This window comes from Rhodanobacter sp. FDAARGOS 1247 (genome assembly GCF_016889805.1).
GTDB lineage: Bacteria > Pseudomonadota > Gammaproteobacteria > Xanthomonadales > Rhodanobacteraceae > Rhodanobacter.
Genome location: NZ_CP069535.1, coordinates 2,317,721 through 2,375,391 on the forward strand (window position 1 = coordinate 2,317,721; position 57,671 = coordinate 2,375,391).

At 65.0% G+C, this 57,671-nt stretch carries 47 protein-coding genes (2 of these 47 running past the window's edge); 19 read left to right on the forward strand and 28 right to left on the reverse strand.

Annotated elements, in window-relative coordinates; all coding sequences use genetic code 11:
• Window positions 1–1,449 carry the 5' portion of a M61 family metallopeptidase gene (locus I6J77_RS10600; protein WP_204108948.1) on the reverse strand. It extends 498 nt beyond the left edge of the window, so 1,449 of the gene's 1,947 nt are visible here — the first part of the coding sequence; the start codon lies at window positions 1,447–1,449; the stop codon falls past the left edge of the window.
• Between the two features lie 358 nt (window positions 1,450–1,807).
• Between I6J77_RS10600 and I6J77_RS10605 the strand changes: the two genes are divergently transcribed.
• Both I6J77_RS10605 and I6J77_RS10610 read left to right on the forward strand, forming a co-directional pair.
• Window positions 1,808–2,398: a hypothetical protein gene (locus I6J77_RS10605; RefSeq protein ID WP_204108949.1), complete on the forward strand. Its 591-nt coding sequence runs from the start codon at window positions 1,808–1,810 to the stop codon at window positions 2,396–2,398.
• A gap of 106 nt (window positions 2,399–2,504) precedes the next feature.
• Window positions 2,505–4,181 carry an AMP-binding protein gene (locus I6J77_RS10610; protein WP_204108950.1) on the forward strand — a complete coding sequence of 559 codons (1,677 nt, stop codon included), beginning with the start codon at window positions 2,505–2,507 and terminating at the stop codon, window positions 4,179–4,181.
• Here the strand turns inward: I6J77_RS10610 and I6J77_RS10615 are convergent.
• Window positions 4,176–5,075 carry a LysR family transcriptional regulator gene (locus I6J77_RS10615; RefSeq protein ID WP_204108951.1) on the reverse strand — a complete coding sequence of 300 codons (900 nt, stop codon included), beginning with the start codon at window positions 5,073–5,075 and terminating at the stop codon, window positions 4,176–4,178. The genes I6J77_RS10610 and I6J77_RS10615 overlap by 6 nt on opposite strands.
• A gap of 117 nt (window positions 5,076–5,192) precedes the next feature.
• On the opposite strand from I6J77_RS10615, the gene I6J77_RS10620 reads away from it, so the two are divergent.
• Complete coding sequence (locus I6J77_RS10620; RefSeq protein WP_204108952.1) at window positions 5,193–5,915, forward strand: pirin family protein; 723 nt, start codon at window positions 5,193–5,195, stop codon at window positions 5,913–5,915.
• A 120-nt stretch (window positions 5,916–6,035) separates the two neighbouring features.
• On the opposite strand, the gene I6J77_RS10625 is transcribed toward I6J77_RS10620, so the two are convergent.
• Complete coding sequence (locus I6J77_RS10625) at window positions 6,036–6,746, reverse strand: GNAT family N-acetyltransferase (protein WP_239308927.1); 711 nt, start codon at window positions 6,744–6,746, stop codon at window positions 6,036–6,038.
• Window positions 6,747–6,925: 179 nt separating this feature from the next.
• Between I6J77_RS10625 and I6J77_RS10630 the strand changes: the two genes are divergently transcribed.
• The 4 genes from I6J77_RS10630 to I6J77_RS10645 all read left to right on the forward strand — a co-directional run bounded on the left by I6J77_RS10630 (window position 6,926) and on the right by I6J77_RS10645 (window position 10,605).
• Window positions 6,926–7,945, forward strand: coding sequence for a hypothetical protein (locus tag I6J77_RS10630; protein ID WP_204108954.1), 1,020 nt, complete (start codon window positions 6,926–6,928; stop codon window positions 7,943–7,945).
• Between the two features lie 48 nt (window positions 7,946–7,993).
• Entirely contained in the window at window positions 7,994–9,280 is a 1,287-nt protein-coding gene (locus I6J77_RS10635; protein WP_204108955.1) for a lipase family protein, read from the forward strand.
• A gap of 5 nt (window positions 9,281–9,285) precedes the next feature.
• The gene (locus I6J77_RS10640) at window positions 9,286–9,882 is read left to right on the forward strand and encodes a hypothetical protein (RefSeq protein ID WP_204108956.1); all 597 of its coding nucleotides are present in this window, start codon (window positions 9,286–9,288) and stop codon (window positions 9,880–9,882) included.
• 99 nt (window positions 9,883–9,981) lie between these two features.
• Window positions 9,982–10,605, forward strand: a complete 624-nt coding sequence (locus I6J77_RS10645) for a glutathione S-transferase family protein (RefSeq protein WP_056766315.1) — start codon at window positions 9,982–9,984, stop codon at window positions 10,603–10,605.
• A 43-nt stretch (window positions 10,606–10,648) separates the two neighbouring features.
• On the opposite strand, the gene I6J77_RS10650 is transcribed toward I6J77_RS10645, so the two are convergent.
• Window positions 10,649–11,479: a hypothetical protein gene (locus I6J77_RS10650; protein WP_204108957.1), complete on the reverse strand. Its 831-nt coding sequence runs from the start codon at window positions 11,477–11,479 to the stop codon at window positions 10,649–10,651.
• Between the two features lie 114 nt (window positions 11,480–11,593).
• Here I6J77_RS10650 and I6J77_RS10655 point away from each other — a divergent pair, with 114 nt between their 5' ends.
• On the forward strand, window positions 11,594–12,538 hold the full coding sequence (locus tag I6J77_RS10655; RefSeq protein ID WP_204108958.1) for a LysR family transcriptional regulator: 945 nt from the start codon (window positions 11,594–11,596) through the stop codon (window positions 12,536–12,538).
• On the opposite strand, the gene I6J77_RS10660 is transcribed toward I6J77_RS10655, so the two are convergent.
• The 6 genes from I6J77_RS10660 to I6J77_RS10685 form a co-directional block, all read right to left on the reverse strand.
• Window positions 12,522–13,583, reverse strand: a complete 1,062-nt coding sequence (locus I6J77_RS10660; protein WP_239308929.1) for a DUF1176 domain-containing protein — start codon at window positions 13,581–13,583, stop codon at window positions 12,522–12,524. The genes I6J77_RS10655 and I6J77_RS10660 overlap by 17 nt on opposite strands.
• Before the next feature lie 69 nt (window positions 13,584–13,652).
• On the reverse strand, window positions 13,653–14,954 hold the full coding sequence (locus I6J77_RS10665; protein ID WP_204108959.1) for an MFS transporter: 1,302 nt from the start codon (window positions 14,952–14,954) through the stop codon (window positions 13,653–13,655).
• Complete coding sequence (locus tag I6J77_RS10670; protein ID WP_204108960.1) at window positions 14,951–16,519, reverse strand: glycoside hydrolase family 30 beta sandwich domain-containing protein; 1,569 nt, start codon at window positions 16,517–16,519, stop codon at window positions 14,951–14,953. The genes I6J77_RS10665 and I6J77_RS10670 overlap by 4 nt, the downstream gene beginning before the upstream one ends.
• 48 nt (window positions 16,520–16,567) lie before the next feature.
• The gene (locus I6J77_RS10675; protein ID WP_239308931.1) at window positions 16,568–19,087 is read right to left on the reverse strand and encodes a glycoside hydrolase family 3 N-terminal domain-containing protein; all 2,520 of its coding nucleotides are present in this window, start codon (window positions 19,085–19,087) and stop codon (window positions 16,568–16,570) included.
• A 205-nt stretch (window positions 19,088–19,292) separates the two neighbouring features.
• Window positions 19,293–22,220, reverse strand: a complete 2,928-nt coding sequence (locus tag I6J77_RS10680; RefSeq protein WP_204108961.1) for a TonB-dependent receptor — start codon at window positions 22,218–22,220, stop codon at window positions 19,293–19,295.
• Window positions 22,221–22,453: 233 nt separating this feature from the next.
• Window positions 22,454–23,347: an endonuclease/exonuclease/phosphatase family protein gene (locus I6J77_RS10685; RefSeq protein WP_239308933.1), complete on the reverse strand. Its 894-nt coding sequence runs from the start codon at window positions 23,345–23,347 to the stop codon at window positions 22,454–22,456.
• 207 nt (window positions 23,348–23,554) lie between these two features.
• On the opposite strand from I6J77_RS10685, the gene I6J77_RS10690 reads away from it, so the two are divergent.
• Complete coding sequence (locus I6J77_RS10690; protein ID WP_056718254.1) at window positions 23,555–23,902, forward strand: YciI family protein; 348 nt, start codon at window positions 23,555–23,557, stop codon at window positions 23,900–23,902.
• Window positions 23,903–25,153 (forward strand): RNA polymerase sigma factor, encoded by a 1,251-nt coding sequence (locus tag I6J77_RS10695; RefSeq protein ID WP_204108962.1) that lies wholly within the window; start codon window positions 23,903–23,905, stop codon window positions 25,151–25,153.
• 109 nt (window positions 25,154–25,262) lie between these two features.
• Here the strand turns inward: I6J77_RS10695 and I6J77_RS10700 are convergent, their stop codons facing one another.
• The gene (locus I6J77_RS10700; protein ID WP_204108963.1) at window positions 25,263–25,811 is read right to left on the reverse strand and encodes a YdeI/OmpD-associated family protein; all 549 of its coding nucleotides are present in this window, start codon (window positions 25,809–25,811) and stop codon (window positions 25,263–25,265) included.
• A 105-nt stretch (window positions 25,812–25,916) separates the two neighbouring features.
• Here I6J77_RS10700 and I6J77_RS10705 point away from each other — a divergent pair, with 105 nt between their 5' ends.
• The gene (locus tag I6J77_RS10705; protein WP_204108964.1) at window positions 25,917–26,318 is read left to right on the forward strand and encodes a hypothetical protein; all 402 of its coding nucleotides are present in this window, start codon (window positions 25,917–25,919) and stop codon (window positions 26,316–26,318) included.
• A gap of 121 nt (window positions 26,319–26,439) precedes the next feature.
• Here I6J77_RS10705 and I6J77_RS10710 read toward each other — a convergent pair whose 3' ends face one another.
• The 3 genes from I6J77_RS10710 to I6J77_RS10720 all read right to left on the reverse strand — a co-directional run bounded on the left by I6J77_RS10710 (window position 26,440) and on the right by I6J77_RS10720 (window position 28,392).
• Complete coding sequence (locus I6J77_RS10710) at window positions 26,440–26,841, reverse strand: DUF1801 domain-containing protein (protein WP_239308935.1); 402 nt, start codon at window positions 26,839–26,841, stop codon at window positions 26,440–26,442.
• 211 nt (window positions 26,842–27,052) lie between these two features.
• On the reverse strand, window positions 27,053–27,397 hold the full coding sequence (locus tag I6J77_RS10715) for a YciI family protein (protein ID WP_204108966.1): 345 nt from the start codon (window positions 27,395–27,397) through the stop codon (window positions 27,053–27,055).
• An 86-nt stretch (window positions 27,398–27,483) separates the two neighbouring features.
• Complete coding sequence (locus I6J77_RS10720; RefSeq protein WP_204108967.1) at window positions 27,484–28,392, reverse strand: LysR substrate-binding domain-containing protein; 909 nt, start codon at window positions 28,390–28,392, stop codon at window positions 27,484–27,486.
• Window positions 28,393–28,498: 106 nt separating this feature from the next.
• On the opposite strand from I6J77_RS10720, the gene I6J77_RS10725 reads away from it, so the two are divergent.
• Complete coding sequence (locus I6J77_RS10725) at window positions 28,499–29,017, forward strand: lipocalin-like domain-containing protein (protein ID WP_204108968.1); 519 nt, start codon at window positions 28,499–28,501, stop codon at window positions 29,015–29,017.
• 160 nt (window positions 29,018–29,177) lie between these two features.
• Window positions 29,178–29,729 carry a LemA family protein gene (locus I6J77_RS10730; protein ID WP_204108969.1) on the forward strand — a complete coding sequence of 184 codons (552 nt, stop codon included), beginning with the start codon at window positions 29,178–29,180 and terminating at the stop codon, window positions 29,727–29,729.
• A gap of 55 nt (window positions 29,730–29,784) precedes the next feature.
• On the opposite strand, the gene I6J77_RS10735 is transcribed toward I6J77_RS10730, so the two are convergent.
• From I6J77_RS10735 to I6J77_RS10755, 5 genes are all read right to left on the reverse strand, one after another.
• A complete protein-coding gene (locus I6J77_RS10735; protein ID WP_204108970.1) occupies window positions 29,785–31,605 on the reverse strand; it encodes a DUF2207 domain-containing protein in 1,821 nt (606 codons plus the stop codon).
• A gap of 207 nt (window positions 31,606–31,812) precedes the next feature.
• On the reverse strand, window positions 31,813–33,894 hold the full coding sequence (locus I6J77_RS10740; RefSeq protein WP_204108971.1) for an alkaline phosphatase: 2,082 nt from the start codon (window positions 33,892–33,894) through the stop codon (window positions 31,813–31,815).
• A 185-nt stretch (window positions 33,895–34,079) separates the two neighbouring features.
• Window positions 34,080–34,883, reverse strand: a complete 804-nt coding sequence (locus I6J77_RS10745; protein ID WP_204108972.1) for a hypothetical protein — start codon at window positions 34,881–34,883, stop codon at window positions 34,080–34,082.
• Window positions 34,884–34,980: 97 nt separating this feature from the next.
• Window positions 34,981–35,580, reverse strand: a complete 600-nt coding sequence (locus I6J77_RS10750) for a 2'-5' RNA ligase family protein (RefSeq protein ID WP_204108973.1) — start codon at window positions 35,578–35,580, stop codon at window positions 34,981–34,983.
• A gap of 100 nt (window positions 35,581–35,680) precedes the next feature.
• Window positions 35,681–36,601: an alpha/beta fold hydrolase gene (locus I6J77_RS10755; protein WP_204108974.1), complete on the reverse strand. Its 921-nt coding sequence runs from the start codon at window positions 36,599–36,601 to the stop codon at window positions 35,681–35,683.
• A gap of 82 nt (window positions 36,602–36,683) precedes the next feature.
• Between I6J77_RS10755 and I6J77_RS10760 the strand changes: the two genes are divergently transcribed.
• Complete coding sequence (locus tag I6J77_RS10760; RefSeq protein ID WP_204108975.1) at window positions 36,684–37,811, forward strand: alpha/beta fold hydrolase; 1,128 nt, start codon at window positions 36,684–36,686, stop codon at window positions 37,809–37,811.
• Window positions 37,812–38,061: 250 nt separating this feature from the next.
• Window positions 38,062–38,709 carry a hypothetical protein gene (locus tag I6J77_RS10765; RefSeq protein ID WP_204108976.1) on the forward strand — a complete coding sequence of 216 codons (648 nt, stop codon included), beginning with the start codon at window positions 38,062–38,064 and terminating at the stop codon, window positions 38,707–38,709.
• A 247-nt stretch (window positions 38,710–38,956) separates the two neighbouring features.
• On the opposite strand, the gene I6J77_RS10770 is transcribed toward I6J77_RS10765, so the two are convergent.
• Window positions 38,957–39,760 carry a DUF3667 domain-containing protein gene (locus I6J77_RS10770; protein ID WP_204108977.1) on the reverse strand — a complete coding sequence of 268 codons (804 nt, stop codon included), beginning with the start codon at window positions 39,758–39,760 and terminating at the stop codon, window positions 38,957–38,959.
• A 302-nt stretch (window positions 39,761–40,062) separates the two neighbouring features.
• Between I6J77_RS10770 and I6J77_RS10775 the strand changes: the two genes are divergently transcribed.
• On the forward strand, window positions 40,063–40,248 hold the full coding sequence (locus I6J77_RS10775) for a hypothetical protein (RefSeq protein WP_204108978.1): 186 nt from the start codon (window positions 40,063–40,065) through the stop codon (window positions 40,246–40,248).
• Between the two features lie 188 nt (window positions 40,249–40,436).
• Here the strand turns inward: I6J77_RS10775 and I6J77_RS10780 are convergent, their stop codons facing one another.
• The 8 genes from I6J77_RS10780 to I6J77_RS10815 form a co-directional block, all read right to left on the reverse strand.
• Window positions 40,437–40,997, reverse strand: a complete 561-nt coding sequence (locus I6J77_RS10780; protein ID WP_204108979.1) for a hypothetical protein — start codon at window positions 40,995–40,997, stop codon at window positions 40,437–40,439.
• Between the two features lie 573 nt (window positions 40,998–41,570).
• A complete protein-coding gene (locus I6J77_RS10785) occupies window positions 41,571–42,236 on the reverse strand; it encodes a hypothetical protein (protein WP_204108980.1) in 666 nt (221 codons plus the stop codon).
• Between the two features lie 361 nt (window positions 42,237–42,597).
• A complete protein-coding gene (locus I6J77_RS10790; protein ID WP_204108981.1) occupies window positions 42,598–43,404 on the reverse strand; it encodes a hypothetical protein in 807 nt (268 codons plus the stop codon).
• A gap of 194 nt (window positions 43,405–43,598) precedes the next feature.
• Entirely contained in the window at window positions 43,599–44,993 is a 1,395-nt protein-coding gene (locus I6J77_RS10795; protein WP_204108982.1) for a gamma-glutamyl-gamma-aminobutyrate hydrolase family protein, read from the reverse strand.
• A 1,691-nt stretch (window positions 44,994–46,684) separates the two neighbouring features.
• Entirely contained in the window at window positions 46,685–48,451 is a 1,767-nt protein-coding gene (locus tag I6J77_RS10800) for a hypothetical protein (RefSeq protein ID WP_204108983.1), read from the reverse strand.
• A gap of 48 nt (window positions 48,452–48,499) precedes the next feature.
• Window positions 48,500–52,090 (reverse strand): methylmalonyl-CoA mutase family protein, encoded by a 3,591-nt coding sequence (locus I6J77_RS10805; protein ID WP_204108984.1) that lies wholly within the window; start codon window positions 52,088–52,090, stop codon window positions 48,500–48,502.
• A gap of 182 nt (window positions 52,091–52,272) precedes the next feature.
• Window positions 52,273–53,175, reverse strand: a complete 903-nt coding sequence (locus I6J77_RS10810) for an alpha/beta hydrolase (RefSeq protein ID WP_204108985.1) — start codon at window positions 53,173–53,175, stop codon at window positions 52,273–52,275.
• Between the two features lie 10 nt (window positions 53,176–53,185).
• Window positions 53,186–53,788 (reverse strand): TetR/AcrR family transcriptional regulator, encoded by a 603-nt coding sequence (locus tag I6J77_RS10815; protein ID WP_204108986.1) that lies wholly within the window; start codon window positions 53,786–53,788, stop codon window positions 53,186–53,188.
• A 109-nt stretch (window positions 53,789–53,897) separates the two neighbouring features.
• Between I6J77_RS10815 and I6J77_RS10820 the strand changes: the two genes are divergently transcribed.
• From I6J77_RS10820 to I6J77_RS10830, 3 genes are all read left to right on the forward strand, one after another.
• Window positions 53,898–54,695, forward strand: coding sequence for a M48 family metallopeptidase (locus I6J77_RS10820; RefSeq protein ID WP_056715674.1), 798 nt, complete (start codon window positions 53,898–53,900; stop codon window positions 54,693–54,695).
• A 245-nt stretch (window positions 54,696–54,940) separates the two neighbouring features.
• Window positions 54,941–56,044, forward strand: a complete 1,104-nt coding sequence (locus I6J77_RS10825; RefSeq protein ID WP_056715671.1) for a Glu/Leu/Phe/Val dehydrogenase dimerization domain-containing protein — start codon at window positions 54,941–54,943, stop codon at window positions 56,042–56,044.
• A gap of 126 nt (window positions 56,045–56,170) precedes the next feature.
• A protein-coding gene (locus I6J77_RS10830; protein ID WP_204108987.1) for a phospholipase D family protein crosses the window boundary here: on the forward strand, window positions 56,171–57,671 show its 5' portion. Its footprint extends 56 nt past the window's final position; 1,501 of the gene's 1,557 nt are visible here — the first part of the coding sequence; it begins with the start codon at window positions 56,171–56,173; its stop codon lies off the right edge, out of view.

The window sequence follows — 57,671 nt, forward strand, 5'->3', positions numbered from 1 at the left end:
CAACGTCGCCACCAGGTCGTCGAAAGTGTAGGGCCTGGTCACGTAGCTGCCGTTGTCGACGCCGAAGAACGCACGGGCGAAATCATCCAGCGACTTGCCGTCGTGGGTGAGCGAGCGAATCCGCGCATCCACCGCCAGCCACAGCATCTGGCCGCCGCTGTAGTAGTCCTCGCTCATCTGCCAGCTGCGATACGGCAGGCTGGAACGATGCGCCGCGGTGGCGTCGTTGGTGGTGTCCTCCAGCGTACGCCACTGGAAGCCGGGGCGGTTACGATCGTAGTTCGCGGCGACCATCGCCAGCCCGTCGCGGAACTGCTGCGCCGTCCACAGGCCCGAGCGCGCGGTGAGCACGTAACCCCAGTATTGGGTCTGGCCTTCGTAGACCCACAGCAGCGAGTCGCCCATCGGCACGTTGAAGTTCGGCGTCCACAGGTCGGCGGGGCGGCGGAACTTGCCGTTCCACGAATGGGCGTACTCGTGCGCCAGCAGGTCGCGCTCCGGCGCGTTGCTGTCCCAGGCGGTGAAATAGTCCGCGCCCAGGCCGTTCTCGCTGGACTGGTGATGCTCGGTGCCGTTGCCGCCGAGCACGTCGGACAGCGAGAACAGGAAGTCGTAGTGGTCGTAGTGATGCGAGCCGAACAGGCTCACCGCCTGGGTGACCAGGGCGCGATGCGCCTTGAGCTGCTCGGGCGACATTTCCAGGTCCTTCGGCGCATCGGCGACGATGTCCAGGTGCACCGGCGCGGCGCCGCCCGGATTGAGGTCGACCCGCTTGAAATATTGCCCGGCGTAGATCGGCGAATCGACCAGGTTGTTGAACGTCACCGGCTTGAAGGTGGTGGTGTCGCCCGACTGCGAGGCCGTCTCCAGCGCCGTGCCCATCTGCCAGCCATGGGCCAGCGTCACGCTGGGGGCGAAGGTGATGGCGCGCGAGAAGTGCCCGGCCGGATACAGCGCCATCTTGCTCCATTCCATATCCATCATGCGGTCGGTGATCTCGAAGCCGCCGTCGCGCGGGGACATGTATTCGAATGCCACCTCCAGGCGGGTCACGCCGGCCGGCACGTCGAGATGGAACGCGAACACGTTGTACTTGTCGCGCTTCCATGGCACCGGTTTGCCGTCGGCGGTGATCCTGAGCCCGGCCAGCATGGCGATCGGGCCGCTTGGGGAATGGTCGCCGGGAATCCACTGCGGATACAGCAGGGTCAGCGGACCGGCCGCGACGGGAATCGTCTCGTGTACCCGGAAGATGCCCTGCACCGTGTCGCTGGCATCGACATGCAGCGCGATGGTGCCCGGATACGGCGTGTCCTGCGGCGGCGGCACCTGGTCCGCGCCGATCGTCTGCGCCGGCGCGGCCGTGGCGGCCAGGGCCAGCATCACGGCGGCGGCGAGCGCGGCCAGCGTGCGTCGGGGGCGTGACCAGGTGGGGGTGGGAACGGACATGGGGAACTCCGGCAGGCAGGTGAATGGACAAAACTATCACCACTGTTCGGCCGGCGGTGCTGCGCGTGCCACGCAGTGTCACAAATCGTCCCGACCTGCCCGCCGGCTGACGCCGGGCCGCACCGCCAGCGGCCTGTCGCGGCAGATCCCGTGGCCTGCCGGCGCGGGCTTCGCCACTTTCCGCCACATGGCACACATTCTGCTTCGAGACTCATGCAGGCACCGCCGCCGGCACCAGCGGAAGGCGGTCGAAAGGAGTCGGGTTTTGGCGTCTTGCATCGTCCGGGGCTTGCTGATGGTCCGGGGCGACAGGGTCGGGTGGAACGGCACCAGCGCAATCCAGCAGGGAGACCAGGCCATGAACTTCTTCGGAAAAAAACAGCAGCGTGCAGGACTCGAGGTATCGCTGGAGGATCAGCTCGCGGAACAGCAGGTGGCCCCCGGTACCCAGCTCCACTACGACAGTCGGCTCGTCGAGCGCCTGTGCGGCCATGCGGTCAGCCTGATGGACCTGCTGGCGCTCGGCGGCAGCGCGGCGCGGGCGTCGAAGTTCGACGAGGCGGAAAGGTGCCTGTACCGGTTCCGCCTGCTGTTCAACGAACATCTGCTGGACAAGAACCTGCGCCTGTATACCTACCTGGGCTGCTGCCTGAAGTCGGACCCCGAAGGCCTGGAATTCATGCGCCACATGCGCCGGGAGACCGGCGAGATCTCGCGCCAGACCACGCGCTTCCTCAGCCGTTGCCAGGAGGTCGGCATCAGCGAGGAAAGACGGGACGAATTTCTCGACGAACTGGCCCTGATCGAGGACCTGCTCCGCCATTGCTTCACCCGAGAGGAGCGCTCGCTGTACCCGATGTACCGACCGCCCCGGTCCTACCACGCCGCACCGGCGCAATCGTCTTCCATCGGCAGGCGGACGCGGATCGGCCACGCCCTGCCCTGCTGACCGCACGGCGGGCGAGGTGGCCGCCCTGTGACAACCGCCAGGACCATCGTAAGGTATCGCCAGCGGGGAGATATGGCATCGGCAATCACGGCGGGGGGACGCTGAAGTGCTCAAACCATTCGGCAAGCATGTGCCATCGGCGCTGAGCCGGGCCGATTTCCCCAACGTCGCCAGTGCCGCCTTCGACAGCGGCCAGACCCTGCCGCAGATGCTGATCGATGCATGTCGGCGCCACGCCGGGCGTGCGGCCTTCAGCAACCTCGGGCACAGCCTGAGTTTCGGCGAGGTCGACCGCCTGAGCGGCCTGCTCGCCAGCCATCTGCGCGAAGGCCTGGGACTGGCCAGCGGCGAGCGTGTGGCGATCATGCTGCCCAACCTGCTGCAGTTTCCGGTGGCCGTGCTGGGAGTCTTGCGCGCCGACCTGGTCGCGGTGCTGGTGAACCCGCTGTACACCGCCCGCGAACTGCATCACCAACTGGTCGATTCGGCCGCGGCCGCGCTGATCGTGCTGGACAACTTCGGCGCCGTGGCCGCCGAGGCGCTGGAAGGCACCACGGTCCGGCACGTCGTCACCACCCGCGTGGGCGACATGCTGCCGTGGCCGAAATCGCTGCTGGTGGACGCGGTGCTCAAGCATGTCCGGAAGATGATCCCGCCGTTCCATATCGACGGCGCCATCCGCTGGCCCCGCGCGCTGTCCGAAGGGCGGCGGCTGCCGGCCGTGCAGTCACGCGCCAGCGCAACCGACACCGCGCAACTGCAATACACCGGCGGCACCACCGGCCTGTCCAAGGGCGCCGTGCTGCCCCACTCGGCCCTGATCGCCAACGTGGCTTCGGCCGAACAATGGCTGGGACACCGGCTCGACCCGGCCATCGACGCGGTGATCGTCTGCCTGCCGATGTATCACATCGCCGCTTACAGCAACGCCCTGTACAACATGGCGCACGGCCTCCATTCGGTGCTGGTCACCAACCCACGCGACATCCCCGGCCTGGTGGCCACCTTCGCCAGGGTCAGGCCGGCCGCCTTCGCCGGCGTCAATACGCTGTACGACGCCCTGCTCAATTCGCCCGACTTCGCCAGGCTCGACCTGTCCGGACTCAAGCTGTGCCTGCAGGGCGGCACGGCGCTGCGCAGCGGCACCGCCGAACGCTGGAAGGCGCTGACCGGAATGGCGGTGGTCGAGGGCTATGGGCTGTCCGAAACCAGCGCCGCGATCACCTTCAATCGCTGGGACGCGGACAACCCGGTCGGCTCAATCGGCCTGCCGCTGGCCGAGGTGGAAATCACCCTGCGCGACAGCGACGGTCGCGTGATGGCCGATGGCGAACCGGGCGAGCTTTGCACGCGTGGCCCGCACATCACCACCGGCTACTGGCAGCAGCCGGGCGAAACGCGCGAGGCCTTTTTCGAGGGCGGCTGGTTCCGTACCGGCGACATCGCCCGCGTCGACGGGAACGGCTATTACTTCCTGCTCGATCGGCGCAAGGACATGATCCTGGTGTCGGGCTTCAACGTGTTTCCCAACGAAGTGGAAGACGTGGTCGCGATGCATCCGGGCGTGCTCGAAGCCGGCGTGGTCGGCATGCCGGACGAGAAGACCGGCGAGGCCGTGCGACTGCTGGTGGTGCGCAGGGACCCGGCGCTGAGCGAGGAAGACCTGCGCGCCCATTGCCGCCGGCATCTCACCGCATACAAGCAACCGAAACAGGTCGAATTTCGCGACAGCCTGCCCAAGACCGCGGTAGGCAAGGTGCTGCGACGCGAACTGCGCTCATGACCGCCGCGGCGTCGCCGCGCCGAATTGTTCCACCAGGAAGTCGCTGAACGCGCGCACCAGCAGCGAGGACTGGCGATGCTGCGGGTACACCGCGTGCACGGTAAACCCCTCGGGCCGGAACGCCTCCAGCACGGCGAGCAGGCGTCCATCGGCCAGCGCGTCGACCACGATGAAATCCGGCAGGCTGGTGATGCCCAGCCCGGCGATCGCGGCGTCACGCAGCATCTCGCCATTGTTGGCGCGCATCGGCCCGCTTACCGACACCTTGCGCACCCGCTCGCCCACGCGATACGACCACTCCATCCGCGACGCATGACCGTAGGTCAGGCAGGCATGCGCCGCCAGTTCATCGGGCGCCGACGGCGTGCCGCGCCGGCGCAGATAGTCGGGGCTGGCGCAGGTGATCAGCTGCACCGTGGCGATCGGCCGCGCGATCAGGCTGGAGTCGGCCAGCGTGCCGATGCGCACGGCCATGTCATAGCCCTCGCCGATCAGGTCGACGGTACGGTCGTTGAGTTCCAGCTCCACCGTGACCTCGGGATGGCGCTGCATGAAGGCGGGAATCAGCGCGCCCAGATGCAGGGTGGCGAACGACATCGGCGCGCTGAGTCGCAACAGGCCGCGGGGCGCGGCGGTCTGGCTGGTGATCAGCTGCTCGGCGGCGTCGACCTCTTCCAGGATGCGCCGGACGCGCTCGTGGTAGGCCAGGCCCAGGTCGGTGGCACGCAGCTGCCGGGTCGAGCGCAGCAGCAGCCGGGCGCCCAGCCGTTTCTCCAGCGCGGCGATGCGCTTGCTGACGAACTGCTTGGACAGCCCCAGCCGCTCGGCCGCCGCGGTGAAGCTTTGCGCCTCCACCGCTTCGGCAAAGATGCGCATGTCCTCCAGCTGGCTCATTGTCGCTCTCCGGTTGACAGTATTAAGCAGTTCACCGTCTTTATTGAAGCACGTGGCGACTCTAACATCCCGCTCAGATGCAGCAGAAGCTGCGCCCCTCAACGAGGAGAGAACCCCATGATGCAAGTACGCAAGGCTGCCGATCGCGGCGTCGCCGACCACGGCTGGCTGAATTCCCGCCACACCTTCTCCTTCGCCAGCTACATGGATCCCGGCCAGATCGGCTTCTCCGACCTGCGCGTGATCAACGAGGACCGGGTGGCCCCGGGCCAGGGCTTCGGCAAGCACCCGCATCGCGACATGGAGATCTTTTCCTACGTGCTGGAAGGCGCCCTGGCGCACAGCGACAGCATGGGCACCGGCTCGGCGATCAAGCCGGGCGACGTGCAGCTGATGAGCGCCGGCAGCGGCGTGACGCACAGCGAGTTCAATGGCTCCGACGAGGCACCGGTGCACTTCCTGCAGATCTGGATCGTGCCGGAGCACGCCGGCGGCGCGCCGGTCTACCAGCAGCGTCACTTCTCCGACGCGGACAAGCGCGGCCGCCTGCGCCAGATCATCTCGCCCGACGGCCGCGACGGGTCGCTGCGCATCCAGCAGGACGCCTCGGTGTACGCCGGCCTGTTCGATGGCGACGAAAGCGCCACGCTGACCCTGGACGGCGACCGCCATGCCTACGTGCACGTGGCCCGCGGCAGCATCGAGCTGGACGGCGTGAAGCTGCAGGCCGGCGACGGCGTGCGCCTGCGCCATGCGCGCAGCTTGCGGCTGGACGCCGGCGACAACGCCGAGGTACTGGTGTTCGACCTGCGCCCGCAGGAACTGCCGCAGATGCCGTGAGGCAAGGCAGGCCGGCGGACGGATCGATACGTTCGATCCGTCCGCCCGCGTTTGCGTGTTCGTCAGTCGGTGACACGCTCACCGACGCAGGCCAAAGACGTCATCGTCCGAAAACAGGCCTCAGCCGGAACCACCCTTCGACGGCTCCTGCTGGCGCTCCAGTACGGCCACGCTGACCTCGCAGCGCAGCGTGAAGCCTAGCGCCTGGTACAGCGAGATCGCCGCCACATTGTTCTTCCACGCATGCAGGAAGGCCGTTTCGCCACGCGCCGCGATGGCCGCGGCGACATGCCGGGACAAGCGACCGGCGAAACCGTGGCCGCGAAAATCGGGATGCGTGCACACGCCACTGACCTCGGTGTACCCGGCGAAACGGAAACGCTCGCCCGCCATCGCCACCAGCCGGCCGTCGACGCGGATGCCGAAGAAATTGCCCATGCGATGGGTCTGGCGCAGGAACGGACCGGGCTCGGTCAGGGTCGCCAGCGCCAGCATCTCGTCGGCGTCCTCGTCATGCAGCGCGAGGATGTCGTCGCCGGTCGGCGGCGGCGCCACCGGCGACGGCGCCACCATCTGCACGCCGCGGGCCAGCTTGGCCGGCGCCAGCCCCGCGGGAATCGTGATCTCCGGCACCTGCAGGATGAACACCTGCTCCGCGGGCTGCAGCAACGCCACCAGTGCCGCCAGCGCGGCCGGGCTGTCGTCGCGGGCGGACGCGAAACGATTGACCTGCGGATGGTAACGGCGCGCCAGTTCATCGCCGATCGACAGTGGCGCGTGGGCCGAGGTCAGGCTGGACCATACCGGTCGGTCAAGCAGGTTCGTCGTCATCGGTTGGGCCTCGCCGGGTTTCGCGAGCGGTAATGCGGGCAAACGATGATGCCGCAAGCGCCGCCCCGCGTCGAAAAATCCGCGTGCCCTCGCCACCCCCGGCCGGCCGCCTTGGCAGGACCCGCACCCGTGCTAATCTCCCGCGGAACAGCCGCCAGTACCCACCGCAGGGAGGCGAGATGCGTCCACGGCCTGAGCCCTCGAAGATCGACTCCACCCATCGCCCGCTGGCGATGACGTCGCCGCCTGCCTCGGCACGTGCAGTGCCCGGGCGAAGCTGGCGAACCCTGGGCAAGCTGCTGATCGTCTGCCTGCTGGTCACAGGCTGCCAACCCGACATGGCCGGCGACGGCGGGAGTACAGGAATGTTCGGACTCTTCAAGAAGAAAGCCGAGGCGCTGCCCTCGACGGTGGCGCCCGAGCTGCACGCGCAGCTCAAGCGCGAGACAAGCTTCCCGCAGCAGGCCGCAGCTGCCGATCAAGGCTGCACCGAAGCGCGCGTGGACGGCACGCCGCCGGATGCGCGTTTCGTGTCCCCCGATTTCACCGGCTCGGTCCATGACGCCTTCCGCGTCGCGAGCCGGCCGGGCTTGCCGGCGCTGGCCATCGTCAATGGCGCTGGCGAGGTGCGGCTGCCGCAGTTCTGGGAACTGGCCTCCGACGCCACGCCGACCTTCGTGCGCAACATTCCCGTCCAGCTCGATCCTGCGCAGGGCAGCTGGATCACCGCCAGCGCGCGCGACGTCGGCTGCCTGCCGGGGCCATGGCTGGCGCTGGGCCTGGGCTATTCGACCAGCCGTCCGTCCGAATACGTCGCCCTCTACAACCGGGAGACCCATCAGGTCCGAAAAATTGCCGATGCCGTCTCCGCGGGGTATTCCGTCTATGACGGCCCTTCAGGCCATTCCGACAGCCTGCTCGAAACGCGCAGCGCCGGACCCGATCGGGCGCTGTTGCTGTACCACACGGATCAGCTGCGCCTGCGCGCCGAGGTCTACGTACGCAAGTACGACCACATCATGCTGTTCTCGCCACAACATCCGCAGGGCCTCGAAGTCATCAAGCTCGGCCTCGACGACGGCAACGTGATCGACTGGACCGTCATCGACAAGACGCTGTGGCTCCGCACCCGGGATCGGCGCAACGACAAGCAACCCGATGGCATGGTCTGGTCACTGGATCTTTCGTCCGTGTTCTGACCGCGCCACTTTCCACGCAACGAATCACCAGACTCAAGGAGGGGGAACATGGCGGATTTCGCACTGGCACCGACCGAGGCAGCCAACATTGCCCTCAATGCCTATTTCGCATTGAAGGACTGGTCGCTGAAGCAGCCGACGGCAGGCGTCGAATCTCGTGGCAACCTGCAGGACCTGGTCCTGGGCTCGGGCAAGACTCGGGGCGACTTTCCCGCCAACAGCTCGGTCGGAAAGAGTTTCCCCGGCGCACAGCTGGGCCAGGTGTTCAGCGGCAACACCGGCTGGAATACCGCCTCGGGCTTCGGCTACGTGTTGCACTTCGAGCGGTTCGGGCAGCGCCACGCCGTCATCGCCGTCCGCGGCACGCGTCCCGAACTGGGCTGGTATGACATCGGCACGGATTTCCGCTTCGCCCATACCGGTTTCGGCGACTTCGGCCGGGTGCACAAGGGTTTTGCCAACGCGTTCGGCAGCATCCTGCCGCAGCTGCAGCGCGAACAGGGCGCGATCCTGGCGGCCGACGTCATCCATTGCATCGGCCACAGCCTGGGCGGCGCCATCGCGACCCTGATCGCCGGCCATTACGCCGCGCTGAATCGTCCCGTCCGGCTGTACACCTTCGGCAGCCCGCGCGTGGGTTATCGCGATGCGCACCAGGCGTTCGAGCGGCGCATCGGCAAGGAAAACATCTTCCGCACCGCGCACAACCGCGATCCGATCACGATGATCGCCACCTATCCCTACAAGCATGTGCTGGCGCCCTATACCGAGCCGAACAACTTCACGCTGGAGTCCCCGAGCTCCAGCATTGCGCTGGCCAACCACGACATGTACGCCTACGCAAACACCATCCGCGACGCCAGGAACTGGAGCGACGTGCGCGGCATGGCCGCGTCCTGCGACCACTCCAACAGCAAGCTGGCGCAGGCGCTGATGGCTGACGCCAGCATGAGCTGGTTCAAGAAGCTCACCCTCAACACGCTGGCCGCCCTGCTGACCCTGTTCGAGGACGTGCTGCGTGTGGCCGCCCGCGGTTTCTACGACGCAGTGACCGGCGTCGACGTGATCGCGGCCGTCATCTGCGACGGCGTGAAGATGATCGGCGAAGTGGGCGAGCGCCTGAAGTACCTGCTGCGGCTGGCCGCGCGCTGGGCCGAGATCCACGTGGCCAACGAGGCGGCGCTCACCGACGCGGTGATCCGCGCGATCCTGCAGGCAATGACGTCCCGCATCAACCAGGTCGGCATCGCAGCCCTGCAGCGCGCCGCCTCGCTGCTGCGGCCGGCACCGCTGCTGCTTGCCGGCAGCCTGCTGATTTCGGCCTCGGCGCTGTGACCGCGATGGATCGCCGCGAGTTTTCCTGGTTGCTGCTGCACGCCAATGCCCTGCCGATGCTGGCGATGCAGCAGGTCATGGGCGAGATCCGCGAGGATCTGGCCCATGCCGAATCGCCCACCGACGACGGACTGACCGAGGCGCAGCGCGAAGAACAATCGCGCATCGCGATGAACGAGCTGGCCGACCGCATCGAGGCCGATCCGGAACTGGCGGCGCTGACCGTCTTCAACTTCGCCGCACCGGCGATGTCCGACGAGGAGATCGACCGGCTGGAACAACAATCGCGCGACGAAGACGCCGCCGCGAAACAGGCCATGGCCGAGCTGGACGAGCTGCCCGACGGCCCGCTGGACATCGGCAGCTTCCTCGCGCGCGCCTATGCGAAACCGCTGCCCGCCGCCCGCGTCGATGCCGCCTTCGCCCGTGCCGACGTGCCCGCGCTGCTCGCGGCGATCGCGCAGTTGCCCGGCGACCTGCCGCCGCTGACCGCGCCCATGGACGGCGCCGGCATGGCGCGCTGGCTGGCATTCTTCCGCACGGAAGACCCGCAGTGCGAAGCGCTGGTGTTCGAGGTCAGCCGTCTCGACGACGGCGACTGACGCACCATCCCGATTCCGTCCTTCCCGGCGCGTGTCGAATTTTCGACACGCCATTCGTCGTCATCCCGAAACGCCCAAGGGCATCATCGGGAGACACGCATGAAGTTGTACTGGTCGGATGTGCTGGCGCCGCGCAAGGCCTGCGCCGTGGCGAAATACCTGCAATCGCCGCTGGACTACGTCTACCTCGACCTCGGCCGGGGCGAGCACAAGACGGCGGAATATCTCGCGCTCAACCCGAACGGCAAGGTGCCGACCCTGGTCGACGGCTCGCGCGTGCTGTGGGAGGCCGACGCGATCATCTGCCACCTCGCGGCCCGCAGCGATTCGGAACTGTGGCCCCAGGACGCCCGCCAGATCGACGTGATCCGCTGGTTCAGCTGGAGCGCCCAGCACTTCACCGCGCAGGCCGGCGCACTGTATTTCGAGTACATCATCAAGCCGCGTTTCGGCATCGGCGAGGCCGATCCAGTCGAAACGGGGCGCGCCACCGACGCGTGGCGCCAGCACGCCGCCGTGCTGGACGGCCATCTGCGCGATCGCCGCTGGCTGGTCGGCGACACGCTGACCCTGGCCGACTTCGCCGTGGCCGTCGCCCTGCCCCACGCCGACGACGCGCACATCCCGCTGCAGGACTTCCCCGCGATCCGGCGCTGGCACGACCGCATGAACGAACTCGACGCCTGGCGTGAACCCTTCCCCGAGCCCGCCCTGAGCGAATGAACCCTGGATTCGCCTCCGGGAGGCGTCACGGCTGCAGGCACGCTCAGAGCTTGCCCTGGGCAATCCACAAGCGTCCGGACTGCAGATCCAGGGTGATCACCTTGTCACGCAGGAAGGGCATGCCGAGGTTGCCATCCAGGATCATGTCCGGCGTGAACGCTGCGCCGGTGGCGCGCAGTCCCGCAGCGACTGGGAAGTCGGCTTGCTGCGGCCCCTCGATCGCGGGGTCGAGGCCGAACAGCGCCGCGTAGGGCCGCGACACCAGAAGCGTTCCGCCATTGCCCGTGTCCAGCTCGAACCACAGCATGCCGTTGGGCGTAGACACGCCCATGGAAGCCGCCAGAGCATGTCCCTGCACTTCGCGCGACAGCAACACCGGCAGTTCCCGGGCGACCGCGATGCGCTGCTGCAGGCTGGATGGCGATTCGATGATCAGGCGCCGGCCGGGCAGGTCGACGGTGATGGTCTTGCCCGCAAAAAGATCCAGCGCGATCGAACCCGCCACCGGCTTGGCATCCCTGGCCACCAGCGACGCCACGTCGAAGACCAGGGTCACGGGCGCACGCAACACCTGGCCGTCCATGTGGAAGTCCACGTTGTCACAGCGAGGTGCATCCAGCCGGTCTCCCATCATCCGGAAACCGCTGAGCCGCCCCCACGGCTTGCAGCCGGCTGCCTTGGCGAAGGAAGGCGAAAGCAGGGTGATGCCGCCGGCGGTATCCAGCAGGAACAGGCCGTCATGGCCGTTCACCGTCGCATGCACGGCCACCGTCTTGCGGTAGCTCTCAAGTTTGAACACGGCTTCCGGCCGGGCCGCGTGGGCGACCGTGCCGAACAGCAGCAGGCTGGCCAGGATCATGATGCGTCGTTGCATGAAGGCTCCGGGTGATGACTGCGGGAAGTCCGCCAGCCATGGCACTTTATCCGACGCGATGGCCCGCCTAATCTGGACTTCCCGAAACCAGTATTCAGTCGCGCTGAACAATCCATGGATCGCCTGCAGAGCATGTCGTATTTCTCGCGCGTGGTCGCGCTGAAGAGTTTCCGTCGCGCCGCCGCCGAACTGGGCATGTCGGCCGCCACGGTGACCATGCACGTGCGCCGACTCGAGCAGACGCTGGGCGTGCGCCTGCTCGACCGCAACACCCGATCGCTGAAGTTGACCGAGGACGGGGTGATCTATCTCGGGCACTGTCGTCAGGTGCTCGACGACATCCGGCAGATGGAAACCCTGCTGGGTTCACACGGCAAGACGCTGCGGGGCGTGCTGCGGGCGGACGTGCCGATGATCCTGGGACGGCGGATCATCGCCCCGCAGTTGCAGGTGTTCCTGCGCCAGCATCCACAGCTCACCCTTCAGCTGACCATGGAAAATCGCTCCAACGACCTGATCGGCCGCGACTGGGATTGCGCGATCCGCATCGGCGAACTGCCGGACTCCTCGCTGCTCGCCCGGCAACTGGGCGCCATGCGCTGGATCACCTGCGCCGCGCCCGATTACCTGGAACGCGCCGGAACGCCACAGTCGCCGGAGGACCTGGCCCGGCACAACTGCCTCGGCTTCATGCCGGTAGGCCAACGCACGCCGGCACCCTGGCAGTTTCTTCGCGATGGCAAGATCACCGGCATGCTGGTTCACGGCAACCTGAGCATGGACTCGCTGGACCCGCTGCTGGAAGCTGCGGCCGCCGGCGCCGGCATCGTCCAGGTCGACGAGCTGGCCGCCCGCGACCTGCTGGTGCAGCATCGGTTGCGTCAGGTGCTGGCAGGCTTCGCGACCGACGGACCGCCGATCATGCTGATCGCCAACAGCGGCCGGCAGATGCCGGCCAAGGTGCGCGCATTCGGCGACTTCATCGTCAGGCTGCTGAGCCGATCCGATGACCCGGAACCTGCGCGGGGCGGTGGCGCCTCCGTCAGCGGATCGCGGTGACCAGGATCGGCAGCTCCCAGGCGCCGCCGGGCGTCACCTGCTTGCACATGCCGGAGCTGGACAGTGCCGTCTGCACGAATTGCCGGCCATCCCAGGTCCATCGCTCGGAGGACAGGCAATCGCCCAGGCCACGCCCCTTCTGGCTGGACTCGATGCCGCCATCGGCATAGCCGGAGCCGTCCGTGGTGACCAGCACCGGGGCGAAGGGCGGTTGGGCGTGGATGACCCAGTAGGCATAGCCCTCGTTGTAGGCGGCCTGCCAGCACATGACCGAGACCAGCCAGTGCCCATCGTCGAGTCGCGCCGCCTCGAAGGAAAGCTCGTCGGGCTTGGCCTCGAACAGGTTCGCGCAATCGTCCGCGCTGGTGGTGGCGGCAAGCTGCTTCTGCAGCGTGGCCGCCTGCCGCTGGAGGACGGGCGAAGGCATGGTGGCGTGATCCAGGACCTTCGCCGCATGCACCAGCGGCATCGGCTGCGCTGCCGGCACCTGCTGCTCGTCATGCGGACCCTTCCTGACCAGTGCGCCCCGGGTGCCGATGCGTCCCTGCGCATCATCCATCTTCAGCAACACCGCACTGGCGCCGTCGCCGGACAGATGCCAGCTGTCACCGCCAGCGAGAAACTCGATCCGGCTCTGCCGGGACAGCGATGCGATCAGCGCAGCCACCTGTTCGGCGGAAAGCTGGCCGATCGCGGTTTCGTGACTGACCGACACGGTGCCCAGGGCCTTGCCGTCAATGCGCATCTGCAAGATCGCCGGATCGGGCAGCCGCTCGAGCATCGCCACATCGTCATCGCCGTACTGGCCAAGCATCAGTTGGCCGGCCACCGTCGTGCCCGGCCCCGCCTTGCGCGTCAACAGCACCGAGACGGCATGGGCGTCATCGTCGGTCTGGTAGCCGGCAGCGCGACAGGTTCCGGTGTTGTCGCAGGCGATCTCCCAATCGCCGTGCTGGAACTGGATCCCCGGCCGGCTCGGGCTGGTGGGGCCGGCGTGTGCCGTCATCACAAAGAAGGCCGCTGCGAGAAATCCGTATCGCCTCATGATGCATTCCTGTTGGGGTTGATGGGTTGATCCGCGACTGCCGCGATCTTTCCCTATGCTGCCTGCCACTCAAGTCACCCGCTCGCCCGCAGCCACACGAACCGCGGTCACGTCGGCCGGTTCGGGATGGATGGCCAGACGCAGCCGGCCTCCGCTCCGCAACAGCCGCAGGTGCCGGTGCCTGACCAGGTAGGTCGCCGCCACGGCCGCCGCGGCCACGCCGGCCAGCGCGCCCACTCCCAGCGCCCAGCGTGCGCCGAAGTGGTCGACCACCCAGCCGACCAGCGGCGCGCCGATCGGCGTGCCGCCCATCACCACCGCAATCCGCAACGCCAGCACCCGGCCACGCATGCCGCGTTCGGTGGTGAGCTGCATCATGGAATTGCTGGCGGTCATGAAGGTGAGCGCGGCCACGCCCACGAAGAACAGCACGCCGGCGAACAGGAGCGGACCGGGCATCACCGCCGCCAGCGCCAGGGTGAGGCCGAACGCCGCCGCGGCACCGCCCATCAGCACCATGCCGGGCAGTTCGCGCCGGGCCGAAAGCAGCGCCCCGCACATGGTGCCCGCGGCCATCGACGAGGTCAGCAGGCCGTACTGGCTGGCGTCGCCGTGGAACACCGTCACCGACATGGTCGAAATGTAGATGGCGAAGTTGAAACCGAACGTGCCGAGCAGGAACAGCATCACCAGCACGGCCATCAGGTCCGGCCGTCGCCCCACGTAGCGAAACCCCGCGAGCAGGCTGCCGCGCGTGCTGGCAGGCCGCGCCTCGGCGTGCAGTTCGTCCACCCGCAGCATCCACAGCGACACCATCACCGCGGCGTACGAACCCGCGTTGATCAGGAACAGCCAGCCCTCGCCGACCGCGGCGATCAGCACGCCGGCCACCGCCGGCCCCAGCATGCGGGCGGCGTTGAACGAGGCGGAATTCAGCGCCACCGCGTTGGCCAGGTCGTCGTCGGTAACCAGGTCCGACACGAAGGCCTGCCGTGCCGGCGCGTCGAACGCGGTGACGATGCCCAGCAGCAGGGCAAAGCCGTACACCTGCCACAGCTGCACCACGCCGGTGATGGTGACCAGGCCCAACCCCAGCGCCAGCAGGCCCGAAACCGCCTGGGTGAACAGCAACAGCTTGCGGCGATCCAGGTGATCGGCGGCCAGCCCGGTCAGCGGCAGCAACAGCAACGGCGGGCCGAACTGCAGCGCCATCACCGTGCCCACCGCGGTCGCGTTGTGGTGGGTCAGCACGGTGAGCACCAGCCAGTCCTGGCCCACCCGCTGCATCCACGTGCCCACGTTGGACACCAGGGCACCGGCGGCCCACAGCCGATAGTTGTGACTGCGCAGCGAATGGAACATGCCGCTCATGGCTTGCCGCCCGGGCGCGGGGAAGTGTCGGAGCTCGGCGCGGCGATCGTTGCGGTGGCCGGCGCATCCGCGCCATCGCGCGCCCAGACAAACGTTGCCACGCTGCTGGCGGGCAGGTCGTACTCGAAGCGCAATGCGCCCTGCCGCACCGACAGGCGGTTGGTCTGGGTGTTGCCGTTGACCGCCACCAGCACCACCGAGCCGTCGTCCGGATTCTGGAAAGCCACTTCGTGCACGCCCGCGTTGGTGTTGCCGGACTTCACCCGCACCGCGCCCGGCAACACGAACCGGCTGAAATGGGCGAATGCGTAATACTCGTCATTGCGGCTGATCGCGCCCGTGGTGGAATCGATGGTGACCACGCCCTTGCACTCGTCGCAGCCGCCCGCGTGGGGGCCATGGTTTTCGTCCAGCGCCAGGTTCCAGTAGACCACGCCCCGCGCCCAGTTCTTCACCCCCATCATCACGATGTTGCGCGCAAACAGCAGCAGCTCGCCGTTGCGGGCGGACGGCCAATCGCCACCCGAGCACTCGGTGAGGTAGGCGTCCTTGCGGGGAAACGCGCGGTGCACCGTGGTCTGCGCACTCGGGTCGCCGCTGTAGCAATGCCAGGCGATGCCCGCGAGATAGCGTTGTGCATCGGGATCGGCCAGCACGCTCAGCGGCTGGTCCGGCGCATCCCAGTTGTGGTCCCAGCCCAGGATCACCGTTCCCGGCTTGCGCCCTGCCAGGGCGGGGCCGAGATACTTGCCGATGATGCGGGCGCGCGCATCGGCGGGCAGGGTCATGCCCGGATAGGTCAGCGGTTCGAACGCGGGCTCGTTCTGCACGGTCAGCGCGAAGATCGGTATGCCGGCACCCTGGAACGCATCCACGAAGCGCACCAGGTAGGTCGCATAGGTCGCCTCCCAGGATTCCAGCAAGGTGCCGCTGACCAGGTTGGCGCTGCTCTTCATCCACGCCGGCGCACTCCACGGCGAGGCGATGATCAGCGCGCCGGGCTGGATGGCCAGGATGTCGTGCAGCACCGGGATGACATTGCGCTGGTCCACGACGACGTTGAAATGCTGCAGGTCGGGATCGACCTGGCCGGCGGGCATGTCGTCCGGGCTGTAATGCTGCAGCGAGAAATCCGAGGCGCCGATGGTGATGCGCAGCATGTTGAAGTTGAGGCCCGGCGGCGGACCGAACAGCTCCTGCAGCAAGGCGCTGCGCTGCGCAGGGCTGAGCCGGTTCTGGATCAGCCACGCCGACGAATCGCTGAGCGCCGCCCCGAAACCGGCCATGGTCTGGTACTTCCGGTCGAGGTCGATGACGACATCGGCCTCGCCCGCACCGGCGGCCTGCGGATGTGCGAACGTGTCGGACTGCGCCGCCAGCTGCAGGCGGCGATCCGCCGTGCTCAGCCACACGTGGACCCGCGGGCCGGTGAGCGCAAGCACCTTGCCCGTGGTCCCCGCGAACAGGCCCGGGCGCGGCCAGTCCATCGCCGCCAGCGCCACCAGTGTCAGCAGCACCACCGACAGCAGGGGCGTCCAGCGACCCACCCCCGAAGCTTCATCCATGGTGCGATCGCTTGCCCTGGACGGATCGGTGCACCCCCGGTTCCACGCTCATCGCGCCACCGTCCCGGGACAGGTCGCCTCTGCGGCGCTGGCGCTGTCCGCCGCGATCCGCACATTCGCGAACGCGGCCGAGAACGGCGGCGCGGCGAGCACGCCGAACGGCACGTCGACATGGGCAAGGTCCGCCCCGGGCCGGATGAAGCACTGCAACGGGATGGACACCGCATGCCGCTGGCCCGTCTTGTACGCGGCGAACATCGCGCTGACATCCACCGTCCGCGTGCAGCCCTCGCCGCAGCCCATGTAGATCATGACCGGACCACGTGCCGGCGTGCCGATCACCAGGTCGAACTGCAACGCGGCATGGGTGGCCAGCAGCGGCGTCAGGTCGGTCGGCTGCGGACTCTGCGCGAAGAACCGGCCGGGCCCGCGCCAGGTGATCGACTTCGCATCCTGCTGCGTGTTGACCTGCACCGTGCGCAGGCTGAAAACAGGCTGGTCGGCAGGCCACTCGATCACCGCATTCAGATCCGCGCCCACCGCCTGCACCTTCTTGCCGTCATGGCCCGCGCCCAGGTACAGCGCAAAGGGCGACTGCGCCAGCGTGTGGAAGATCGGCAGCGTCGAGCTGTTGGCGCAGGTCATGACCCCGGCATGCAGCGGCAGCGCCGGCAGCTCGTGGTGGGCGCGATAGTGCAGGCCGTAGCCACGCGCGAACAGCCAGTTCGCCGCCTGATCGTCGCCGGCGTACGGGCATGGCACGCCCGGCCACGGCATCGACAGCGTGCCGGTGAAATCGAACGCGGGCTTGCCCTGCCCGTCGGCGAACAGCAGGTCGGCGATGCCCTCGCCTTCCGAGCCGGGCAGCCAGCCGGCCACGAACGCGTCGGAATGGTTGAGCAGCGCGTTGACGAAAAGCGGACGTCCGGACAGAAACACCGTCACCACCGGCTTGCCCGACGCCGCCGCCGCTTTCAGCACGGCCAGGTCCTCGGGGTGACGATCGCCGTGGCGCAGCGTGGCCGAGGGAGTGATGTCGCCCATGGTTTCCGCGTACGGGGTTTCGCCGATCACCGCGATGATCGTGTCGAACGTCCCGGGATCCACGCCGTCGGCCGTGGCGCGGTAGCTGACGTTCGCCGCGCCGTCGGCCGCGCGGATGCCGGCCAGCACGCTGGTCGCGTTGGGGAAGTCGGCGTTGCCGTTGTCGGTGCCCTGCCAGGTCAGCGACCAGCCGCCGACCTGGTTGGCGATGCTGTCGGCGCTCTTGCCGACCACCAGCACCCTGCTGCCGCGCCTGAGCGGCAGCACGTCGTGGTTGTTCTTCAGCAGCACCAGCGACTCGCGCACCGCGCGGCGCGCCAGCGCCCGATCCTGCAGGCGACTCGCGTCGCCGGCCCCCGCGCGCTGCGACGGACGCTTGTCGAACGCACCCATCACCAGCTTGGCGCGCACGATGCGGCTCACCGCATCATCGATGCGCGCCATCGGGATCTCGCCGTCCTGCACCTGGCGCGTGGTGTTGGCGATGAAAGCGCGCCAGTCGTCGGGCACCATCACCATGTCGATGCCGGCCTTGATCGCCTGCGGACAACTGGCATTGCTGCAGCCGGGCAACTGGCCGATCGCGTTCCAGTCGGACACGATGAAACCGGGGAAGCCCATCTTCTCCTTCAGCGCGCCGGTCAGCAGCGCACGGGCGCCGCTCATCTTGCCGTAGTTGATCCCGTCGACCGCGTCGTCCCAGCTGTTGTACGACGCCATCACGCTGAGCACGCCCGCTTCCAGCGCGCCGACATAGCCCGCGCCGTGCACGTTGATCATGTCGCGTCGGCTCACTTTCGCCACGCCCTGGTCGGTGCCGTTGGCGGTCGCGCCATCGCCGATGAAGTGCTTGGCGGTGGCCAGCACGTTGGCGTCGCCGAAATGCCCCTGCAAGCCGTCGACGTAGGCGCGGGCGTAGACATGCACCAGCGGACCGTCGCTGGAAAAACTTTCGTAGGTGCGGCCCCAGCGCGCGTTCTGCGCCACCGCCAGCGTGGGTGCGAAGGCCCAGTCGACACCGGTGGCGCGCACGGCGCGCGCAGTGGCCGCGCCGATCTGCCGGATCAGCTCCGGGTCATGCGCCGCGCCCAGGCCGATGTTGTGGGGGAACAGCGTGGCGCCGAACACGTTGCTGTGGCCGTGCACCGCGTCCGTACCCCAGATGAGCGGCACCTTCACCGGCGCATCGACCGCCATCGACGCGTCGTAGTAGTGATCCGCCAGCGCCAGCCAGTCCGCCGCGCCGGCGTGCTTGTTGCCCTGCGGCCACGAGCCGCCGCCGTTGAGCACCGAGCCGATGTAGAACTGGCGCACCTGGTCGGGCGTGATCGACTTGATCTCCGCCTGGGTCATCTGGCCGATCTTCTGCGCCAGACTCATCCGCGCCACGATGTCGTGCACCCGGGCATCGAGCTGCGGGTCGGTCTTCCGGGGCGAGGCGATGTGCGGCCAGTCGGTGTAGTGCGTGGGCTTGCCCACCCCGGGCGAAGCCGTCTGCGCTGCCACCGCACCACGGCCTGCCATCAACATCACCACGCTGGCGCAAGCCAGACCCGCCCACCGGCTACCGATCATCGGAACTCTCACTCAAATCATCAAACCTGCGCGCGATGCCAAGCCCGTGCGCCACGTACCCGTGCGAACCGCGAACCACCACCGCTTCCGATCGTCATTCCAGCCCATGCGGGAATGGCGATCGGGGAGAGCTGTCCGGTTTTGCCGGCCCAGCCTACAACTTGTAGTTGATGCCAAACAGGACCGTGCGCCCCCAGGTGTCGTATTCCAGCGGCCGGGTCATCGGCACGTTGTTCGGCAAGGTGGCGACCTGCACCGAGGAATCCGACGAGTTGGTCAGGTTGTTGACCTGCAGCAGCAGCGACAGTCCATTCCAGCGTCCGCTGCTGAACGCGTAGCCCAGTTGCAGGTCGGTCTGCCGGTTGGCCAGGATCTTCGTGTAGCCCAGCTGGTCGAACAGGGCCACCGCCTCGCCGGTGAACGACGAGCGATAGCGTTCGGCCACGCGCACCGAGAAGCCATAGCGTTCGTAGAACAGCGCCAGGTTCGCCACCTTGCGCGACAGGCCGGGCAAGGTCTTCGGGCCGCCCGGGACGGACGAAATCGACGACAGCGGAATCGAGCTGTTGGTCAGCGAAAAGTTCGCCTGCGCACCAAACCCTTCCAGCGCATGCGCCAGCAGGCCGCCCTCCAGCGCGCCGGACAATTCCAGGCCATCCATCTTGCCGCCGGTGCCGTTTTCCGGCGTGGTGAACGAACCGATGTTGCTGGTCGGCACCAGGGTCGGCGTGTCGTTGGTGTAATTGGAGAAGTCGTAGTCCAGCACGGTCTGGTTGTAGATGTAGTTGAGCAGGTTCTTGTGGAACACCGCCGCGGCCACGTAGCTGGCGTTGCCGAAATACTTCTCCCACGACAGGTCGGTGCCGACCGCCACGTACGGGCGCAGCTGTGGGTTGCCGCCGCTGCCCGACCACAGCACCTGACCCGCGCCGGGACCGTCGGTGATCTTCGACACGCCGGCCGAGGTGGACACCTTCTCGTCGTCGATGCGACCGCGCGCCATGGTCTTGGCCAGGCCCAGACGCAAGTATTGCCGCTCGCCGATCTCGGCCACCAGGTTCAGGCTGGGCAACACGTTGTTGTACGTCGCGCCATCCCGGATGCTGCTGACCAGGGTGTCGCCATTGGTCTGCAGCGCCCGCGACGACTGGTCGGTATGCACGAACTGCACGCCCACGTTGCCGCGCAGCGGGATGTCGCCCAGGCGCGTGTCGATGTTGAACTTCACGTAGGCCAGCGGCACCTTCTCCTCGACGGAGTAGTTGCGGCTCCAGTCACCCTGACCGTTCTTGGGCACCCGGTAGAACTGGTTGCCATACAGCGCGCCCAGCACGTTGTAGTTGAGGATGCCGGAAATGCCGCCGTAGCCCAGCGAGGTGGGGTTGTACAGCAGCGAGGGATCGACCGGCGCGCTGAAGTGGTTCTGGTAGGTGTCCTGGGTCGAACCGTTGCCGTCGAGGTAGGCGAACAGCACGTCGGCATGCTTGGTCTTGGTGCGGTCGGAATACGCCACGCCGAAATCCATGTCGCTGAAGATCCAGCCCACCGCATGGCTGGCCTGCAGGCGCAGCGCGTGGATGGTGTCGTCCTGGCGGTCCAGCTCCTCGCGACCGTTGTAGCCGTAGTTGTCCGGATCGGTGAACACCATCGTGCCGGGGTCGGCCAGGTTGGCCACCGGGCGGAAGTCCGGATAGCCGAAGCCACTGGACGTGTTGAACGCGACGTCGGTGAGGGCGCCGTTCGCCAGTCCGCTGAACAGGTAGGCATCGTGCAGCTTCACTCGGGCACTGGACGAGGACAGGTCCGCCATCAGCGTCCAGTCGCCCAGGTACAGCTTGTTGTTCCAGCCGATCGAGTAGAGCTTGTCGTGTTCCTTGGTGTATTCGTTCTGCAGGATCGGCGCGACGCCGAGGATGGTGCCGCCGGTGACGATGGGCAGCGGCTGGCCGGGCACGGTCTGCACGTTGTCGTAGCCGACGTTGTCGTACGGGCTGCTCGACCACTGCGCGCCGTTGGTGAACTTGCGCTTGGTGAAAGTCGAGTAGTACATGTCCAGCTTCGAGTAGTAGGTGTCGTTCGGCGCCCACTCGAGCACGGTCATCAGGCCGTTGCGCTTCTGGCTCTGCGACTGCGCGCGCAGCTGCATGCCTTCCTGCGAGATCAAGTTGTCCGGCATGCCCGGCGTGTGCGGGCCGCCCCAGTTCTGGTCGATGCCGGCGCTGCCGTTGTCGGCGCTCCACCACCACGCCTGGTACTGCTTCTCCTGGATCGGCTGGTCGACCGTGGCGACACCGATCGCGAGACCCAGCGTGTGGTTGAAGAACTGGTCGACGTACGAAAAGCTGGCGCGATGGCCATTCGTATCGGTGCCGGTGCCCGGATTCAGCGAGCCGTTGCCGTTGTGTTCGCCGCGCAGGTTGAATACCAAGGTGCGCCTGGACAGATCCAGCGGATTGATCGTGTGCAGATCCACCGTACCGGACAGGCCCTGTCCGACCAGGCTGGCATCGGGCGTCTTGTAGATGGTCACGCCGTTGATCAGCTCGGCGGGATACTGGTCGTATTCCACGCCACGGTTCTCGCCCACCGTGGCCTGTTCGCGCCCGTCCAGCGTGGTGCCGGCAAAATCCGGCGACAGGCCGCGAATGGCGATCGCGTTGGCATGGCCATCGGCGCGCTGGGTGGCCAGGCCCGACACGCGCGACAGGCTGTCGGCGATGCTGACGTCGGGCAGCTTGCCGATGTCCTCGGCGGAGATCGCCTCGACGATGTTGTTGGCGTCCTCCTTGGTCTTCATCGAACTGGCGATGCTGCTGGCGATGCCGGTCACCACCACGCCGCTCATGTCCGTCACCGGCTGCTTCGACTTCTTGCCGGCCTTGTCGCCGGGCTTCGCCTTGCCGTCCTGTGCCGTCGCAGTCGTGCTGACGGGCGCCGCCTGCGGCTGGGTCGTGGTGTCCTGCGCGGCGGCAGGTCCGGCGCCGGCGAGGGCAAACAACGCGACTGCACACGCGGCAGCCAGCGGACGCGGATGAAAACGGACTGGCGCGGACACGCCACGCAATGCACGACGATGGTTCATGAAGGCCTCCCTTTTGCCCCTGATGTTGATTTGACGTCGCTCCGGCAACATGACGCCGATGTTGCGCCAGGCAGCCGCCACGAAATGGCGACGCGATCACTATGCGATGCGTCGGCGGCTGAGCCTACTCCGTTTGGATCAATCGCCGGAGCGCGGGCACGGCCGTCCATTCAAAGCACGGTCACTTCGCAAAATTTTGCGTCGTGTTCGCGACGCAGTCGTCCGGCGTGGCGCTACCGACCGAACTCGGCGATCACGGGAAAATGATCGGAGGGATAGCGTGCGCCGTCGTGGGTGGTGATCGTGTGGACGGTGATCGCCTTGAAGCCGCGGCTCAGTATCCAGTCGATGCGCTGGTCGGGGTTGCCGGTGAAATTGTGGAATGTCTTCGCCGGGCCGGAGCGCGACGCCGCCGTCATCCACGCATCCTGCAGGTCATGCGTCAACGCGGCGTGCACCGGCGTTTCGGGCGCGCAGTTGAAATCCCCGGCCAGGATCACCCGAGTGTCCGCCGGGAGCTTGCCGATCCACTGCACGATCTCCTTCGCGCTCAACATGCGCGGTCGCACATCCTCTTCGCGATACGGGAAGTGCGTGTTGAGATAGACAAAGCTGCCGCCGCCATCGCGCCGGTGAAACCGGGCCCAGGTCACCATGCGGGGGAGCGGTTGGCCCCAGGTCCGGCTGCCCGGCACGTCGGGCGTATCGGAAAGCCAGAAGTCGCCGGAGTGCTCCACCGCCAGGCGATCCGTACGGTAGAACACGCCCATGTGTTCACCTTTGGTTCCACCGTCGCGTCCCTGTCCGAACCACGCGTAGCCCGGCAGATGCGCGGCAAGATATTCGCCCTGCTCCTCGGTCAGTTCCTGGGTGCCGAGCAGGTCCGGATGCTGCTCCTTGATTACCTGCACCATCAGGTCGCGGCGGTTCTCCCACGCATTCATGCCGGTATCCGCGGGCACCCGCACATTGAACGTCATCACCCGCAGCGGCGCTTCGGCCGCGCGTCCCGGGACGCACAGGCCAAGCATCAACACGCAGGCAAACACCGAAGACCAGTGGCGCAGGTTCATCAGCCATCTCCAGAACGGAAGCGGGAAGTCGAGTCTAGCGGGATTGCCGGCCACTGCAGCCCCTGCAAAAACCTGCGGGCAGCAACGCGGTCGCCGTCGACGATGACGGTCGACGCGTCGCCCGCGAGCAGCCGAAGGCACGCGCCTGCGGACAGACAGCGTTGCCGGGGGGCGACGCGATGTGTCCAAATCGCTGAAGCTCGCGCGTCATGGGAATGGCGGCGCACACTGCCCGCCGATCACTCACCGTGGAGAACTCCGATGCAATATCTGTTGATGCTGTATGGAAACGAGGGCAGCTGGTCGCAGATGACCCCGGCCGAACAGGCTCAGGGCGTCGCCGCCTATGCGGCCTACACGCAGGCGCTGAAGACCGGCGGCGCGCTGGTCGGCTCGAACCGCCTGCAGAACAGCACGACCGCCACCACCGTGCACGTCGCCGACGGCAAGTCGCAGGTGCTGGATGGACCGTACGTGGATTCCAAGGAACAACTGGCCGGCTATTACCTGATCGACGTGCCGGACCTGGATGCGGCGCTGGCCTGGGCCGCACGCTGCCCCGGGGCCAGCCACGGCACGATTGAAGTGCGGCCGGTCTGGAGCATGTAGTTGGAAGCCGCGGCACAGGCACGCCGTACTGCAGACGCCGTAGCGCGTCGCAGCTACGGCAAGCTGATCGCGTTCCTGGCCGCCGCCATGCGCGACGTGGCGGCGGCCGAGGATGCGTTGTCCGAGGCATTCGCCTCCGCGCTGGCGGACTGGCCGCGCAACGGCTGTCCCGCCAACCCGGAGGCATGGTTGCTGACCGTGGCCCGGCGCAAGGGCATCGATGGCATTCGCCGCCGTCGCAGTGGCGAAGCGGCCGCGGCACAGCTGCAGCTTCTGGCGGAGATCGACGACACCGCAGCGGCGATCGCGGATGACCAGGCCATCCCCGACCAGCGCCTCGCGCTGCTGTTCGCCTGCGCCCATCCGGCGATCGACGCGGGCATCCGCGCACCGCTGATGTTGCAGGCCGTGCTGGGGCTGGATGCGAAAACGATCGCCTCGGCGTTTCTCGCATCACCCGAGGCCATGGGCAAACGCCTGGGACGGGCGAAACAGAAGATCCGCGAAGCGGGCATTCCGTTCGCCATCCCCTCGCGCGACGAGCTGGCCGGACGGCTGGACGGCGTGCTGGATGCGATCTACGCCGCCTACGCGGAAGGCTGGAGCGATCCCGGCGGCACCGACCTGATCCGTCGCGACCTCACGGCCGAAGCGCTGTTCCTCGCCGACCTGGTGGCCCGGCTGCTGCCGCAGGAACCCGAGGCGCTGGGTCTGCTGGCCTGCCTGCTGCATGCGCAGGCCAGGTGTGGTGCCCGCCGCAACGCGGCGGGCGACTACGTGCCGCTGGCCGAGCAGGATGTCGCGCTGTGGGACAACGCGATGATCGACGAGGCGGAAGCCCTGCTGCTGCGCGCCAGCACGCTGGGCCGCATCGGTCGGCATCAACTCGAAGCCGCGCTGCAGTCCGCGCATGTCGAGCGTCGCCGCAGCGGGCGCACCGACTGGACGCCCGAGGTGCAGATCTACGATGCGCTGCTTGCGCTCTCCGGCTCACCGGTGGTCGCGCTCAACCGCGCGCTGGCCATCGCCGAACTGCAAGATCCGCCCGCTGCGCTGGATATCCTGGAAACACTCGCCGCCGACGGGCGGCTGCTGCAATACCAGCCTTACTGGGCCGCACGCGCGGCCTTGCTGGCCCGAACCCATGCCTATCCCGAAGCCCGCGACGCGTTCGACATGGCAATCGGCCTGGCCAGCGACCCCGCCGTCCGCCGTTTCCTGCAGGAACGCCAGGCCGCGCTGCCGCGCTGAATTCAGCGCGAGGCAACCGTCGAGCCCGCGGCCTTCCCGCGCATGCAGGCGGATCTTCCTGATGCGTCACTGCATCGAGGCCATCCGCAACCCGTGCCGTGCCAACGCCTCATTCGGCCGCTTTCGGCGCACTGCAAGCCTTGCTGTAGATGCCCGAGCGATCGAAGCAACAGGCGCGACGCTTGCCGCTGGCAAGCATGTCGCAGGCCGTGTGGATGCGTCGTTCGCGCGTCTCCGCCTTCTTGCCCGAGCTGATCCAGTGAATCCAGTCCCGACGTGCCACGGGCGTGATGTCGTCCCAGGACGCAAGAGCCGCGGGCTGGGCGGCGAGTGCCTTGCGCAGATCGGCGGGCAGCTTCGGCTCCGGCTCCACCCCGACCGGTGCGAACGCCAGCTGGATCGTGTCACCCACGGCGATCCCGGCGGCTTCCCGCAGGGCCTGTTCCACCTTGAGCCAGTGGCTGCCCTGGCCGTCCGGCTCCAGCGTGGCCTGGAACGGATGGACGTCTAGCAGGCCGTCCACCGTCACCATGCCGCGTGTCGGCAGCTTCGCGCTCGCTGCCGTCGGCAGCACCAGGAACGCCCAGCTCGCGTCTTTCGGAATCGCAGGGCGCAGCAGCTTCGCCCTGCATCGGATCGTGTCGGCGGAATGATTCATGGCCAGGGATGGTAGCCGAGGGTCACGGGCCATGCCGAGCGGAGGCCATGCTTCGACACCTTTGCGCTACCTTTACCCGGATCAACTATGCACGAGGCAGACGCCATGACCCACCACGCCAAGCCCTGCGCCAGCCGCGTGCCTCCTCCGCGCGTGCCGCCGGTTTTCATCGAGGGCATGCGTTATGCCCAGGTTTCCGGCGCGCTTGAAACGGACGGCCAGATCGGCGGCATGCTCGCCGCGTGCGACGCCTCCCAGCGCGAAGTGTGGCGGCTGAAGGTCTACGAAAATCCGCGTCGTCCCGAGCTGGAAGGCGACGTGCAGGACGTGTGGTTCCGCTCGTTGCGCGTCGAAGGCGGCAAGCTGCTGATCGAGAACGAACGCGGAGAGCGGTTCGAGGTCGATCCCGCGACACGCCAGGTCTGCCGCCGTCCGGCACCGGCCGCCGTACCCCGGTCCGACATCGATCCGCTTTCAGGCCACCCGCGCATCCACCGCCCCGGGTGATTACCAGCGGGACACGGGACAGCTGCACTTGTCTGTTCTGTCTCCAGGAGGTGCGTCCGCCGCATGCACGCCGGCGCCAGCGGCCTCGACCAGCACACCGAAACGTCGCCGGTCCGACAACTCAGCGCTTCTTCCCGCCGAAACCGGGAATGGCCGTGGCCTGTTGCATCCACGCGGCGACCTGGCGTTCGTCGAGTTCCTCCACCGACGCGAGGTCCACGCCGCGCGAGTCCTTGCCCATCCCGATCGGCTTGACCGGCGGCACGGGCTGCAGCGAGGTGCCGCGGCCGAAGGTGAGCTTGACGTGGCCGATGAAACCGCCGCACGAGAAACACCAGCCATCGCCGACGCCATACCACGCCATGCCCCACTTCACCGAGCGCTTCAAGTCCGGCAAGGTCCTGGCCGCCAGGGCATCGACGGATTCGGCGATGCCGCGTTGCGGTTGCGGCAGGCTGCGGATATAGGCAAAAACCGGCTCGTCCCCGTCCCTGGCCTTCGCCGAGCTCGCGCGGCCAGTCATGGCTGCCAGCAGCTTCGTGGCGACCACGGGCTCCGCCGCACGCCTGCCAGGTTCGCCCGCCTTCGCCCCGCCCTGGCGACCCGGCTGGCCTTGGCCTTTGCTGCCACCTTGTCACTTGACTTCCCGGCATCGACTGCGCGTGTCATTTCATGCCTCCCACAAACAAGAAAGGGTCAGAGTGCGGTGGCCCGTCCGTCGTATTTCTTCCGGACTACGACTTGAACCGGCGAACTTCCTGGGGCCAGCCGCAGGCTTCGGCCAGCTTGCCGGCCCATCGCCTCGCCGCTGCCTCGTCGGCCACGTCGATCGCGGCGAATCCGCCCAGAAACTGCGGATTCCGCACGTAGGGCCCGTCGCTGAATCTCAACGTGCCGCCGGTCGCATCCGCGGTGAAGGCCGCGTCCGGATCCTCCTCCAGGCCGCCGGCCAACAGGTAGACTCCGGCCGCCTTCATTTCCTCCACCACTGCCCTGGCCAGCGGACCGCGCGTCGCGAACCACGCTTCGGAATGCTCGCCGACCCACGGCTGGTTGAAGTAGATCAGGTATTCGCTCATGCCATGCCTTCCGGTTGCGCAGTCGTGGCTGCTTCCTGTTCACGACGAACAGGAGCTGGCCATTTCGACAACGCGGCGACACCTTGTCAGCGGTCGCCTGGGCCGCTTCCCTTCCTCGCCGTCCGGCCCAGATGCAGCTGCGCCTGCTCCATCACGGCTTGCCGCAGCCGGGTCAGCGCTGCCGACGGCGCGCCGGGAGCGGTGTGCAGGCACAGCTCCACGCCCGGCAGCGGCGGCAGGCCGTGCTGCGGGCCCAGGCGCATCAGCGTGGACGGAAGATCGGCGGCCGTGCGCACGGTGATGCCCAGCCCCGCGCCCACGCCAGCCCACAGGCTGTGCAGGCTGGCGGTGACGAAGGCCGGTCGCCACGCGATGCCGGCCCGATCCAGCGCAGCCGTGCCGGCCTGGCGGAAGAAGCACGGCGGCTGATAGAGCGCCAGGTCCAGCGCGCGGTCGGGCCGCACAAGCTTGCCCGTGCCTTTCGGTCCGATCCAGCTCATCGGCAGCGTGGCCAGGTGTTCGGCGTCCGCGCGAGCGCCCTGGTTCATGGCCAGCACCAGGTCGAGTTCGCCGCGGTCGAGCCGTTCGAGCAGCCGCCGGTTGGGTTCGACCAGCACGTCCACGCGCACCGCCGGATAGGCCTGGCGGAACTGGCCCAGCGCCGCCGGCAACCACGACTCGGCGAAATCGCCCGGCAGGCCGAAACGCACCGTGCCCTCGATCGCCGCACCACGCACCGCATGCACGGCCTCGTCGTTGAGCTCCAGGATGCGCCGCGCGTACGCCTGCACCCGATCGCCCGCCTCGGTCAGCACCACGCGGCGACCCTGCTTGCGAAACAGCGGTTCGCCCAGTTGAGCTTCCAGCTTGCGCATCTGCTGGCTGATCGCCGACGGCGAGCGGCCGATCCGCTCCGCGGCACGGGCCAGACCGCCCAGGCGCAGGATCGCCACCAGACTGCGCAGTGCATCCATGTCGAGGTTGGGGAGCGGCATCGGTAAGCAATTCGAAAGTGTCGTCCTCGAATTATTCGCTTTTTCCGCAGGCTTTCAAACCCTACGATCGGTGCGGCCTCCCCCCGATTCGACAGAGGAAAACCCCATGAACCCGCACCGCCGCTTCTCCCGTCTTGCCGCCATCGCCTGCCTGCTGCCCGGCCTGGCCTGCTCCGCCGGCACTCCGGCAAACGACACCCATGGCGAAATCTCGCTGGCCGGAACCTGGACCCTGGTGGCGGCCGACGTGCTGCACCCGGATGGCTCGCGCTCGCGCGACTACGGCGCCGCGCCGAAGGGCCTGCTGCTGATCGACCACGCGGGGCATTACTCGCTGCAGCTCTACCGCAGCGACCGCCCCCGCTTTGCCGACCCGAGCAAGGCCAGGGCGACCGCGCCGGAATACCAGGCAGCCGTGATGGGCTCGAGCACCCACTACGGCACGGTCGCGGTCGAACCGGACCACCATCTGGTGTTCCGCATCGAAGGCGCCTCCTTTCCCAACTGGGAGGGACAGCAGCAGAGCCGCAGCTTCGAGTTGCGCGGCGACACGCTCAGCTACCGGGTGCCGCCACGTCCGGACGGCAACGTGCCCATCTCGGTCTGGCGGCGCATCGGCGACTGAGCCAGGCCTTTCATCGATCGTTGCCCCTGACACCTTTTCGCCGGGACGGTTTACTCTGGCGCCAGTCTTGCTCCGCCACATGGCGGGGCGCTTTGGGGTTACGACATGCGGCGAGGTTCAGTGGGCCACGCGCCCACGGGCCGGCATCAGGAGGCGTCACTTGATCTTCTACACAACGAGCCTGCTGCTCGCCGTCGGCGCGATCTGGCTGTTCAATCGGCTGATACGCCTGCGCAACCAGGTTCGCAACGGCTGGAGCGATGTCGATGTGCAGCTGCAGCGTCGACACGATCTGGTGCCGATGCTGGTCGAAACGGTCCAGGGCTACGCCAGCCACGAGCGGCAACTGCTGGAAAGCATCGCCCGCGAGCGCAGCGCCGCCATGAACGCCAACAGTCCGGCACAACGAATCGCGCCGGAGCTCGCGCTCGGCCAGCACCTCGGCCGGCTGGTCGCGCTGGGCGAAGCCTGGCCCGAGCTCAAGGCCAGCAGCAATTTCAGCCAGCTCGCCACCCGGTTGGTGGAAATCGAAGACACGCTGCAGCACGCGCGGCGTTTCTACAACGGCTCGGTGCGCGAGTACAACACCGCCCTGGAGACTTTTCCCACGCTGCTGATTGCCGGCGTGCTGGCATTCAAGCCCGCCGAATTCTTCGCCGCCGACGCCGATGCCCGCGCCCTTGTCGAGGTCGAACTGAACCAGGTTGCCTGACGCAGCGGGGCCGACACGACGCATCCACCGGATCAGCAAGCCGCGCCGATGAGCATCACTGCGGGACGCGCTGCACCAGGGACTGGGCAAAGGCCAGCAGATTCAGCGCGGCCTGTTCGTTGTCGGAATTCAGGCTGGCGGTGAACTCGGTCTGCCTTCCGGCCTCCTCCAGCGACTGCGCGAAATGGGTGTTCCAGGTCACTTCCACGTCCAGTGCCATCGCATACGGCAGCAGGCTGGCCTGAAGTTCGGGATGCAGCGACGGCTTGTAACGCGCATCCATGTCCTGCTGTTCGGCCGTATCGAGATACCAGCGGAAGCCGCGCAGCTTGTGCAGCACCGGCGTGTCGGCCTGGGGTTGACGCAGCAACCACCAGCCGGCGACGACCTGGCCGGCCAGCAGTGCGGCGCCCGCCAGCCAGTCCGCCCGATCACCACCGCCCATCAGGCCGGCCGCACAGATCGCCGCCACGAAAAACGCCTGTGCCCGGGTCGCACGCAGGAGCGCAAGCCGAACCGTGCCCGCGGCGATCGCCAGCGCAAGCGCACTCATCAGGCTGATCACGATGATCTCGGCGATCATCGTCCATCGACTGTCGATGCCGAAGAACAACAGCGTCGCCGCCCCCAGCGCGATGAACCAGCCCGGCATCAGCAACAAGGCGGGGTCCAGCGGGCGCTCGTCCGCGCAGCGTGCTTCCACCGCGCGTCGATAAGCCATCTCGGCAAGGCCGGTGCTGTCGGCGTTGCCTTCCGAAAACGACACCGTGTGGCCGAACGTGAACAAGGCCCGGCGCAGCAAGCGTTCGTCAGCCGTCAGGCCTGGCATGCCGTCATCGCCCGTGCGCGTGGCCAACCAGCTGCCGTCGTCCGCTTGGGCGAGCGTGAGCCCGCCCTTGGCCGCGATGCCGAGCACTCCGGCGGCAAAGCATCCGCGATCCCAGAAGCCATGCCACAGCAACCGGATGGCACCGGCGGACCAGCCTGGCGGCGCTTCGTACTCCACGATCACGGGCTTGCCGGCGCCACCGCTGATGAGCCGTTTCGCGATCAGGCAGTACATCGCCAGCACCGCCAGCCACAGCGGTCCGTTGAACATCCACCCTGGCGCCTTCGGTGCGTCGAACGACCATGCCTCGCTCACCCTCGGAAAGGTGACCACCGCATCCAGCGCCTGCCCCGGCGCGATGCCCGCGGCCCAGTCGAGCGTCATCCGGGTTCCGCTGACGTGGATCTCGCCCTCGTCCACCTGCACGCCATCGAGCTGGAAGTACGCATGAATCTGGCTGGACGGCGTCTCCTCCGGCAGGCTTACCTCCAGGCGAGCGTGTTGCAGCGGCAGTCGATCGCCGGCCATAGTCAGCGGCCAGACCAGCCTGCCCTCGTCGACGGCGACGCCATGCAGGATGCGGAATTCGATTTCAAATTCACGTGGTCCGCTGCGACGCCCCGGAGGCACCTGGATGCGCACGCCGTCGACCCACGGCACAACCTCGGCGTTCAAGATCTGGTGGCTCTCGCTTGCCCCCACGAAGTACACGTCGACGGGCTTGAGCTTGCGGCCCGGAAACGCCAGGTCCCGTTGGAATCCCGGCGGAGCCCATGCGTTGACCCGCGTGGTCTCGTCGACCTCGATCGCATGGCCGTACCCCACCGCAATCTTCGTGTCGCGCGACAGCATGGCAGGCTGGTCGTCGGCCGGACTGGCGTCCTGCGCGATCGCAGTGCTCGCCGTGGCCGCCACCAGCACCATGACGACGAAGCACAGCAGGCCCGCGAGCGCTCGCCGCGATCGATCCGACCCAGGCCTCACCAGTGATCGCCCGAAACCACGCCGGTGCAACAGTCCCTGACGGGCATGGACGTGGCGCGCCAAGGGCGCATCGGAAGCGGCCCACGTCGCACCTCGCAATACGCCCGCCACATGTCGCCGAAGCTCGTCCCTGGCACGTCTTTCCCCTGAATCCCTGACCGACCGGATCGCCCGGCACTTTCTGTCTGTCGCCGCGGAAGTTTCCTTCCCGATCGCGGAGCTTGCAACCCGGGCTGCGCGGCGTCAGAGCCTATCCGCTTTCGCCGTGCGTCACACCGCCAGGCCCGGATCGCCCTCCACCACCGTCTGCCGCATCCGCGGTCGCTCGCCGGCCTGCCACAGTGGCACTTCGTGGCGGACGCGATAGCGCAGCGGGCCGCCGTCCGGGCTCGGATTGCGCTCGATCGGGCGCGGGATGCAGATGAAGTCGGTGGCCATCGTGCTGGCGTCGACGCGGATGGTCGCGTAGCCGTGGCCACCCATGTCGACGAAGGCGAGGTGCGGGGCCAGCTCGGGATTGCTGACGGCGTGCGCCTTCTTGAGGTCGCCGCTCCTGGCGAACTCCAGCGCCGAGCGCACGCCGTGATGCATCAGCAGGTTGACGGTGGGCTGCGTGGGTCCGTTGCCCGGATTGGCGACGTACAACGGGCGCAGCGGATCGTCCTTTTTCAGGTTGTGCTCGGAGGCTTCGAGCATCCCCGGGGAAATCAGCGAGCCGCCCACGAAGGTGACGCCCACGGGCTCGAACGCGGCGGGCGGCAGGGCCTTGGCCGCGTAGCCGGCCCAGAAGCTGTGGCGGTCGCCCGAGACAATCGCGAAACCGGTGATGCCCCCGTCGCGCACGGTGTCGAAGATCTCCGCGCGTTCGTGGTACGCGCCGCCCCAGTCGCTGGTGGCCATCACGGCATAACCTTCGCCGGACCACGCGCCCAGCGCGGGCGGAAGATGCTGCGGGTCCACGCGCCAGTCGGGCGTGCCCAGCGAATTGCCCCAGATCTTCCAGGTGGCTTGCGCGCCGCGCAGGCGTTCGAGGAACCAGGCTTTCTGCTTCGCCCCCAGCAATGTCTGCGCCGCTTCGCCGGCGCGGTAGTTCGCCACGCTCTTGCCGCGGAAGGACAGCTTCGCCGGCGGATGGCCGCCGGCATAGTCGCGGCCGCCGTCGATCTGCATCGCCAGTTCCTCGGGCACCCAGCCCAGCTGGTCGCCTTCGAACAGCGGGTTGATCTCGTCGTGCGAACCCGGGTCACGCGAGCGGAAGCTGTGCTGGTCGGTGAGGATCAGGTCGATGTGCCGGCCCCAGCGCAGGGCGCGGTACACGATCAGGCTGTTGATGGCGGCGAGGTTGTTGGCTTCGCGCCCCAGTCCGTCGTCATCGAACTCGGTAACCAGAGTGTCGACGACGTGCGGCGCGGCGAAGCTGTCCAGGCTGGCGCCCGGTGCCGCGACCCGCGCCGGCTGGTATTCGAACCAGGCCTGGTTGGCGGCGACCTTGAGCGTCTGGGCGGGCACCCAGCCTTCCGTGCCGGGGAACTCCTGGATCGACTGCCAACCCTGCCAGGAGAATTCGTGGTTGTCCCACACCGCCACGAACGGCCAGCGCGCACGCGCATCCTGCAGGTCCGGGTCCTGCAGGTAGCCGTGGTAGAGGGCGCGGTAATCCTCCAGCGAGGCCGGCACCCAGTAACGGTTGTTGGCGACCGTCTTGCCTGTCGGGTAGTGCACCGGGAACGTGATGCGGCGGTCGTAGCGATGGCCGTCCTTGACCTGGTCGGGGTATTGCACGACCTCGTAGACGAAGTCGCCCAGGTGCAGCACGAAACCGATGCGATCCTCGGGCGCGGCGCGCTCGTCTTCGAAGATCATGCGTCGATAGGCGTTCAGCGCGCCCTCGCACACGTCCTGGCAGCTGACGAAGGCGAAGCGTGCCGGCCGTGCATCATCGGGCGCGGGGGCCGTCATCGTGCGGCCGATGCGGCTGCCGTTGCCCTCCTCGTCCACGAAGCGATACCAGTATTCACGGGCCGACGGCAGCTGGCCGACCAGCACCCGGCAGGTCCAGTCGGACGCGGCCGACACCCGCGCCGCCGTGGTCGCGATCACCCGGGTGAAGGCCGGGTCCTGCGCCACCTCGACCCGCAACGTGGCGCTGGTGCGCCCATCCGCATACGGACGCCGCGTCCACAGCAGGACGCTGTTGTCATCCGGATCGCCGGAGGCGACGCCTTGCGGATACACCTCACGCCGCTCGCGCCAGCCGCTCGACGAAGGACGCAACGGCGTGCACCCCAGGGCCAGCGCCGCGCCCAGCGTGGCGGAAAGCTTCAGGAACTGTCGGCGGTCCATGGTCGGCATGACGTCTCTCCCCCGCAGCGGATCGTGGTGATCGGTGCGGGGAATGCTGGACCTGACAGCGGGCCGAGGGAGTGTGCCGGAAGTACCGGGAGCCACTGGAGCTCGCCACCACGAACAGGCGGTGGCGAGCAACGTTCATTGGCCATGTCCCTTCAGGTCGGCGTCGCTATTGAAGCCTGCGAGCACTACACCGGAAAGTACCGATCGACATCCAGCGCCTTGATCCCCGAGGGATGCGCCTGCGCCTGGTAATTCTCGATCGCAGGGTCGTCGTGGGCGCGGCAATTGAGGTAGCGATAAGACGACGCGACTTTCGGGATCGCCTTGTCGAACACGCTTTTGCAAACGCTGCATTGCCGCTTGCAACCATACAGTGCCAATGTGCCGCGCACACTGTCGGGCACCCGACTCAAGGCCGCGAGCAGCTTCTGCTCAGCATGCTCGTTATCCCCCGAACCCACGGTACCTTCGTAGTTGCCGGTGACAAAAACGATGCCCGAGACAGCTGGCGCTGTGCCCGTGCCCGGTGGCTGCAGCGCGTAGCCGACGGGCTTCTTGCCGGCAACTGGCAAGGCGCCAAGGGCAGGCGGATAGGCCAGGTCACGCTTGGCCCCCGCATCGTCGAGGCCTGCAAGTTCGGCGAGCAGAATTTCCGCGGGTGAACCCGGCGGCACGAAAATCTCCTTCGCGCCGAGCTTCATGCGTTTGAAGACGCGTGTCTGGCAGGCCTCGACATGCTCGACGAGTGCCTCCGGCGTCCCGATCAGCAGCTTTTCGAGTATGGCTTTCTGCAACACGGTGTCGGCATCGTCGTTGTTGGCGACCCACAGCGCATCGCGCACGAAGAGTATCTGCGTCTCCTGCAGATTGCCGCCGCCACCGATCTTCGGTGCTCCCGGCCCCATCAGATAACGCAGGTCGCCATCCGCCTTGACCCGTGCGGCAGCGAGGTTGAGGTACAGGGCCACCTGGTTCATTGAGTAAGCCATGGGAATCCTTTCGATGGTCGAAAATCACGAGACGGCATCAGGATCAACGGGACAAAGATCCGAACCCATCACACGACGCAAACCGTCAGGGACCGCGTTACTGCAGAACCCAACGGGCCAGATGCAGATGCTCCGACTTGCCCACGTTGCTGGCAACGAGATCGACCGCTTCGACGTGGAAACTGACGGGTTCGATCGACCGGCGTTCGGCTGACAAGCCGTCGCCATAGCCGAGGGTGAGGTGCGGGACGATGGTTCCCCGGCTGGCGGAAAGACCGAACGGCTTTTGTGCATCGGCCAGCGCGACGCGCAAGCCGTTTATGCTGTTCGTGCTGGATGCATCCGCCAGCGCCACGAGTGCACGGCCGTCGCGCCCAAAGCCGCCCACCAGCACATCAAGGGTGAGCTCGAATGGCCGGTACGAAAAGCCCTCCGCGGCCAGACCCAGGGCCACTTCCAGCGGCTCTCGCAGCCGCCGGGGCACGCCGACCTCCGCAACACTGACGTGCAATATCTCGTCCGGGCGCAACGTTACCGGTGGAACACCGTGCTGGCGACATGCCTTCTGCCGCCACGCAAGCACCCGTGGCAGATCGTCGGCGGATGGATAGAGCGCGAAGAACACGGGCGCGACGTCACGAATGGCGCCAAAGCCGATGGCTTCGGGCTGCAATGATTCTGGAAAAAGATCGTTCATCCTCACTCCCGTTTCGCAGCGATCGAAATCTCCTGCCGGCCTGGCGAGACGGCTCCGTCGCTCCGCCGCAGCACGACCAGTCTCGTCGATCGTACTCTCGTCAATGGCCGTCCAAACCATCGCGCAGCGCCTCGGCGAATGCCTGCGGCTGGTCGATCCAGGCGCAGTGCCCGGCATCACGGATGACGCGAAGGCGGATCTTTCCCGCCTTGGCCAGGGCGGACCACAAGTGGGCCGACGGATCAAGATAGTCGCTGTCTCCCTGGATGACGGTGATCGGCACCGGGTGCGCCGCGATCGCCGGACGCACGTCCCAGGCAGGCATGCTCGCGGCAATCGCCGCGCCCGCCGCGTGGTTGTAGTAGATGCCGCCGCTGGTGAGCTGACGCCAGCGCTCCACGTGCACCAGGTCCAGCGGCGCGTTGTAGCGGATGCGCAATCGCATCCTCGCCTGCCGCGATGTGTCGCCGCCCTTGTCCGACGGCAGGCCGGCCTCGGCCAGCGCCCGCGCGATGGCGTCTTCGCGCGACATCATGGCGGTTTCCCGCTGGTCCAGCGCCTTGTCGTAGGCATCCGCCATGGCCTTGTCCATCACCGGTGGCAGGGAGCCGGCCAGAACCAGGCGCTCCACGTGCGCGGGATGGGCCCGGTAATAAGCCATGGCCAGCAGGCTGCCGAACGAGTGCCCGAACAGCACCAGCCGATCGCGGCCCAGCGCGACGCGCAACACCTCCAGGTCATCCACCATCTGGCGCATGGTCAGCTTGCCCTCGGTTCCCGCCGGCACCGGCGACAGGACGCTGCCGCGCTGGTCGTACAGGACGAAGGCATGCTGTTCCAACTGCGGGCGCAAGGCATCGATGATGTAGTGGAAATCGCGCCCCGGACCGCCATGCAGGAACACCACCGGCGAACCCTGCCCGATCTCGGTCACGAACAACTTCGCCACATGATCCGTCGTCGGCAGATACCAGGCGTTCTGCTGCACCTGGTTGAAGACATCGCGCTCCCCTGGCTGCACCGTCCCGTCAACGTCGGCCGCGCTCGCGGCGGAGCATGCGAGGCCAGCGGCCAGAACAATGGCAAGAAGATGAAACGAGCGCATGGCTGCCATCCTTCATGAAGACGGAACGAGGTTATGGCGACAGGTGGTGGCAAGCAAACGCCACAAGTCATTGGTTGCCTGGCTGCTGCGTTCCCAAGCAGGAAGCACGCATCCGGCCTGCCTCGCACTCGCGTCTGAACCCGGAGCACGCAGCGAAACCTGCCGCCTTCTACTGAACGAGGCCCTATCCGACGACAGGCGATTCACAGTGGGTCGCCCAAGCTGGACGCCCGTTCGCGAGGCATCGCGCATGAACGCAAACGACGCAGCCGCATGGCGCCATCGGCAACTCGAAGTGGACGACGTTGCGATCCATGCCGTCGAAGGCGGCACTGACACGCAGCCGACGGTGATGTTCCTGCACGGCTGGCCGACCTGTTGGCAATCGTTCGAGCGGGTGATGGCCGCGCTGGCGGCGCACGCGCACGTGGTGGCGATCGACCTGCCGGGTATCGGCGGCTCTCCCACGCTTCCGGCGGCCAGCGACAAGCGCACCCTGGCCGGCTATGTGCGCGGGGCTATCGCGCAACTGGGTTTGCGGCATACCACCCTGGTCGGTCACGACGTGGGCGGCATGATCGTGTATGCCTTCCTGCACGCGTGGCCTGGCGTGCTGGAGCGGGCGGTGATCATGAACACGGCGGTGCCGGGCGTGGCCCCCTGGCATGAGGTGGAGCGCAACCCGCACATCTGGCATTTCGCATTCCACGCCGTGCCGCAACTGCCGGAAGCGCTGGTGGCAGGCCACCAGGCCGAATACTTCGCCTTCTTCTTCGACTCATTGTCCGCCCGCCCCGAGGGCGTGGACTCGCAAGCGCGGAACGTGTACGCAGCCGCCTACGCGCAACCGCAGGCCTTGCATGCGGGCTTCGAGTGGTATCGCGCCTTCGGGCAGGACGCGCAGCACAACCGCGACGCGCGTGGTCACCAGGTGGAGACGCCCGTGCTCTATCTGCGTGGCGAGGCGGAACGCGGCATCGAACTGCGGCGCTACGTGGACGGACTGCGCGAGGGCGGGCTGGCGCATGTGCACGGCGGCCTGGTTCCGGCAAGCGGTCATTTCGCGCCGGACGAGCAACCCGAAGCGGTTGCGGCTGCGCTGCGGGCATTCATGGCCGAGACCTGAAAACCGGAGAACTCGCCCTCCCTCGGACACGGTGCCGTGTGGCGCCCGCGTGGGCGGCCACTGCGGGCAAGCAGCCATGAGTGAGTTCAACTAGCCGCGTCCCCCTTAATCCTGGAAGGAGCCAGCATAGTCAGGCCGGGAGCACGACGTACAGGCTCAGACGCGCGGAGCTGATGTGCCTCCTCCCGATAAGCTAAATTCCAGCTCAACTGAATCACCGCAGCACAATGCAAGTCACAGGGGCGAAGATATGGAAACAACACTGACGTTTGCGGCGCTGGAGGCCAAGTTGGAGGAGGTGCCGCAGCATCCATATGCCTCGACTGACATGACAAAGAAAGCCCGTTGGGGCTTGGCCATAGGTTTCGTCTCAGCGGGACTTGGCTTGTTGGCTGCAAAGCTCCTTCCTTCCAACCATCTCAGCACGGTGATCATCACCGCGACCTTTCTGCTGGTGGAATTGGTTGCATTAGGTATCGCCATGGCAACTCAGCTGCCGCGTTCATGGCCAACCTTCGCTGGCGAAAGACGCGAGGCTGCCGAAGAACTGGATTTTGATTTGCCCCACAACCAAGAATTGATTCGTTGGATACAGAATTGCCCTCGCGATCAATTGGAAAAATTGAGCGACTACGCCAGCTATCGGCTGGAGCGCTTGCGCGAACGGCTGCCATTGCTTACCGGCGGTATCGAGAAGCTAGGCGCACTGCCCGTCTTCATTGCGCTCTACATCCAGTTCAAGGACGCCCAATGGCCGCCGCACCCCAGCTGGATTGAGATCGTCCTTGTCTTCGCGTTGGTATTTGGCTACTGGACGAGCCTTCTGCAGCTCAATGTGCGGTTCCGACTGCAGACGTACGACATGTTGTTGAAGAAGGCGCTGAAAGAACTGACCTAAGATCGCTGTCAGAGCGGTGAAAGCTCAAGAAACATGTGGATCAAGGGCCTTTGAGAAAGCCCACTCTGCTCCCTGTTTCCGCCCCCTGTTTCCGAGCTCACCTGGAAATCCCGGGCGTACCGCTCCACATCACCCAGCGCGGAATCAATCGACGCGCCATCTTTCTGGATGACAGAACAAAGGGGGCCAGAACAAAGGGGGTGACGAGCTTGAGTCAGTGCCAGTCGTCCCTGGCGCCTCTTTACTTTTAGCCAAGCATCGACATGGAGACCAATACAAACCCTGCGGCAGCAGAGATCAGAGAGCTGGCCACCGTGAACAGGATGAAGCCCAGCAAGGCGCGCAGCGCGGTCTTCCAGCGCGAGGAGCTCTGGAAGTACTGCACCAGTGAAAAGACCAGATAGAAGAAGGCAAAGGGAACGACCCACATTTGCGCGCTTGGCAGCCACCTCTGGACGAGTACGGCAGCCGCCATGAAAATGAAGGTCTGCACAGTCAGGAAGGCCGAGATCACCAGCCATTCGGGGTAGTTCAGCCCCCTGCCCTTGAATGCCAACCAGAAGGCCCCGGCCTGAAACGGCAGGAGAAGAAGCGTAAATGCGGCCAGGTGTGCATTGATCCAGTCTTTCACCGCAACGGCGGTCTTGGCCGACGCTGCAGCCGCTGCGCCTCCCTCAACCCCGACGCTGGAGCCCTCCACATAACCGGCGCCAGCCTGCAGGGAGGGGCCGATCAGATCGCCGCCCAGCAGAAACTTGCCAAGCAATACCACCAGCGCCGCCGAGATCATCAACAGCAACATCGGCTTGACCTGGTTGGCGCGCCGCCCTTCGATGTAGTCGCGCATCAAATGGCCCGGCCGCAGCATCAGCTCCTTGAGCGAATAAAAGATGCCCCGGTCCATGTGCAGCACACTGTGCTCCAGCTCATGCCCGAGAAAATGCCAATCGATGCGGTGTGCGGGCGTGGTTTGGCCGCAAGTGGGACAGAATTTCTGGTCAGGACCGGCAATGGCGCGATCGCAATTGGCGCAAGCGCCCGATTGAAGCATTCTCACTGTCTGCCGCCCCTTGAAGTGTCCTGCCTGATTTTTACACGAGCACGAACAGGAAGCGCGACCAGATCAAAGAAAAACCGCGTCTGATCATATGGGGCGGAAGATCGGGTCAAACCGCACGGGTCAGTTTCGCTTTCCCATGCCGACGGGTCCTGCAAGCGGCGTCAGGTTCACTTGCTGACATGCGCGGTCGGTCAGCTCCCACGAAGTGCAATGTTCGAGGATGATACTGGCGAGATGTGCGCCCGCCGATCTTGGGGCACTCGCGATGGGAAGCACCCCAAACGAACGCGCCCGTGCCTATCAAGCAATGGTTGAACGCAGGCATCGCACCCGACGACCTGCAGCAGCTGAGCGTGCACGCCAGCCAGGAGCGCGCCCTTGGTGACGAGCGCTTCCAGCACATGGTGGAAAGCACCCTCGGACGCCCGGCGGTATGTCGCACGCGTGGGCGGCCACCGCGGGCGGGCAGCCATGAGTGAATTTAATTAGCCACATCCCCTTTAATATGGCGCGATCCTCGCGCCGCATGAAACACAGCGGCGGGTGGTCAGCGGCAAGACGGGCATTGCTCCTCACGATCACAGGGAAGGGCAAGTGCGGGCCCATTGACCCCGGCGGCGAAATGGTGACCTCGTTAGTTCTTGGTTGCCCGAACCCCGTTGGCGTCTCAGCACACCCGCGTCAAGGTTGATCCACGAAGCCCCGCTCCAATCAGCAAACGGCTCAGCTCTGCGTGCGCCGCCTCGTTCAAATAGATGTCCATTTTCTTCCGCAACGGGTCTTTGAACACTTGTGCGCTGAGCGGTACGGAGTCCGGCAGGAAGGCTGGCTTGATGACCTTCTTGCCCTCGGTCTCCGAGCGATCGAAGTCAATGCACTGAACGACGTTTGTGACGTTGTAGAAGTACAGACGCTGATCGCCGCCACCGAGGCCTGTCTCGTCGACCATGTCGAGTTCCAGGAACTGACCGAACGGCTCAAGAAAGCTTTTGAGCGCCTCATAGGCCTTTCTGTTCAAGACGACGCTCGCGCCCATCACGAAGCTCAGGTCTCCCAGCGGGTGTTGCTTCTTCTTGACCCGCTCGATACCGGGCATGACCTGGGGTCGGATATCCCATGTCTTGTGCGTGCCATCGGCTGTGAACACACCAGCCAGGATGTCCTCGTCCCGCACCGGCAGTAGCGTCGTGAACCCGTTTGCTGCACCACTCCAATTCCAGATTTGCATGGCGTGCCTCAATAGACAAATTGGCCGCGCATCAGCCGACCGGAAATCGACCGCAAGATGCCACGGAGTTCCTGAGCATCCGAGGTATCGTCCGCGCCGGCCAACTCGGCCACGACGTTCGATCCGTATGGATGTGCTGATGCGGAGAGGCGTTGGGCATGCTGGCAGTTTTTGTGGTGGAAACAGGGGTCAGAGGACGGAAACAGGGGTCAGAGTCGACTTTCGAAACAGGGGTCAGAGTCGACTTTTGAAGTGCACTCTGCCCCCTGTTTCCGACCCTGTTTCCGAAAAGTGCACTCTGACCCCTGTTTTCCTCGGACGCCCTGCTGTGTGCCGCACGCGCGGCCGACCACCGCGCACAAGCAGCCAGGAAGACATTTAATTAGCCACGTCCCCTTTAATTCTCTTTAATTCTCTGTACGGCTCTCTAAAGACACGCCCTAAACCATTAACGATAGAAGGGACGGAGGGAATTATCTCTACTTAACTCCCTCCGTCCTCATTTGCCCCGGGAAAGAGCAAGTGCGGGCCTATTGACTACGGACAGCGAAATGGTGACCCCTGTTTCTCGTTCTACATACGTTCCATCCGAACGTTCAGGATGTCGTTTGCGAAGCCCCTTACTAGAAGGGCCTCCATTTTGTTAATCATTGGGCCTTCAACCTCATAGACGCTGACATAGGCGGCCAGATCGTTAAGCTTAAGCTGGGTCCGGGTAGGCTGCCGACCCAGCGTGTAGGCAGCCTTGAAATTCTGCCTACGCGTCGGATGACTAACTCGATATACAGTTTGTGTATCACGCTGCCGATTGAAAGCATTCTTGATTTCGTGCCAGAGCGACTGGTCTTTGGCCTTGCCAACGTAAAGTGCTCGGCCGCGCGAATCGTAGAAGATATAAACACCCTTTGCCTCGGAGAGGCACTTCCGAAGCTGAACATGCAGGGGATTGTCGTCTTTCCCAGTAGCGAAAAGCTCGTACTTGATCCCGCCCGCGGACTCGACAGGATTGATCGGAAAATATTCAATGATCGGCCGTAGCATTCCGTCGTGCGCTCGTGAGACTGCCGCCTTGCTCGCACTCCTGATGATATTGCAGATCTGGCGCGGTGACAGGTCAGCTTTCTGCCGCTTCCAAGCTCCAATTGATATCTCTGTTACGCCTAGATGCTTTGCCAGAGCACGATCAGTCCCCAACGACATTTGCCGCCTAAGATAACTAACGAGTTCATCGCCCTTCATGAGACACCTCCTGAATAACCAAGCAACGAAAAGTGCACTCTGACCCCTGTTTCGCGGCACCTGCGTACGTACGCCAGCCAGGAACGCGCCCTTGGTGACGAGCGCTTCCAACGCATGGTGGAAACCACCCTCGGACGCCCTGCTGTGTGCCGCCCGCGCGGCTGGCCACCGCGCAGAAGCAGCCAGGAAGACAATTAATTAGCCACGTCCCCTTTAATTCCTGCAGCCAGAAGACATTTAATTAGCCACGTCCCCTTTAATTCCGACGTCATGATGCCCGGCCCCATCGGGCCCGAATGGGCCATCTCAACCTGACCCCGCTCTTGAACAAAGAAGGCGCTCCACTGGATGTGGAAGCCCGCTATTTCCGAGCAACCGGAGCGGGGCGGTTGCCCGCTTCTACGCCATGGGCCTCGGTCGACTCTATGAAAGCAAGTGAAGTAGGACTAACGAGCTTGAATAGACGTTTTGCCTTATCGTCGCTCGGCAGGATCAAAAGCAATTGATCACCGACAGGTCCAACCAATCGCCATGGACGACTGTCGGACGTTGCCAGCACCGTGACGAGCGGCAAGTGGGACGCACTCGCACCCTGGAATTCAGCACTCGCTTGCCCGATGAAGCCCGGGGCGAAGATCAACCCATAGACGACAATGCCGTCGTAAAGATAGGGCATGTAGCCTTCAAACCGTCTTCCGCTCGCAAGTATGGCCGTCAATTCGCCAACCGATACCCCGGTCGCGATCGCCCAAAAGAGTCCAGTCAGAAAAGTAAATCCATGCGCCCAAGAGGTTTTGAGCAAACCCCACGGGGGATCGCTAAGGACCCAAGTGATGCATCCAGAAAGCATCCAAAATACAGCCCACCTGCCAAGTCGCTTGGCAGTGGAATGGCCGGCTATGAAGTGCATGACGCAACCCGCGCTCAACACAGCTGTCAAGGAAACAACCCAAGCCGCTGAGCGTGCTACCTGCGCAATACTCATCAGGTCGAACGCCCACCTGGCGCCAAGCTCCGAATAATAAGCTGCTGACATCCGCCATCCGACGACGTAAGCGATCGCAGTGATTCCCAGAACGCCACTAGCAATTTTCGGCAGTGCGGAAAGGAGCCGGCCGGCGGCCAACAATGGCGCTGAAGTGTTTGTCTGTTCCTGATCTTCGCTCATATGCGCCCCCGTTTCTCCGTAAAGGGTAGCCCATTGCGGCGTCAATTTCGGCCTAAACGGGGCGGAGAAAGTTAAGGAAAACAGGGGTCAGAGTCGACTTTTAAAATGCACTCTGCCCCCCCTGTTTCCGACCCTGTTTCCGAAAAGTGCACTCTGACCCCTATTTTCAACCCCTGTTTTCTCTCTGAGGTTTATCAGATTCGCACACCAGCTGCGCTCAACTTGGAGAGCGCCTCTCGATACAAATTTCCGGCACCGACTGGCTTGCCCTCCCTATCCAAATCATGGGATTCAGCGATGAGACGAATGGCGTCTGCAGTCAATTCCATGCGCCCAGACCAAAGGTCACGAGAAAACTGGGTGATTACGGCTTTGACGAGTCGACCAGCCGCCTCGAAGTCGCCGCGATCCGCTTCCCGCACGGCATTGCCAATTACGGCGAAGGCACGTGCCTCCCGATCCAGTGCCTTGGCGATACCCGCCCTTCGCTGCTGCGCTGTGAGCGCCGCCCCCACGATGAATAGGAAAAGCCGTTGGGCGTGTATACGCCCCCCAACAGACCCTTGCGCCTGGCCGGGCATGCCTGGCATGTAAGTTTCAGGATGCCACTGTATGCCTATCTGGGGCGCTCCAAAGCGTGTTTCAAAGGCCTCTACAGTGGCTGACAACGGATCGTCGCAGAATGCTGAGATTTCCAGCATTTTGTCTGGATCTACCGCACTCGGATCGACGGGCGCCAAACCGAAATCATTGCGTTTGGCATTGTACCTAATGCAGGCAACCGCCCAATGTGTAGAGTTTATCCCACTCAATTTTCCGCCACGATCACCGACCATGGTTTCAGGGCTGATCCTTACACCGTGGGAGAGCCCCCAGACATCGCTCGCTTGGGTCGACACCGACTTGTGTTTACCCCTCTCCGCAAGTGGCAATGTGCGCACCTTCCCACCGTAACTTTCCAGCAAACGCCATGAGCCAGCGCAAATGGCGAGAACAGGAATCCCGCGCACACGGGCAATGTCGAGCAGCCTTGCTTCATATGGGGCACGACTCGCGGCCTCCGTGAACTCTCGCAGGGCCTTGTCGTAAGCCGCTCCAGCCTTCCTCCCGCCCGGGCGGTCGGGACCCGGGTCCAACTTGCGGTTGAAGTTTCGCTCCTCCGAGGATCGATCCAAGTGTTGCGATGTGGCTGATTGACTGGCCGGGGCAGCAGGTGCGCCAGGGATATACAGCAGATCTATGCCATCCAGCTCGTTGAAGGAACAGAACGCATCTCGATTCGGTGTCACGGGCCCCGACGCCCCCGCAGGCAGCGGTACACAAACGACTCTGCAGCCGGGACCCGGAATCAGGTCATTAATCGCCAACAAGCCTTTGACGTCATGGTCGCCGTGAACGGCTCCGCCACCATCCGTGCGAAAGCACACCCCAATCCGAACTGTGGGCAGCGAAGATTCTTTCTTAACCGTACGCGCCAACCCACTATGTTCAAGCAATTCTCTAGCTTTGGCGACATGTTGCTGCGCTTTCAATTGCGATATTTCGTTTGCAACACGAACAGATGATTTCTGGAATTTGGCGTCGACCATGCTCAATCTCCTTAATGCGCTGTCTCAAACTCCGTGATGGATCTATCCGAGAGTGCGGAAATCGGCACTCAACTAGGGGCGCTTCCTGTTTCTCAACGACATGCCCGTAGCAGGCCTTCGCACGGCACGCTTCTCAGAGGTTCAGACGGCTGTAAGCGAACCTGACCCCGTTTTTGCTCGATCACCGGGGAAGAGCAAGAGCAAGTGCGGGCCTATTGACTACGGACGGCGAAATGGTGACCCCGTTTTTACTTTGTTTTGTCTCCTTTTAATTGCCTCTATCTCCGACAATCGCCGAGGTACCGGTCATATACCCCGGCCCGAGCGCACGACTTGACGCATAGCAACCAAGTTCGCTTCCACAAGGCTGGGTTGCCAACCATATTAATTGAGGCCTCCTTGCAACGCTTGGGTGATGCATCTACGTAACAGTTCACTGCGTCGCCCCCAGCCTTTTGGCAAACGGCGATTTCATCGAGCGTAGGCACGAGGTCTGGATCAGGTTTAGACATTTCACGCACAGCCGCAACCAAGCGCCGAAATTCAGACCCGTTGTTGGACGGTGGAGGAGTCGCAGTGCTCTGCCAGGCGAAAAAAATAAAGCCCATTAACATTGTCGACCTCCTCTTTTCTATTCGCGGAACAGGTCAAGCATAAAAACGTGGCTAGGTTCCCTTCTACCCCACCTCAGCCATCCAGACATCTTGCCGCTACGCAGCGGGGCAGTTCACCTTCGCCGTGCGCCAATTCAAACGGTTGTAAGTGAACCTGACCCTGTTTTTCCACCGTTTTTCCAATGCTCGAGGATGATACCGGCGAGACGGGCGCCCGCCGATCTTGTGGCACTCGCGATGGGAAGTACCCCAACGAACGCGCCCGTGCCTATCAGCAATGCTTGAACGCAGGCATCGCGCCCGATGACCTGCAGCAGCTGAGCGCGCACGCCAGCCAGGAACGCGCCCTTGGTGACGAGCGCTTCCAGCGCATGGTGGAAACCACCCTCGGACGCCCCGCTGTGTGCCGCCCGCGCGGCCGACCACCGCGCACAAGCAGCCAGGAAGACATTTAATTAGCCACGTCCCCTTTAATTCCCTTTAATTCAGTTTTCCCCGATGACTTCCGCGCGATGGTGGGAGCCAATGCCCAACGCTTCGCCGGCATCAGGTCCCTACATCGACCGCCTCATGACAATTCAAACGGTTGTAAGTGAACCTGACCCCGTTTTTGCCGTTTTTGGCTCAAGCGCGCGGTGCAGAGCGCAAGTTCCAAATCTGACGCGCTCAAGTCGTTCCAGAGCACTTGTGCGAGCAGCGTCGTTGGTCAACTGAACCCTCTCCTTTAGAAGTGAAACGGAGCCCGTTACTGCCCGGTTATGGCGGTAAGTGAACCTTACCCCGTTTTCCCCGATGACTTCCGCGCGATGGTGGATGCCAACACCCAACGCTTCGCCGGCATCAGGCCCCCACATCGACCGCCTCATGACAATTCAAACGGTTGTAAGTGAACCTGACCCCGTTTTTGGCTCCGACCCCGTTTTTGGCTCCTTCCAGCGCATGGTGGAAACCACCCTCGGACACCCTACCGTGTGCCGCCCGCGTGGGCGGCCCCCGCGGGCAAGCGGCCAGCAAGACATTTAATTAGCCACGTCCCCTTTAATCCCGTCCCCTTTAATCCTTTAATCGTTTCGGCTTCTAGATTCCGTCCTTACTCACTAGCAATTCAGAAGATTCGCCGTCAATTTTATCCACACTATTAAGTCGATTCCTAAAACTTCCGTATAGGATCGCACCGAGTTCGAACGACTGCTCAATTGTAACAGCGCCATACTCCCCACAGGAAAGTCCAATGACATCGAAAAGCATAATATCAAAATAGCTATGCCCGTTCTCTATAAGCGTACTAAGGTATGAAGGACTACGACTAGTATGCACGATTAAATTTCGTGCACGATAGAGCCGCCGGAGCTGCCACGCCACTTTCTTCTCGTGCCGATCGAGCATCGAAATAATATTTTTCGATGTTGCGAGCTGTTCTGATAGCTTAAAACATCGATATCGCAAAAGATGAAAATCGCCAAGTCTCCCATATAACTCATCACGAATTTCCCGGCAATCTTCTGACGCTATTAGGCGGGCAACCTTCTGTAGAGCAGACGCACCTTTCTCGGAAGGCACCTTGTTCAGTATTTTCTTGATTCTCCATCGATCCCATCTGGTCAAATCAAAGAGAAGCGTCTCTAGCAGCCTTCTTGTGTAAGATCGCGCAACAAATGGAGTTGTCGCCTTTATAACCTGTTTAATCTTTGATCCACCGACATGCGATGGAACTAAGGTCTCAATAGCGGTCCACAGATTTACCAACTGATTGTCAGCAATATCCTGTGCGACACAAATACCGTGAAGATCAGCCACACGATTAAAACGCTGAAAGCTACTTCGATCATTTCGCGCAGAAAATCTAGTCAACAAAATGTTGAGTTCCTTAGACGCCTTATCTGGCCGTAAATCAAAGGCCTTTTCCATCGGCCCTTTCGGAGCAATGGCAACCGCAGACTTTTTGTCGCAGCATTGACGAACAACTAAAGCCTCTGGACGCCACGTCAACTGGCTCTTATGGTAGAACAGAGTGAAAAGATCACTTAGATTGTCCAGCCGACCGAAGGCTTTGTGACGCGCGGAAAAAGCGTCGAAGGCCCTGACTTTGAGGACCTTGATAAATACCTCATTCTCCGTTTTTGGATTATCCAATAGGTATTCTGCGTTTTCTTCGGGCAACTCATCAAGTATCTCAAGCCCGAACGAACCTATAGATCCCGACACACCCTTAATTTGTGAAGAACCCAGAAAATATACAGAGTAGCTATGAATCTTGGGCGTTACCAAACTAATAAATCCGTCCAAATCGTCTGGCGAACATATGTCAGAGCCGTCGGGCGAAAAGAAATATTCCTGCGTGGAGTTGAAGATGAACTGCTTACTCATCCCCACATTGATTAATGTCGTAACTAGCGACGAAGCGAGGCTGTCGATTTCTCGCTTTGCGGACTGTCGAACTGCTACTGCAAGCCTATCAATTAAAGCATGAAGATACCGACTTGAATTAATGGTTCGGCCCAGCGCCTCCAAACGTAGCTTCGTTACGGGCAGAGGCGTCTCGTCATTTCTAAGTGTGTAGTAATTGATATCTGCGTTTAGCAGATTTTTCGCGACATCGTCATTTTGAAGACTCCAAGTTAGCTCCTCCAGAACCGGCTCAAGATTAGCCGGCTCAATGAAGCCCTTGTCTATCTCATAAATAAGTTCAATCGCCTCAACGCATAGAAAGGGTGCATTTAATGCGGGCGGCTTATAAGTATCAAGGGTGTAGTCAAATAAGAGCTCATCTAGTCTTTGAGCAAAAAACAGAAGCCCAACCGTTTGATCATCAAGCGTCCATCGACTGAGATTCTTCAGCCTCATCCTCGCCCCCTACATATCCGTTGAAAAGCGCCATCCGTGCCTCCTTCCTCACATATTCCGCCGATACTCCCCCCCCACCTCATAAAGCGCATGCGAAATCTGCCCCAACGAGTTGTACTTCACCGCCTCCATCAACCGCTCAAACACATTCCCCCGCTCCCGCGCCGTGTCCTGCAGCGTCCGCAAGCTCCCCGGCACCAGTGAGTTCCGCGCCTCACCATACAACTTCACATGCGCAATCTGCGCCCCCTTCTCCTCCTCCGTCGACCGGATCAACTCGATCTCGGTAGCAATCTCCCCCCCATGATCCTTCGGCAGGAACGTATTCACGCCGATCAACGGCAACGAGCCATCATGCTTCTTGTGCTCGTAATACATCGACTCTTCCTGGATCTTGCCGCGCTGGTACATGGTGTCCATCGCGCCGAGCACGCCGCCGCGCTCGCTGATCGCCTCGAACTCCTTGTACACCGCTTCCTCGACCAGGTCGGTCAGCGTGTCGACGACGTAGCTGCCCTGCCACGGGTTCTCGTTGAAGTTGAGGCCGAGTTCCTTGTTGATGATCATCTGGATCGCCACCGCGCGGCGCACGCTTTCCTCGGTGGGCGTGGTGATCGCTTCGTCGTAGGCGTTGGTGTGCAGGGAGTTGCAGTTGTCGAACAGCGCGTACATCGCCTGCAGCGTGGTGCGGATGTCGTTGAACTGGATTTCCTGCGCGTGCAGCGAGCGACCTGAGGTCTGGATGTGGTACTTCATCATCTGGCTGCGGCTGCTGGCACCGTAGCGCTCGCGCATGGCGCGGGCCCAGATGCGGCGGGCGACGCGGCCGATGACGGTGTATTCCGGGTCCATGCCGTTGGAGAAGAAGAAGCTGAGGTTGGGCGCGAAGTCGTCCACCTTCATGCCGCGGGCGAGGTAGTACTCGACGATGGTGAAGCCGTTGCTGAGGGTGAAGGCGAGCTGGCTGATCGGGTTGGCGCCCGCTTCGGCGATGTGGTAACCGCTGATGCTGACCGAGTAGAAGTTGCGCACCTTGTGGTCGACGAAGTACTGCTGGATGTCGCCCATCATGCGCAGCGCGAATTCGGTGGAGAAGATGCAGGTGTTCTGCGCCTGGTCTTCCTTCAGGATGTCGGCCTGCACGGTGCCGCGCACCTGGGTCAGCGTTTCGGTCTTGATGCGGGCGTAGGTTTCGGCGTCGACCAGTTCATCGCCGGACACGCCAAGCAAGCCGAGGCCGAGGCCTTCGTTGCCCTTGGGCAGGTCACCCAGGTATTGCGGGCGCTGGCGGCCTTCGTAGAGCTTGGCGATCTTCTTTTCCGCTTCCGCCCAGCGCGCGTCATCAGCGCGCAGGTATTTCTCCACGTTCTGGTCGATGGCGGTGTTCATGAACATCGCCAGGATCATCGGCGCGGGGCCGTTGATGGTCATCGACACCGAGGTGCTGGGCGCGCTCAAGTCGAAGCCGGAGTACAGCTTCTTCATGTCGTCGAGCGTGGCGATGTTGACGCCGGAGTTGCCGATCTTGCCGTAGATGTCCGGGCGCGGCGCGGGGTCTTCGCCGTACAGGGTGACCGAGTCGAACGCGGTGGACAGGCGCGTGGCGGCGCCGCCCTGGCTCAGGTAATGGAAGCGGCGGTTGGTGCGCTCGGGCGTGCCTTCGCCGGCGAACATGCGGGTGGGATCTTCGCCGCTGCGGCGGTACGGGTAGACGCCGCCGGTGTACGGGTAGTGGCCGGGCAGGTTTTCCTTGCCGAGGAAGGTGACGAGTTCGCCCCAGTCCTTGGACTTCGGCGGGGCGACCTTCGGGATCTTCTGGTGGCTCAGGGATTCGCGATAGTTGTCGACGCGGATGACCTTGTCGCGGACCTTGTATTCGTTGACGTCGGCGGTGACCGATTGGTACAGCGCCGGCCATTCGCGCAGCTGATGAATCGCTTCGTGGCTGAGTTCCTTGAGGGCGGCGTTGTAGCGTTGGCGCAGGAGGAGCATGGAACGGTCGGTCGTGGCCGTGCCCCCATCCGTCCGTTGGGCACCTTCCCCCGCAGGCGGGGGAAGGGAGGCATCCAGAGCGTCGCTGGTGTAGAGGTCGAGGGGTTTGGGCAGCTTGTCGTCGCCCAGTTCCTTCAATGCTTCGTAGTAGTGCTGCGCCTTGCTGGCGAATTCGGCCTGGGTCTCGATGCCCTTGTTGATGGCGCGGCCCTGCTCGGCGATCTCGGCGAGGTAGCGCACGCGGGCGCCGGGGATCAGCACGGTGGCGCGGGGTTCTTTCAGGGTGGTGTCGAGTTGCGGGGTCCAGCTGCATCCGGCTTCGGCTGGGGCTACCCCACCCTGCCCTCCCCTGGAAGGGGAGGGTTCCAGAGCGGGCTGCCCTGCCTTGGAAGTGGCCGCGCCCAGATGCAGCTTTTCGCGCATCAGGCGGCACAGGTTGGTAAACATCCAGGTGACGCCCGGATCGTTGAACTGGCTGGCGATGGTCGGGTAGACCGGCACGTCGTCATCTTTCACGCTGAACGCGGTGTGGTTGCGCTTCCACTGCTTGCGCACGTCGCGCAGCGCGTCTTCGGCGCCGCGCTTGTCGAACTTGTTGAGCACCACCAGGTCGGCGAAGTCGATCATGTCGATCTTCTCCAGCTGGCTGGCGGCGCCGTAGTCGCTGGTCATCACGTAGACCGGGAAGTCGACCAGGTCGACGATCTCCGAATCGCTCTGGCCGATGCCGGCGGTCTCGACGATCACCAGGTCGTACGGCTGGCTCTTCAGGAAGTCGATGCAGTCGTGCAGCACCACGCTGGTGGCGGCGTGCTGGCGGCGGGTGGCCATGGAGCGCATGTAGACGCGATGGGACCTCAACGAGTTCATGCGGATGCGATCGCCCAGCAGCGCGCCACCGGAGCGGCGGCGGGTGGGGTCGACGGCGAGCACGGCGATGCGCATGTCGGGGAAGGCGTGCAGGAAGCGCAGCAGCAGTTCGTCCACCACGCTGGACTTGCCGGCGCCGCCGGTGCCGGTGAGGCCGAGTACCGGGGTCTGCTTGCCGGCCAGCTTCCATTCCTTGCGCAGGCGTTCCAGCTCGGCGTCGCCGAGGCGGCCTTCCTCGATGGTGGATAGCATGTGGCCGATGGAGATTTCGTCATCGACGTCGACCTTGCTGGCGGCGGTTTCGACGCGCTGGTCGACCGCGGCGCGGGTGCGGTTCATCACGTCCTCGATCATCTCGACCAGGCCCAGCTTCATGCCGTCGTTCGGATGGTAGATGCGCTCGACGCCGTAGGCCTGCAGCTCGCGGATTTCCTCCGGCGTGATGGTGCCGCCGCCACCGCCGAACACGCGCACGTGGCCGGCGCCGCGCTCGCGCAGCATGTCGACCATGTACTTGAAGTATTCGACGTGGCCGCCCTGGTAGGACGACAGCGCGATCGCGTCGGCGTCTTCCTGCAGCGCGGCGCGCACCACGTCCTCGACCGAGCGGTTGTGGCCCAGGTGGATCACCTCCGCACCCTGCGACTGGATGATCCGCCGCATGATGTTGATGGCGGCATCGTGGCCATCGAACAGGCTGGCGGCGGTGACGAAGCGCAGCGGGGTGGTTTCCGTCTGGGGGGCGCTGGCGGGGACGTGCTTGGCGGGGGAACTCATGGCAACTCCGGCATCGATGCTTGAACCTGTCGATTCTAGTGGATCGACGACGGGCTCGCGGGATTGCCGGCGTACCTTGGCGTACGGACATGCGGCTGTACCGACCCCTTGCCATCGACGCTTTCGCGGGAATGACGGCAACCGGGAGGGCCTGGAGGCGAAGGAGTCGCTGGCGGGAATGGCTAGAGGCAGAGCGCCAGGTTCGGGCTGCCGATCACCCGCGTGCCGACGACTTCGCCGCGCACGAAGGCCAGCGCGGCGTCGATCACTTCCGGCGCATCGAGCACGCGGCGATGGCCCAGGCCCTGGGTGGTGAACAGTCGCGCGCCGGGCCAGAACTGGGCGTAGCGTTCGCCCTCGCCCCACGGCACGTCGGCGTCGTCGAGGTCGTGCACGATCAGTGCGGGCTGGCCCAGCGCAGGCAGGCGGCGATGCACCTGCAGTTGTTCGACGCTGACGCCGGTGCGGCGCAGCAGCCAGTCGTAGAACGGCTGGCGCAGGTGTTCGCCCAGGCGCACGAAGCGGAAGAAGCGGCTGGCCGCGGCCTTCATGTCCGCCGCGGGCGCCACCAGGATCAGCCGATCGGCATGCCAGTCCTCGTCCTGGGCGAAGGTGACGGCGGCACCGCCCAGCGAGTGGCCGACGGCCAGCGCGGCGCGGCCGTAGTGTTCGCCGATCGCGTGGGTGGTGGCGGTGAATTCGGGCAGCGTGCACAGCTTGCCGCTGCTGTGGCCGTGGCCGGGCTGGTCGAACGTGACCACGGCGAAGCCCAGCGCACGCAAGCCCGCCACCCACGGCAGGAAACGCAGGCCGAAGCTGGACCAGCCGTGCGCCAGCAGCGTGTACGGCTGGGTCGCGGGATCGCCCCAGATGTAGGTGGCGATGGTTTCGCCGCGGACCTGCAACTCGCCGCGCTGCATCTGCGCATCGCCCTGCACCGCGTCGGCGCGAACACGGCTGCTGGCGAACGGGGTGGCGAACAGGCGCGCGGCGCGGTTCACGGTGCGCTTCGGTGCGATCCGTCCGCCCAGCACGAAGCCGGTGCGCACGGTGGTGAGTTTGAGTCGGTCGATGACGGTGGACATGGGTTTCGCCTCAGGTTTGCCAGCTGCGCCACAGGCGCTCGAAGGCCGCGCGGGTGCGCTGGCCGGCTTCGTCGAATCCGAACAGCCCGGCGTCGTGGTGCAGGCCGAGCATCAGGGCGTAGATCTCGAAGGCGAGCTGGGCGACGTCGGTGTCGCTGCGCAGCTCGCCCAGCTCGACCGCCTGCGCGATCGCTTTTTGCAATTCATCGCGCCAGCCGGACTGTTGCCGCACCACGCCATCGTGCAGCGCGCCGTCGCGGCCGTCGTATTCGCTGGCGGCGGACAGCAGCACGCAACCGCTCTGGTGTTCGCGGCTCCATGCGAACCAGTTCGCCACGATCGCACGCAGCCGCGGCAGGCCGCGCGGCTGTTTCAGGGCGGGCATCAGCACCTGGCTCACGAAGCGGTTGCGGCCGGTGTCGAGCACGGCCAGTTGCAGCTCTTCGCGCGAGCCGAAGTGGGCGAACACGCCGCTCTTGGACATGCCCACGTCGGCGGCCAGGTTGCCGATCGACAGGCCTTCCAGCCCGTCACGACGAGCCAGCGCGTAGGCGTGGTCGAGGATGGTTTCGCGGGTGGTGGCGCGTTTGCCGGGGAGGGTTGCGGTCGTCATGCGGCAGAAAATAGCACGATCGTTCGTACATTTCATCAACGCCGTGTTGATCCCGACCGTGATTTCCTGCGGTTATGCTCGAATCACGACCGTCCTCAGGGGATCACGCATGAAACACCGCCATCTGCTCGCCACGCTGGCTGCCACGTTGCTGGCCGGCTGCGTCACCTCGCCCACCGGGCGTTCGCAATTGATGATGGTGTCGGACAGCCAGATGAGCCAGATGGGGCTGACCGCGTTCAACGACATGCGCAAGCAGGGCAAGTTCGTCGACGCGCCGCGCGAGCGCGCCTACGCCACCTGCGTGTCCAGCGCGCTGATCGCGGTACTGCCGCCGCCATGGAACACCCAGCAGTGGGAGGTGCAGATCGTCGACGACGACAGCGCCAACGCGTTCGCCCTGCCCGGCGGCCGCATCGGCGTGAACAAGGGCATGTTCAAGCTGGCCAGCAACCAGGACCAGTTGGCCGTGGTGCTGGGGCATGAGTTGTCGCACGTGGTGGCGCGGCACGGCGCGGAACGCGTGTCGGACAACATGGCGACCCAGGCGGCGGTGGCGGCCGGCACGATCTACGCCGGCACCCGCGGCACCAATGCCGGCTATGCGGCCGCCGCGCTGGGCCTCGGCGCCCAGGTCGGCATCCTGCTGCCGTTCTCGCGCACCCAGGAAAGCGAGGCGGACACGCTGGGCCAGCGCTACATGGCGCAGGCCGGTTTCGACCCGCGGGCGGCGGTGACGCTGTGGGAAAAGATGGGTGCCCAGGGTGGCAGCAAGCCGCCGGCGTTCCTGTCCACCCATCCGTCCTCGGGAAACCGCGCCCAGGCGCTGAACCGGCAGGCCGAGCAGTTGCTGCCGGCGTACCAGCAGGCGCGCAGCAGCGGGCATGCGCCGAACTGCCGGATGTAGGGGGCCGCAGCCCGCTTCCGGAGTCGGCCGCGCCGCGCCCGAAGCCTCCATACGCAGGCGCCTTGCTGCGCCGCGGCACCACCTGCGGGGGTGACGTACTAAACTTGACGCTTTGATTCATCGCCCCGGCTCCGGTCGGGGCGATCAGTTTCAGGCGTTTTCAAACCCCCGGCGAAGTCCCGCATGCTCTCCGCCACCCTCTGTAGATGCCCACCGGCACCGTAAATCATGGAGTCACCGTTCCAATGATCTTTGAAACCATCGCCAACACCGGTCACGAAGAAGTCGTGTTCTGCCACAACAAGGACGCCGGCCTGAAGGCCATCATCGCGATCCACAACACGGTGCTGGGCCCCGCGCTCGGCGGCCTGCGCATGTGGCCGTACAAGACCGAGCAGGAGGCGGTGAACGACGTGCTGCGCCTGTCGCGCGGCATGACGTTCAAGAACGCGGTGGCCGGCCTGAACCTGGGCGGCGGCAAGGCGGTGATCATCGGCGATCCGAGCAAGGACAAGTCCGAGGCGCTGTTCCGCGCGTTCGGCCGCTTCGTCAACTCGTTGAACGGCCGCTACATCACCGCCGAGGACGTCGGCATCGACGTCAACGACATGGAATACGTGTTCCGCGAAACCGAATACGTCACCGGCGTGCACCAGGTGCACGGCGGTTCGGGCGACCCGTCGCCGTTCACCGCCTACGGCACCCTGCAAGGCCTGATGGCCACGCTGCAGGCGAAGCATGGCAACGAGGACGTGGGCAAGTACAGCTATGCCGTGCAGGGCTGCGGCCACGTCGGCGGCGAGTACATCAAGCTGCTGCGCGAACAGGGCGCCAAGGTGTTCGTCACCGACATCAACAAGGAAGCGGTGCAGCGCTGCGTCGACGAGTTGGGTTGCGAAGCGGTGGGCCTGGACGAAATCTACGACGTGGATGCGGACGTCTATTCGCCGTGCGCCCTGGGCGGCACCGTCAACGAGCAGACCATCGACCGCATCAAGGCGAAGATCATCTGCGGTCCGGCCAACAACCAGCTGGCCACCGACGAGATCGGCGACGAGCTGCAGCGTCGCGGCGTGCTGTATGCGCCGGACTACGCGGTCAACGCCGGCGGCGTGATGAACGTGTCGCTGGAAATCGACGGCTACAACCGCGAGCGCGCGATGCGCATGATGCGCACGATCTACTACAACCTGGGCCGCATCTTCGAGATCTCCAAGACCCAGAACATCCCGACCTACAAGGCGGCTGACCGCCTTGCCGAAGAGCGCATCAACGCGATCGGCAAGATCAAGCTGGCGCACATGGGCAATGGCGGCACCCGCTTCCAGGGTCGCATGCGCGGTCAGTAAGCGCGCCACCAGGGGCCTGCCGGTCTGCCGGCAGGCCCTGTTTCCGCAAGGGCCTGCCGTCGATCGCGGCAGGCCTTTGCGCATCTGCGACAGCCCACGAATAATCGGAAGCCGGAGGTGCCACGGATGCGCAGGATCATGATCTGGATGGGTTGGGCCGTGCTGGCCCTGGTGCTGCTGGTCGCCAGCGGCCTGTTGCTGGCCGACCACCTGACCCCGCGCGCCAGCGGCGCCGCCAGCACGACCCTGCCGCTGCAGGCGGCACAGACCCCGATCGATCGCGAACTGGCACCCTATCTCGCCGCCCACCCGGGGCAGACCGCGGCGACCCTGCTGCATGACGGCCTGGACGCGTTTGCCGTGCGCGCCGCTTCCGCGCGCATCGCCGGGCGCAGCCTCGACCTGCAGTACTACATGTGGCACGACGACCTGGTCGGCCATCTGCTGGCGCGCGAGGTGTACGCCGCCGCCGAGCGTGGCGTGCGCGTACGCCTGCTGATCGACGACATCAACACCCAGGGCCTCGACCCGGCGCTGCTGGCACTGGATGCGCACCCGAATATCGAAGTGCGCCTGTACAACCCGTTCCGCAACCGCAGCGGCGTGTGGCGCCTGCTGGAGATGGTGCAGCGCTTCTTCAGCGTCAACCATCGCATGCACAACAAGGCGTGGATCGTCGACGGCCGGCTCGCCGTGGTCGGCGGGCGCAACATCGGTGACGAGTATTTCGACGCCGCCAGCCGGGTGAATTTCCGCGACCTGGACATGCTGCTGCTTGGCCCGGCGGTGGCGGACGCCAGCACGATCTTCGACGCGTTCTGGAACTCCAGCGCCGTCGTGCCGATCGAGGCGCTGAACCCGCAGACGCCGGAACACCTGCAGCAGATCGTGTCGCGGCTCGGCCAGGAATCCGCCGGGCCCGACGCGCAGGTGTATCTGCAACGGGTTGCCGCATCGCCGTCCGCACAACAGCTGGCCAACCACGAGTTGTCCATGCACTGGAGCGCCAACATCGTGGTCGCCTCCGATCCGCCGCTGAAGTTCCGCTCCACCGATCGCGGCAGCTGGTTGCAGCCGCGCCTCACCGCACATCTCGCGGGCGCGCACAGCGAGGTGATGCTGATCTCGCCCTACTTCGTGCCCGGCAGGAACGGCACGGCCACCCTGGTCGGGCTGGCGCACGCAGGTGCACGGGTGGGCGTGATCACCAATTCGCTGGCCGCGAACGACGTGCCGGCCGTGCACAGCGGCTACGACCGCTACCGCCGCAAGCTTCTGGAGGGTGGCGTGCACCTGTTCGAGATCCGCCGCAATGGCCCGAAGCCGGCCCAGGGCCTGTTCGGCAGCAGCGGCGCCAGCCTGCACACCAAGGCCTTCGTGATCGACGGCGAACGCGGTTTCGTGGGCTCGTTCAACATCGACCCGCGCTCGGCCAACCTCAACACCGAAATGGGCGTGCTGTTCGCCGATGCCGGGCTGGCCCGCGACCTGCGCCAGGAGTATCTGCGCCTGGCCTCGCCCGCCCTGAGCTACCAGGTGCAGCGGCGCCCGGACGGCTCGCTGCAATGGCTGGACGCCAGCAGCCAGCCGCCGCGCTTGCTGGACCACGAGCCCGACGCCGGCTGGT

Excerpts from the sequence above, each read along its gene's own strand:
- I6J77_RS10820 (WP_056715674.1), top strand. The coding sequence starts at position 53,898 with ATGAAACACCGCCATCTGCTCGCCACGCTGGCTGCCACGTTGCTGGCC.
- I6J77_RS10675 (WP_239308931.1), bottom strand. The coding sequence starts at position 19,087 with ATGGCAGGCCGTGGTGCGGTGGCAGCGCAGACGGCTTCGCCCGGGGTG.
- I6J77_RS10680 (WP_204108961.1), bottom strand. The coding sequence starts at position 22,220 with ATGAACCATCGTCGTGCATTGCGTGGCGTGTCCGCGCCAGTCCGTTTT.
- I6J77_RS10725 (WP_204108968.1), top strand. The coding sequence starts at position 28,499 with ATGAACCCGCACCGCCGCTTCTCCCGTCTTGCCGCCATCGCCTGCCTG.
- I6J77_RS10720 (WP_204108967.1), bottom strand. The coding sequence starts at position 28,392 with ATGCCGCTCCCCAACCTCGACATGGATGCACTGCGCAGTCTGGTGGCG.
- I6J77_RS10785 (WP_204108980.1), bottom strand. The coding sequence starts at position 42,236 with ATGAAGGGCGATGAACTCGTTAGTTATCTTAGGCGGCAAATGTCGTTG.
- I6J77_RS10790 (WP_204108981.1), bottom strand. The coding sequence starts at position 43,404 with ATGAGCGAAGATCAGGAACAGACAAACACTTCAGCGCCATTGTTGGCC.
- I6J77_RS10705 (WP_204108964.1), top strand. The coding sequence starts at position 25,917 with ATGACCCACCACGCCAAGCCCTGCGCCAGCCGCGTGCCTCCTCCGCGC.
- I6J77_RS10810 (WP_204108985.1), bottom strand. The coding sequence starts at position 53,175 with ATGTCCACCGTCATCGACCGACTCAAACTCACCACCGTGCGCACCGGC.
- I6J77_RS10615 (WP_204108951.1), bottom strand. The coding sequence starts at position 5,075 with ATGAGCCAGCTGGAGGACATGCGCATCTTTGCCGAAGCGGTGGAGGCG.
- I6J77_RS10825 (WP_056715671.1), top strand. The coding sequence starts at position 54,941 with ATGATCTTTGAAACCATCGCCAACACCGGTCACGAAGAAGTCGTGTTC.
- I6J77_RS10765 (WP_204108976.1), top strand. The coding sequence starts at position 38,062 with ATGGAAACAACACTGACGTTTGCGGCGCTGGAGGCCAAGTTGGAGGAG.
- I6J77_RS10625 (WP_239308927.1), bottom strand. The coding sequence starts at position 6,746 with ATGACGACGAACCTGCTTGACCGACCGGTATGGTCCAGCCTGACCTCG.
- I6J77_RS10750 (WP_204108973.1), bottom strand. The coding sequence starts at position 35,580 with ATGAACGATCTTTTTCCAGAATCATTGCAGCCCGAAGCCATCGGCTTT.
- I6J77_RS10770 (WP_204108977.1), bottom strand. The coding sequence starts at position 39,760 with ATGCTTCAATCGGGCGCTTGCGCCAATTGCGATCGCGCCATTGCCGGT.
- I6J77_RS10805 (WP_204108984.1), bottom strand. The coding sequence starts at position 52,090 with ATGAGTTCCCCCGCCAAGCACGTCCCCGCCAGCGCCCCCCAGACGGAA.
- I6J77_RS10645 (WP_056766315.1), top strand. The coding sequence starts at position 9,982 with ATGAAGTTGTACTGGTCGGATGTGCTGGCGCCGCGCAAGGCCTGCGCC.
- I6J77_RS10640 (WP_204108956.1), top strand. The coding sequence starts at position 9,286 with ATGGATCGCCGCGAGTTTTCCTGGTTGCTGCTGCACGCCAATGCCCTG.
- I6J77_RS10760 (WP_204108975.1), top strand. The coding sequence starts at position 36,684 with ATGGCTGCCATCCTTCATGAAGACGGAACGAGGTTATGGCGACAGGTG.
- I6J77_RS10795 (WP_204108982.1), bottom strand. The coding sequence starts at position 44,993 with ATGGTCGACGCCAAATTCCAGAAATCATCTGTTCGTGTTGCAAACGAA.
- I6J77_RS10745 (WP_204108972.1), bottom strand. The coding sequence starts at position 34,883 with ATGGCTTACTCAATGAACCAGGTGGCCCTGTACCTCAACCTCGCTGCC.
- I6J77_RS10700 (WP_204108963.1), bottom strand. The coding sequence starts at position 25,811 with ATGAATCATTCCGCCGACACGATCCGATGCAGGGCGAAGCTGCTGCGC.
- I6J77_RS10655 (WP_204108958.1), top strand. The coding sequence starts at position 11,594 with ATGGATCGCCTGCAGAGCATGTCGTATTTCTCGCGCGTGGTCGCGCTG.
- I6J77_RS10665 (WP_204108959.1), bottom strand. The coding sequence starts at position 14,954 with ATGAGCGGCATGTTCCATTCGCTGCGCAGTCACAACTATCGGCTGTGG.
- I6J77_RS10815 (WP_204108986.1), bottom strand. The coding sequence starts at position 53,788 with ATGACGACCGCAACCCTCCCCGGCAAACGCGCCACCACCCGCGAAACC.
- I6J77_RS10605 (WP_204108949.1), top strand. The coding sequence starts at position 1,808 with ATGAACTTCTTCGGAAAAAAACAGCAGCGTGCAGGACTCGAGGTATCG.
- I6J77_RS10660 (WP_239308929.1), bottom strand. The coding sequence starts at position 13,583 with ATGAGGCGATACGGATTTCTCGCAGCGGCCTTCTTTGTGATGACGGCA.
- I6J77_RS10635 (WP_204108955.1), top strand. The coding sequence starts at position 7,994 with ATGGCGGATTTCGCACTGGCACCGACCGAGGCAGCCAACATTGCCCTC.
- I6J77_RS10710 (WP_239308935.1), bottom strand. The coding sequence starts at position 26,841 with ATGACTGGCCGCGCGAGCTCGGCGAAGGCCAGGGACGGGGACGAGCCG.
- I6J77_RS10650 (WP_204108957.1), bottom strand. The coding sequence starts at position 11,479 with ATGCAACGACGCATCATGATCCTGGCCAGCCTGCTGCTGTTCGGCACG.
- I6J77_RS10620 (WP_204108952.1), top strand. The coding sequence starts at position 5,193 with ATGATGCAAGTACGCAAGGCTGCCGATCGCGGCGTCGCCGACCACGGC.
- I6J77_RS10630 (WP_204108954.1), top strand. The coding sequence starts at position 6,926 with ATGCGTCCACGGCCTGAGCCCTCGAAGATCGACTCCACCCATCGCCCG.
- I6J77_RS10670 (WP_204108960.1), bottom strand. The coding sequence starts at position 16,519 with ATGGATGAAGCTTCGGGGGTGGGTCGCTGGACGCCCCTGCTGTCGGTG.
- I6J77_RS10690 (WP_056718254.1), top strand. The coding sequence starts at position 23,555 with ATGCAATATCTGTTGATGCTGTATGGAAACGAGGGCAGCTGGTCGCAG.
- I6J77_RS10800 (WP_204108983.1), bottom strand. The coding sequence starts at position 48,451 with ATGAGGCTGAAGAATCTCAGTCGATGGACGCTTGATGATCAAACGGTT.
- I6J77_RS10740 (WP_204108971.1), bottom strand. The coding sequence starts at position 33,894 with ATGCCGACCATGGACCGCCGACAGTTCCTGAAGCTTTCCGCCACGCTG.
- I6J77_RS10715 (WP_204108966.1), bottom strand. The coding sequence starts at position 27,397 with ATGAGCGAATACCTGATCTACTTCAACCAGCCGTGGGTCGGCGAGCAT.
- I6J77_RS10780 (WP_204108979.1), bottom strand. The coding sequence starts at position 40,997 with ATGCAAATCTGGAATTGGAGTGGTGCAGCAAACGGGTTCACGACGCTA.